The 57,671-nt window shown below is 35.3% G+C and carries 57 protein-coding genes, 1 tRNA gene and 1 pseudogene (2 of these 59 cut by a window edge); 32 read left to right on the forward strand and 27 right to left on the reverse strand.

The annotated features are described in order from the left end of the window. The 10 genes from IPH11_08285 to IPH11_08330 form a co-directional block, all read right to left on the reverse strand. Nucleotides 1-871, reverse strand: the start of a protein-coding gene (locus IPH11_08285; protein ID MBK6913654.1) for a response regulator. Its footprint begins 2,675 nt before the window's first position; 871 of the gene's 3,546 nt are visible here — the first part of the coding sequence; it begins with the start codon at nucleotides 869-871; the stop codon falls past the left edge of the window. After that, a complete protein-coding gene (locus IPH11_08290) occupies nucleotides 868-1,239 on the reverse strand; it encodes a response regulator (GenBank protein ID MBK6913655.1) in 372 nt (123 codons plus the stop codon). The genes IPH11_08285 and IPH11_08290 overlap by 4 nt, the downstream gene beginning before the upstream one ends. An 8-nt stretch (nucleotides 1,240-1,247) precedes the next feature. Further along, nucleotides 1,248-2,480 carry a type II and III secretion system protein gene (locus tag IPH11_08295; protein ID MBK6913656.1) on the reverse strand — a complete coding sequence of 411 codons (1,233 nt, stop codon included), beginning with the start codon at nucleotides 2,478-2,480 and terminating at the stop codon, nucleotides 1,248-1,250. A 1-nt stretch (nucleotide 2,481) separates the two neighbouring features. After that, nucleotides 2,482-3,387, reverse strand: a complete 906-nt coding sequence (locus tag IPH11_08300; protein MBK6913657.1) for a hypothetical protein — start codon at nucleotides 3,385-3,387, stop codon at nucleotides 2,482-2,484. Beyond that, complete coding sequence (locus IPH11_08305) at nucleotides 3,380-4,924, reverse strand: hypothetical protein (GenBank protein ID MBK6913658.1); 1,545 nt, start codon at nucleotides 4,922-4,924, stop codon at nucleotides 3,380-3,382. The genes IPH11_08300 and IPH11_08305 overlap by 8 nt, the downstream gene beginning before the upstream one ends. Further along, nucleotides 4,924-6,147 (reverse strand): Flp pilus assembly complex ATPase component TadA, encoded by a 1,224-nt coding sequence (gene tadA / locus IPH11_08310; GenBank protein ID MBK6913659.1) that lies wholly within the window; start codon nucleotides 6,145-6,147, stop codon nucleotides 4,924-4,926. The genes IPH11_08305 and tadA overlap by 1 nt, the downstream gene beginning before the upstream one ends. A gap of 102 nt (nucleotides 6,148-6,249) precedes the next feature. Continuing rightward, entirely contained in the window at nucleotides 6,250-8,043 is a 1,794-nt protein-coding gene (locus tag IPH11_08315) for a type II/IV secretion system protein (GenBank protein ID MBK6913660.1), read from the reverse strand. Further along, a complete protein-coding gene (locus IPH11_08320) occupies nucleotides 8,040-9,413 on the reverse strand; it encodes a type II secretion system F family protein (protein MBK6913661.1) in 1,374 nt (457 codons plus the stop codon). Before IPH11_08320 ends, IPH11_08315 begins: the two co-directional genes overlap by 4 nt. Before the next feature lie 103 nt (nucleotides 9,414-9,516). Beyond that, entirely contained in the window at nucleotides 9,517-9,885 is a 369-nt protein-coding gene (locus tag IPH11_08325; GenBank protein MBK6913662.1) for a hypothetical protein, read from the reverse strand. A gap of 47 nt (nucleotides 9,886-9,932) precedes the next feature. Continuing rightward, nucleotides 9,933-10,313 carry a hypothetical protein gene (locus tag IPH11_08330; GenBank protein ID MBK6913663.1) on the reverse strand — a complete coding sequence of 127 codons (381 nt, stop codon included), beginning with the start codon at nucleotides 10,311-10,313 and terminating at the stop codon, nucleotides 9,933-9,935. 567 nt (nucleotides 10,314-10,880) lie between these two features. Here IPH11_08330 and IPH11_08335 point away from each other — a divergent pair. Further along, on the forward strand, nucleotides 10,881-11,375 hold the full coding sequence (locus IPH11_08335) for a hypothetical protein (GenBank protein ID MBK6913664.1): 495 nt from the start codon (nucleotides 10,881-10,883) through the stop codon (nucleotides 11,373-11,375). 25 nt (nucleotides 11,376-11,400) lie between these two features. Then, entirely contained in the window at nucleotides 11,401-12,162 is a 762-nt protein-coding gene (locus IPH11_08340; GenBank protein ID MBK6913665.1) for a PEGA domain-containing protein, read from the forward strand. 52 nt (nucleotides 12,163-12,214) lie between these two features. Here the strand turns inward: IPH11_08340 and aspS are convergent, their stop codons facing one another. Beyond that, nucleotides 12,215-13,984, reverse strand: coding sequence for an aspartate--tRNA ligase (gene aspS, locus IPH11_08345; protein MBK6913666.1), 1,770 nt, complete (start codon nucleotides 13,982-13,984; stop codon nucleotides 12,215-12,217). Nucleotides 13,985-14,096: 112 nt separating this feature from the next. On the opposite strand from aspS, the gene IPH11_08350 reads away from it, so the two are divergent. From IPH11_08350 to IPH11_08395, 10 genes are all read left to right on the forward strand, one after another. Next, the gene (locus IPH11_08350; GenBank protein ID MBK6913667.1) at nucleotides 14,097-16,172 is read left to right on the forward strand and encodes a hypothetical protein; all 2,076 of its coding nucleotides are present in this window, start codon (nucleotides 14,097-14,099) and stop codon (nucleotides 16,170-16,172) included. Beyond that, on the forward strand, nucleotides 16,169-17,452 hold the full coding sequence (locus tag IPH11_08355; protein MBK6913668.1) for a thymidine phosphorylase: 1,284 nt from the start codon (nucleotides 16,169-16,171) through the stop codon (nucleotides 17,450-17,452). Before IPH11_08350 ends, IPH11_08355 begins: the two co-directional genes overlap by 4 nt. Before the next feature lie 36 nt (nucleotides 17,453-17,488). Next, nucleotides 17,489-17,941: a rubrerythrin gene (locus tag IPH11_08360; protein MBK6913669.1), complete on the forward strand. Its 453-nt coding sequence runs from the start codon at nucleotides 17,489-17,491 to the stop codon at nucleotides 17,939-17,941. Nucleotides 17,942-18,166: 225 nt separating this feature from the next. Then, complete coding sequence (locus tag IPH11_08365; GenBank protein MBK6913670.1) at nucleotides 18,167-19,045, forward strand: prohibitin family protein; 879 nt, start codon at nucleotides 18,167-18,169, stop codon at nucleotides 19,043-19,045. Between the two features lie 424 nt (nucleotides 19,046-19,469). After that, on the forward strand, nucleotides 19,470-19,709 hold the full coding sequence (locus tag IPH11_08370; GenBank protein ID MBK6913671.1) for a 4Fe-4S dicluster domain-containing protein: 240 nt from the start codon (nucleotides 19,470-19,472) through the stop codon (nucleotides 19,707-19,709). Nucleotides 19,710-19,742: 33 nt separating this feature from the next. After that, a complete protein-coding gene (locus IPH11_08375; protein ID MBK6913672.1) occupies nucleotides 19,743-20,837 on the forward strand; it encodes a 3-methyl-2-oxobutanoate dehydrogenase subunit VorB in 1,095 nt (364 codons plus the stop codon). Nucleotides 20,838-20,846: 9 nt separating this feature from the next. Continuing rightward, nucleotides 20,847-21,629 carry a 2-oxoglutarate oxidoreductase gene (locus tag IPH11_08380; GenBank protein MBK6913673.1) on the forward strand — a complete coding sequence of 261 codons (783 nt, stop codon included), beginning with the start codon at nucleotides 20,847-20,849 and terminating at the stop codon, nucleotides 21,627-21,629. A 28-nt stretch (nucleotides 21,630-21,657) separates the two neighbouring features. Further along, a complete protein-coding gene (locus IPH11_08385) occupies nucleotides 21,658-22,221 on the forward strand; it encodes a 2-oxoacid:acceptor oxidoreductase family protein (GenBank protein ID MBK6913674.1) in 564 nt (187 codons plus the stop codon). Nucleotides 22,222-22,238: 17 nt separating this feature from the next. After that, complete coding sequence (locus tag IPH11_08390) at nucleotides 22,239-22,508, forward strand: hypothetical protein (protein ID MBK6913675.1); 270 nt, start codon at nucleotides 22,239-22,241, stop codon at nucleotides 22,506-22,508. Nucleotides 22,509-22,629: 121 nt separating this feature from the next. Continuing rightward, nucleotides 22,630-22,702, forward strand: a tRNA-Met gene (locus IPH11_08395). A gap of 179 nt (nucleotides 22,703-22,881) precedes the next feature. On the opposite strand, the gene IPH11_08400 is transcribed toward IPH11_08395, so the two are convergent. Then, entirely contained in the window at nucleotides 22,882-23,499 is a 618-nt protein-coding gene (locus IPH11_08400) for a hypothetical protein (GenBank protein MBK6913676.1), read from the reverse strand. A 260-nt stretch (nucleotides 23,500-23,759) separates the two neighbouring features. Continuing rightward, entirely contained in the window at nucleotides 23,760-24,077 is a 318-nt protein-coding gene (locus IPH11_08405; GenBank protein MBK6913677.1) for a tetratricopeptide repeat protein, read from the reverse strand. Nucleotides 24,078-24,409: 332 nt separating this feature from the next. Here IPH11_08405 and IPH11_08410 point away from each other — a divergent pair, with 332 nt between their 5' ends. The 3 genes from IPH11_08410 to IPH11_08420 are packed head-to-tail and all read left to right on the forward strand — an operon-like array spanning nucleotide 24,410 to nucleotide 26,311. Further along, the gene (locus tag IPH11_08410; GenBank protein ID MBK6913678.1) at nucleotides 24,410-24,745 is read left to right on the forward strand and encodes an STAS domain-containing protein; all 336 of its coding nucleotides are present in this window, start codon (nucleotides 24,410-24,412) and stop codon (nucleotides 24,743-24,745) included. 43 nt (nucleotides 24,746-24,788) lie between these two features. Further along, a complete protein-coding gene (locus IPH11_08415; GenBank protein ID MBK6913679.1) occupies nucleotides 24,789-25,328 on the forward strand; it encodes a DUF350 domain-containing protein in 540 nt (179 codons plus the stop codon). A gap of 29 nt (nucleotides 25,329-25,357) precedes the next feature. Further along, nucleotides 25,358-26,311 carry a hypothetical protein gene (locus IPH11_08420; protein ID MBK6913680.1) on the forward strand — a complete coding sequence of 318 codons (954 nt, stop codon included), beginning with the start codon at nucleotides 25,358-25,360 and terminating at the stop codon, nucleotides 26,309-26,311. Nucleotides 26,312-26,317: 6 nt separating this feature from the next. On the opposite strand, the gene IPH11_08425 is transcribed toward IPH11_08420, so the two are convergent. After that, nucleotides 26,318-26,836: a hypothetical protein gene (locus IPH11_08425; GenBank protein MBK6913681.1), complete on the reverse strand. Its 519-nt coding sequence runs from the start codon at nucleotides 26,834-26,836 to the stop codon at nucleotides 26,318-26,320. A gap of 290 nt (nucleotides 26,837-27,126) precedes the next feature. On the opposite strand from IPH11_08425, the gene IPH11_08430 reads away from it, so the two are divergent. Beyond that, nucleotides 27,127-27,834 (forward strand): hypothetical protein, encoded by a 708-nt coding sequence (locus IPH11_08430; protein ID MBK6913682.1) that lies wholly within the window; start codon nucleotides 27,127-27,129, stop codon nucleotides 27,832-27,834. 40 nt (nucleotides 27,835-27,874) lie between these two features. On the opposite strand, the gene IPH11_08435 is transcribed toward IPH11_08430, so the two are convergent. Further along, a complete protein-coding gene (locus tag IPH11_08435) occupies nucleotides 27,875-28,084 on the reverse strand; it encodes a helix-turn-helix domain-containing protein (protein MBK6913683.1) in 210 nt (69 codons plus the stop codon). A gap of 326 nt (nucleotides 28,085-28,410) precedes the next feature. On the opposite strand from IPH11_08435, the gene IPH11_08440 reads away from it, so the two are divergent. From IPH11_08440 to IPH11_08450, 3 genes are all read left to right on the forward strand, one after another. Then, nucleotides 28,411-28,620: a hypothetical protein gene (locus IPH11_08440; GenBank protein MBK6913684.1), complete on the forward strand. Its 210-nt coding sequence runs from the start codon at nucleotides 28,411-28,413 to the stop codon at nucleotides 28,618-28,620. 143 nt (nucleotides 28,621-28,763) lie between these two features. Next, nucleotides 28,764-29,690: a tetratricopeptide repeat protein gene (locus IPH11_08445; GenBank protein MBK6913685.1), complete on the forward strand. Its 927-nt coding sequence runs from the start codon at nucleotides 28,764-28,766 to the stop codon at nucleotides 29,688-29,690. Beyond that, nucleotides 29,687-30,448 (forward strand): SdiA-regulated domain-containing protein, encoded by a 762-nt coding sequence (locus IPH11_08450; GenBank protein ID MBK6913686.1) that lies wholly within the window; start codon nucleotides 29,687-29,689, stop codon nucleotides 30,446-30,448. Before IPH11_08445 ends, IPH11_08450 begins: the two co-directional genes overlap by 4 nt. A gap of 75 nt (nucleotides 30,449-30,523) precedes the next feature. Here the strand turns inward: IPH11_08450 and IPH11_08455 are convergent, their stop codons facing one another. The 7 genes from IPH11_08455 to IPH11_08485 all read right to left on the reverse strand — a co-directional run bounded on the left by IPH11_08455 (nucleotide 30,524) and on the right by IPH11_08485 (nucleotide 36,201). After that, on the reverse strand, nucleotides 30,524-31,966 hold the full coding sequence (locus tag IPH11_08455; protein ID MBK6913687.1) for a hypothetical protein: 1,443 nt from the start codon (nucleotides 31,964-31,966) through the stop codon (nucleotides 30,524-30,526). A gap of 282 nt (nucleotides 31,967-32,248) precedes the next feature. Next, nucleotides 32,249-32,764, reverse strand: a complete 516-nt coding sequence (locus IPH11_08460; protein MBK6913688.1) for a hypothetical protein — start codon at nucleotides 32,762-32,764, stop codon at nucleotides 32,249-32,251. A gap of 10 nt (nucleotides 32,765-32,774) precedes the next feature. After that, entirely contained in the window at nucleotides 32,775-33,020 is a 246-nt protein-coding gene (locus IPH11_08465; protein ID MBK6913689.1) for a hypothetical protein, read from the reverse strand. A gap of 16 nt (nucleotides 33,021-33,036) precedes the next feature. Continuing rightward, nucleotides 33,037-33,648: a YdeI/OmpD-associated family protein gene (locus tag IPH11_08470; protein MBK6913690.1), complete on the reverse strand. Its 612-nt coding sequence runs from the start codon at nucleotides 33,646-33,648 to the stop codon at nucleotides 33,037-33,039. A 197-nt stretch (nucleotides 33,649-33,845) separates the two neighbouring features. Beyond that, complete coding sequence (locus tag IPH11_08475; protein MBK6913691.1) at nucleotides 33,846-34,619, reverse strand: hypothetical protein; 774 nt, start codon at nucleotides 34,617-34,619, stop codon at nucleotides 33,846-33,848. A 504-nt stretch (nucleotides 34,620-35,123) separates the two neighbouring features. Beyond that, entirely contained in the window at nucleotides 35,124-35,768 is a 645-nt protein-coding gene (locus IPH11_08480; protein MBK6913692.1) for a hypothetical protein, read from the reverse strand. A 49-nt stretch (nucleotides 35,769-35,817) separates the two neighbouring features. Next, a complete protein-coding gene (locus IPH11_08485) occupies nucleotides 35,818-36,201 on the reverse strand; it encodes a DUF2225 domain-containing protein (protein ID MBK6913693.1) in 384 nt (127 codons plus the stop codon). A gap of 234 nt (nucleotides 36,202-36,435) precedes the next feature. Here IPH11_08485 and carA point away from each other — a divergent pair, with 234 nt between their 5' ends. The 13 genes and pseudogenes from carA to IPH11_08550 all read left to right on the forward strand — a co-directional run bounded on the left by carA (nucleotide 36,436) and on the right by IPH11_08550 (nucleotide 52,430). Continuing rightward, nucleotides 36,436-37,512 (forward strand): glutamine-hydrolyzing carbamoyl-phosphate synthase small subunit, encoded by a 1,077-nt coding sequence (carA, locus tag IPH11_08490; protein MBK6913694.1) that lies wholly within the window; start codon nucleotides 36,436-36,438, stop codon nucleotides 37,510-37,512. A gap of 110 nt (nucleotides 37,513-37,622) precedes the next feature. Beyond that, on the forward strand, nucleotides 37,623-40,832 hold the full coding sequence (gene carB / locus IPH11_08495) for a carbamoyl-phosphate synthase (glutamine-hydrolyzing) large subunit (GenBank protein ID MBK6913695.1): 3,210 nt from the start codon (nucleotides 37,623-37,625) through the stop codon (nucleotides 40,830-40,832). Between the two features lie 117 nt (nucleotides 40,833-40,949). Next, a complete protein-coding gene (locus IPH11_08500; protein MBK6913696.1) occupies nucleotides 40,950-41,906 on the forward strand; it encodes a helix-turn-helix transcriptional regulator in 957 nt (318 codons plus the stop codon). Between the two features lie 239 nt (nucleotides 41,907-42,145). Continuing rightward, nucleotides 42,146-42,493 (forward strand): carboxymuconolactone decarboxylase family protein, encoded by a 348-nt coding sequence (locus tag IPH11_08505; GenBank protein MBK6913697.1) that lies wholly within the window; start codon nucleotides 42,146-42,148, stop codon nucleotides 42,491-42,493. A 99-nt stretch (nucleotides 42,494-42,592) separates the two neighbouring features. Beyond that, entirely contained in the window at nucleotides 42,593-43,099 is a 507-nt protein-coding gene (locus IPH11_08510; protein ID MBK6913698.1) for a hypothetical protein, read from the forward strand. Nucleotides 43,100-43,250: 151 nt separating this feature from the next. Beyond that, complete coding sequence (locus IPH11_08515) at nucleotides 43,251-43,613, forward strand: nuclear transport factor 2 family protein (GenBank protein MBK6913699.1); 363 nt, start codon at nucleotides 43,251-43,253, stop codon at nucleotides 43,611-43,613. A gap of 141 nt (nucleotides 43,614-43,754) precedes the next feature. Then, a complete protein-coding gene (locus tag IPH11_08520; GenBank protein ID MBK6913700.1) occupies nucleotides 43,755-43,988 on the forward strand; it encodes a hypothetical protein in 234 nt (77 codons plus the stop codon). A gap of 990 nt (nucleotides 43,989-44,978) precedes the next feature. Next, nucleotides 44,979-45,407: a hypothetical protein gene (locus tag IPH11_08525; protein MBK6913701.1), complete on the forward strand. Its 429-nt coding sequence runs from the start codon at nucleotides 44,979-44,981 to the stop codon at nucleotides 45,405-45,407. 341 nt (nucleotides 45,408-45,748) lie between these two features. Further along, nucleotides 45,749-45,933, forward strand: a pseudogene (locus tag IPH11_08530) (T9SS type A sorting domain-containing protein). Nucleotides 45,934-46,255: 322 nt separating this feature from the next. Further along, nucleotides 46,256-48,937, forward strand: a complete 2,682-nt coding sequence (locus IPH11_08535; protein ID MBK6913702.1) for a hypothetical protein — start codon at nucleotides 46,256-46,258, stop codon at nucleotides 48,935-48,937. 50 nt (nucleotides 48,938-48,987) lie between these two features. Next, entirely contained in the window at nucleotides 48,988-49,161 is a 174-nt protein-coding gene (locus IPH11_08540) for an ATP-binding protein (GenBank protein ID MBK6913703.1), read from the forward strand. Between the two features lie 113 nt (nucleotides 49,162-49,274). Beyond that, nucleotides 49,275-50,279, forward strand: a complete 1,005-nt coding sequence (locus IPH11_08545; GenBank protein MBK6913704.1) for a response regulator — start codon at nucleotides 49,275-49,277, stop codon at nucleotides 50,277-50,279. 1,521 nt (nucleotides 50,280-51,800) lie between these two features. Further along, on the forward strand, nucleotides 51,801-52,430 hold the full coding sequence (locus tag IPH11_08550) for a T9SS type A sorting domain-containing protein (protein MBK6913705.1): 630 nt from the start codon (nucleotides 51,801-51,803) through the stop codon (nucleotides 52,428-52,430). Nucleotides 52,431-52,491: 61 nt separating this feature from the next. Here IPH11_08550 and IPH11_08555 read toward each other — a convergent pair whose 3' ends face one another. The 5 genes from IPH11_08555 to IPH11_08575 all read right to left on the reverse strand — a co-directional run. Then, the gene (locus tag IPH11_08555; protein ID MBK6913706.1) at nucleotides 52,492-53,292 is read right to left on the reverse strand and encodes a M48 family metallopeptidase; all 801 of its coding nucleotides are present in this window, start codon (nucleotides 53,290-53,292) and stop codon (nucleotides 52,492-52,494) included. Between the two features lie 161 nt (nucleotides 53,293-53,453). Beyond that, on the reverse strand, nucleotides 53,454-54,821 hold the full coding sequence (locus IPH11_08560; protein ID MBK6913707.1) for a TrpB-like pyridoxal phosphate-dependent enzyme: 1,368 nt from the start codon (nucleotides 54,819-54,821) through the stop codon (nucleotides 53,454-53,456). Between the two features lie 257 nt (nucleotides 54,822-55,078). Further along, on the reverse strand, nucleotides 55,079-55,759 hold the full coding sequence (locus IPH11_08565) for a hypothetical protein (GenBank protein MBK6913708.1): 681 nt from the start codon (nucleotides 55,757-55,759) through the stop codon (nucleotides 55,079-55,081). An 11-nt stretch (nucleotides 55,760-55,770) separates the two neighbouring features. Then, a complete protein-coding gene (locus IPH11_08570) occupies nucleotides 55,771-57,117 on the reverse strand; it encodes an alpha-amylase (protein ID MBK6913709.1) in 1,347 nt (448 codons plus the stop codon). A 53-nt stretch (nucleotides 57,118-57,170) separates the two neighbouring features. Continuing rightward, nucleotides 57,171-57,671, reverse strand: partial view of a hypothetical protein gene (locus tag IPH11_08575; GenBank protein MBK6913710.1) — the 3' end only. 1,833 nt of this gene lie beyond the right edge of the window; 501 of the gene's 2,334 nt are visible here — the last part of the coding sequence; the start codon falls outside the window, past its right edge; its stop codon occupies nucleotides 57,171-57,173.

Here is a 57,671-nt window from a genome sequence, read left to right on the forward strand (position 1 = left end):
CACCACGCTTAGTTTTTTCTGTTGCCTCGCCTAATTCAGTTATTTGTCTGCGCAGCTTACTCGTAAATAAAAGTGTTAGTATCAATGAAAGTACTATCCCACTCAAACCAATAATTATAAGGACTTCTTTGATATTATCGCTTAAAGAAGTTGCCGCGCTCAGGCTTGAGAAGATTAGAAACTCAACCTTTTTATTTGAATTGTATAATATATTGGCACGATAAATTGAAACTAATAAATCGGACTTGTCTTTTTCTGAATGATAAATTTCAAAATTGCTTTTGGGGGACAAGTTCGAATATGCCTCGTTAAGTGCATAAGTATAGTTTATATTTGTAGAAGCATTCGAAACCTCAACAGTAGTATTATTAATAACGTAAGCAATATCGGAATTTATTTTCTTAGATAGCTCGGTTAGAAAATCAGTATTAATAATTCTGCCATAATAATAATAGCTTCCATCATCAGCCTGATATTCGCGAGTTAGTAGATATGGATTTTGGCTGAAAAATATTTTCAAGTCATTATTTTGCAATAACGAAATTAAATTCCTCTTGCCGGTCTTTTTTACTACATAAAAAGATTCTTTTGAAGCAGTTTGAAAAACAAAATCCAAATAATCTTCGTTTTCAAGATCCGAAGCAAGTGATACGTCGGAATATTTACTTGAAAAATTATGAAACGCTTCGTCAGTTGCCTGTAGTTCCTCATTAAGTCTGAAAGTAAAATTATTTACTGAAAAAAGAAGCTGCTCGGTTTGTTTTTGGGAAATGACATTATACATTAATGAATAGAATGCAACTGCTGCACTTGTGATTATCACAACTACAATCAGAAAATTAATAAGCAGTATACGCAGGCTTATTTTCATGAATCATTTTCCCGCTGCAAAACTTTACGAATTGTTATGATCAACTCATCAAAATCATAAGGCTTACTAATAAAGTCGGAAGCACCAAGCTTTGCTGAATCAATCGCGCTTTTAACATCGGCATAAGCAGTGAGGACAATTACTTTTGTTTTGATATTATTTGCCTTAACATCTTTCAATACCTCAAAGCCATCTTTGCCTTGCATTTTAAGATCAAGAAGCATTAAATCAACACGATGTTTTTCTAAGTAGCTAATTGCATCATAACCGTTAGTAACAAACTCAGCTTCATAGCCAACTTCGTTCAAGTCGTCTCTCAACGTTCTGCAAATGTCGAGATTATCATCAACTACTAAAATTCTTTCCATTGAAAAAATTATTCTTCTTTTTTACTTGTTTCCTGCAATTGATAATATTTTATTCTTTCACGTCCCTGCTCAAGCTCCGTCTTTAAAGGATTGGTTTCTTTAACTCCTGAAATTCTATCTTTAAGGGATGGCACCAACTCGGCTTTAATTAATATAATTAATTCTTTTTTAGTAACATTTTTCTCATCACTTCCGGTAAGATACCTGATTCCCAACACCCACCATGGTAAATCCTTGAGAAAGGGGATACCATTCCTGGTTGTTGTTTCCTCGTTAATAAATAATCCGCCAAGGACTGTCTCTTCACCGTTGAGCATTAGTACCTGTGTACTTGCATTAGTTTTTCTTATTTCAGAAGTAATCTCGTTTGCAAGGAATGAGCTTCTTTCAACAGCAATGTTAAGAAGCATGTAGCTTACACTGTCCTCTGTATAAATAAAAGGAGTTACTTCTATAATAGTTCCTGTCGGATAGAATTTTTCAACCGTATTTCCCGCAAAGTCTTTTTGCTTTATAGAAAAATCAGAACCAACTTGAATTTTGCCAACGTTTCGATCGCGAACAGTGATGCTCGGGTTTGCAATTATCTCGCCTAATTCTTCATTTTCGAAAAATCTAAAAACGGAAGTAGCTTCACCGAAGAAACCTCCGAGGTCGAAGTCAGTTGAAGCATTCACGGAAAAATTAGCTTCTTGTGTTTGAGTCTGAGTTGTGGAAGTTGTAACCTGTTTGTTTTCCCCAAGAAGATCACTTCCGAAATCAAGTCCTTTTTGAGAAAAAAGCAACGTCCAGTCTATTCCACGTTTTTTAGCTTCCGAAACATTCATTTCAAAAAACACTGCCGAGATTTTAACTTCTCGAGTGTCAACAGAAGCATAAGTTTCCGGAGTTTTTTCTGTATCGGTTGCTTCATGTCTTTTAATGATAATTACATCTTCCTTTACTTCATACATCAACCCCGCATATTGAACGATAATGACAAGCGCTTTATCATAAGCCATTGACTCAATTTCAATTCCTATGGGGGTGGTTAAATCAACAGTTGATACAATCCTTTTTCCCGTTGAACTTTCGCTTACCTTGCTAAGTAGTGCAATAGCCTGATTGAAAGGAAGGTTTGCAGAAAGGGTAACGAGTTCATCAGGATTGACGCCCTTGAATTGTTTCTCCAAATAATTTTGGGAGAGAATCTGAGTGTTTAGAAGGAGAAACAACCCGACAATTGATATTAGTGTCTTCATATTAATTCTCTTTGTTTTCGTTTTTCTTAATTAATAATTCAGGTTCAAGTTTTAGTTCTACTTTTTCAATTATTCCACCCTTGTTAAGAATAAAATTAACACGGCTGCTGGCATAATCAATTTTGGTAAGGTAACCAAGATAAACCGGTTCACCTTCCCAAATTAAAAAGGTATTTCCTTTACCATCAGCAAGAAATGCGCCATCTGGAATAAGGGCTAATAACTTAGCTCCCTGAACATCTAACAAACCGTCCACATTTGGCGGGATTTCATTACGAATTAGAGGGAAAAACGCATCATATAATGCACCGGCGGATAGATTATTTTCGACTATGTTCGATGTGGCGAACCTATTGTCCAGTGAAAAATATGCATCCACCGTCATGGTAAAACTTACCAGAAAAGCGGGCATTCCATCTTTATCGGAAATAATTAGATTGCTAAGAGTCAGCTGCTTTATTTTCTTCAACTCCTTACTTTGTTCAATGGCGTTTGCCATCCGATAGACTTCATTAAAATCTCCACCGCCACTTACTTTATATTCATGGAAGAAAAAATCCTTATCCGGTTTTTGCTCGGTGTATTCAATATCTACATGAGTGTTTTCTGAAAATCCTGCTGTGATAGTATTTAAAAAATTATAAAATTTAATTGGCGAAAGGTTCTGTGGAATATTAAACTTTCTATTGGCAAGAATTGAATCCAGCGAACTGGCTTTATTTAAAAGTTCAGCATATTGTGCGTTAAGTTCCGCGGTGTTATAGCTTTTCTTATTCAACTCTTCAAGCTTTTTTTCTCTTTCATTCAAATCGCCGCTTTGAAAGAGAAAAATATAACCTCCGCCAAGTAATAGTATGATCAGCAATAAACCAACCAGACCAAGTGTACTTCTGATTTTTTTATTCATTCTTCTTCGAAAAATTGGTGATGTTAAAGTTGATTATAAATCTATAAGCATTTTCTTCTCGAAGTGCTTCATAGACTACGCTTTTTAATATTGACGATTCAATTGAGTATGCAAAATCTGTTAGAACATTTTTTGAAAGTGCGTAACCTTCGAGCAATACTTGGTCGTCTTCCTCTTTTGATATTTTTGTGAGCCATAAATTTTTCCGTGATTGACAGAAATTAGCAACATGCCGTGTTACTTTGCCCCAAAGTTCAGTCCCCACTGCTGCTGAATCAAGTATAGCCTGTGTTTGATCAAAGCTGCTGATTTTTGTTTCAACATCCTTAATCTTGCTAAGTATCTCCTGGTTCTCCTTCATCAAAATAGTTTTTTGAGTGATCTCATCGTCCATCCTGCTAAGATCGCTGCTATTATTAAGAATTTGCTGTGTAATAAAAAATGCGGCGACAAAGAGAATAGGAAGCATTGCATAACCATGCCATGAGAACTGAAAGAATTTTTGTTCTTCACGGATATATTTTGGGAGAAGATTTATCCCCTTAGTTTCTTTGGTTTGCTCATCAAAATATTCTGTTGCAACTGCAAGTGGAACGGTGAAAGAAGAAAATTTTTCTTTCTTTTCTGTATCAACAAGCGTGTTATCGAGGTCATCAAACTCTAAACGGGAAACATTCGCTTCAGGAAAAGTTCCATAGAAAGATAAGATAAGGTTTTCGGAATCGTCTTCGCCGCAAACAATAATGTTATCAAGCGAAGATATTCCTCCATTTTCCATCTCGAGTAATATTTTAGAAAAATATACATCGTATGTATGAAGGTTTTGAGTCCCTATATCAAGCGTTGAACCAATGTGCTTTAATTTTCTGCCCTGGAGGAAAATTAACTTACTGTATTCCTTCCCTATGTAAACAATCAGAGAATGATCGTCAGGGAAAAACTTTTTCTTTTTTGCTACAAAGTAAGCTAAAGAAACTTCGGCACATTTTATTGTGGGTATTTTATAGTTTCTTTTACTGTTAAAAGAAGCAAGAGAGTTAATCATATTTACACAGGAGATCTCGCCGCTTACAAAAACGGATAGCAGAGATTTATCAGCAAGTTCTATGTAGCCGATACTTTCCTTTTCAACTGAAACATGTTTTGTTTCTTGAATATCGTCAATTATCTCTTGAGTGATTTTAGTTGACCTGATATTTTTTATTCCCTCGTAAACGTGGAAATAAATTGCCGGCTCGGTCAGCGCAGGGATGAATAATGCATTGCTAAGATTAATCCCGGCAAGCGAATTGTTAATCGTCGAAATATTGGCTTCAATAAGAGTGCTCTGCAAAGCCTGGGTTTCTTTATCAAGAGCTTCGAGCGATAGTTCATCACTTTCAAGACTAAGCCCTGCTTTTTCTTCCGGCTGACCAACATTTGAGACAAGATCAATAGATGCTACTCGGTGTACTTTAATCTTACCGGCAGTATCTTTTTCAAAGACACCGATCTTTGTATCGTTGCCCTCGCAATATATGCACACTATTTGTTTCATTAAATTGCCGTCAGTATTTGTTGCATTCTGGTTTTATTATTTGAATATGCCATAGCATTCTCCAACGAAATTTTCTTAGCAAGATAAAGGCGTTTTAAATCCTGTTCCATAGTAATCATTCCCATGGGATTATTTTGATTCATCATCATATAAATCTCAGAGAGATTATTATTCTTGATAGCAGCCTTTACGTTGGGGTTAACAAGTAAAACTTCTTTGGCTAATACCAATCTTCCGTCCAATGCCGGAATTAATTTTTGTGACACAACGGAAATTAACACATCTGCAAGTCTATTTCTAACTCTATCTTGTTCTGACGGGTGCATTTCTGCAATAATTCTATCAATAGATTCTATAGCCGAAGATGTGTGTAATGTAGAAAAAACTTTATGCCCCGTGTCCGTTACTTCAAGTGCTGCAAGAATTGTATCCGGGTCTCTCATTTCACCAACAATAATAATATCAGGATCCTGGCGTAATGCCTGGGTTACTCCCTCCTTAAAAGAAAGAACATCCTTTCCAACCTCGCGATGTTTAATAATACAGTTTCTTGAAGAATGAACATACTCAATAGGTGAAGCTATTATAATTACATGAGCTGGATCGGCATCATTATGCGCATCAACAATGGCATCAAGTGTGGTTGATTTACCGGAGCCGGTTATTCCCGTAATTAATGACAATCCAAACTTTATGTATGCATGGCTCATCCATTTAACTGCATTAGGATGGAACCCCAAAGTATCCAAAGGACGGATTGCAGAATTTATCGCACGCATATTTAAAGTTAGAGTATCAAGATCGAAATAAACATCAGAACGAAATCTGACGTCAATTTTTTTTCTCTCGTATAAAAAGGTATGGCTAAAATCTAAATTGCGATCTTGTAAAAGTGAATTCCGCTGATTCTCATTTAATAGGTTAGCAATAATGGTGGAGGTTTCGTCGTTTGAAAATTTAGGAAGGTCGTTGGCTCGTTCTTTAATACCATGAGTTCTCATCCAGATATAACCCTCATTTCCATGACCGCCGGTTTCAATATCTGAGGCTTCTTTTTCGATCATATTGACAAGAAATTTGTTGTACAAATCCCTTAAAGCCGTTCGCTCTACTGCAGAAAGGTTGTCTATATTCTTAAGCACAAAAGCAACTCTCTCGGCATTCGAATAATAACCGGGGATAGTTGAAACAAAATTAGTAAGGATATTTCTTTCTGCGTCTATCTTCACTTTTCTAACTGATAATTATTTAGATTTATATTTTATTTATTCAATTGATCACTAAATTTTGAAATGACATGTAAAATATCCTTCCGAATCGGTAAATTACTCATCAGAAGTGGAAGCTAAGACTTCCTCGATTGAGGATAAGCCAAGTTTCACTTTTTCCAGTCCGGCTTCTCTAAGATTAAGAGTACCGTCCTTTTTAGCCTGAATTCGCACCTTTTCTTCATCTACGTCTTCTCCAGAGCGAACGATGATTTGGCGAATCTCCTTTGTAAAATACAAAGCCTCGTGAATAGCGAGCCTGCCTTTATAACCAGAACCGCCGCATTTTGAACATCCTTTGGCTTCATAAACCGTATAATTTCGCCATTCTGCAATGTTTAGCCCCGCGGCTTCCATTAATGGCTCATCAAAATTCGCAAGTTTTTTCTTACAGTCATTGCAAAGCCTTCTAATCAACCTTTGTGCCACAATTAAATTAATTGCATAAGCTATTAGAAATGGTTCGATTCCCATCTTATATAATCTTGCCACTGCGCTTGGAGCGTCATTTGTGTGAAGCGTAGAAAAAGTTAAGTGCCCGGTATTAGCTAATTTAACAGCAACTTCTGCAGTTTCCTTGTCACGCATTTCACCGACAAGAACAATATCGGGATCGTGACGAAGAATTGACCGGATTGCCTGCTCAAAATTCATTTTAAAGCCAATTTTTAATTGTCTTGCCCCTTTAATTACATACTCCACCGGATCTTCAACTGTTAGCACGTTTACAGTTGGATCAATTACCTGGTACAATGCCGCAACGAGGGTTGTACTTTTTCCACTCCCTGTTGGTCCGGTTAGGATAACCATTCCCTGCGGCTGCTTGATAGCTTTTATAAATGCATCTTTGCTGTAACCGCTTAACCCAAGCTTTTCAAGATCAGTGATAACTTTTCTATCGTCAAGAATTCTTATTACAATACTTTCAAATTTATTTTTTAATTCAGTCCCAACCATTGGCAGCACTGAAACTCTATACCGAATGATATGATCATCAATTTCGCGCTGCATAAAACCATCCTGCGCCATTTCTCTTTCAAATCTATCCATACCCTTTCCGCGATCTTTAATTACAGAAACGATAGCCTCGGGCAATGTGTTTTCCTGTGTGTGCCAAAGTTGGAGTTCACCATCGAGACGAAAATATATTTCAGTTTTATTCCCAACTTTGGGGACAAAATGAATATCGCTTGCACCCTTTCTAACACCTTCAACAAGTGCAGCTTCAACTAAATTTATTAAAGCACTTTTGTTTATTTCTGCATCAAGTTCCTGCTCATCAAGTCCGCTTTCATCACGCTCGAGATGGATCATATCGGCAGATTCATCCTCCATCATTTTAAGATAGATATTTTCAGGAGGGAGAATTAACTGGATAAGTTTTTCGTAATCTTTTTTCTTAATGAAAATTACTTCATACTTTTTTACATTCAGACCAAAAGCAATTTTGGGGATGTTTCTATCAGTGGGGTCAATAGAGGCAAGGATGAGTTTATCTTTTATTTTTTCGTCAAACATAAAAGGAATAACATGATGTTCCAGCATCTGGTTTTTTAAATTTTCACCGGAGCTGTTTATTAAGCCCTTTATGGCTTCTAATTTACTTGCCGGAATCTCTTCTACCCGAACATCTAATTCTCTGAATGCATATAGAACAGCGACTTCTCGAAATATTGTATCGTGATCATAATTAAAATCCTGAACGAGTATTTGTGCAAGATTTCTTTTTATCTTACTCTTATCATTAATTTTAGCATTTAGCGCCCTCTCAAGCATTTGGGCATCTATTATTCCCTTCTTAAATAAGAGATAACCTATTTTATCAGTAAGCTCAAGATTTGTTTCGATCATGTCTGATTATTTTCAATTTGAATAATTGATGCAGCCCCCGGTGTTTTAGGACGAACTGTAGCTGTTTCGGCAGAGACAAGTGTTAATGCAATCATGACAACCATAATAACCATTGCAATTACTACCTGGATAAGTTCAATTAAATTTTTCAATTTATAAACCGTTTCGCTTTCGTAGTAATTTGCTAATTGCAGTGTCGTGTTTTTAATAGTACCTGTTTCTTCGCCGGAATGAAATCGCGAGAGAGCTGTTTCTGTAAAAACTCCTGCGGCTTCAAATGAGTCTGTCATTCCAATTCCCTTTTTAATCATCATTGGAATTGCAATTGTTTTAATTCGCTCTTCGAAATAACGATTGTCAGTTGCTTCTGCAGCAATTTTGATTGGCTCTATGCTTTCGGCAGAGCCGCTGTAAAGAGCATAAAACACGCGGCAATAAACTTCAATTAATGTTTTATGAACCAACGGACCCAAAACAGGAATGGACAACATAAATTTATCAACCCATAACCCGCCTTTTTTCGTTTTTGACCATTGCCAAAAAACGATGGGGGGGATGGCACAAACAAGCCCAACTAACATCCAATTCTCAACAAGAAAGTCACTGATCTTTAGTGTAAATGCAGTCATAGGCGGCAGATCAATACCGAATTTAACAAATAGTTTTGCAGTTTCGGGAAATATATACCCGACATAGAAAAGCACTGCAAGAAATAAAACGAAAAGAGTAACTGCAGGAGTGATTAATGCGCTTTTAAGATTTTTCCTAAATTCCTGTCTGCGCTCTAAAAACTTTGCTGTCGATTTATAGATTTCCGCCATGTTGCCGCTTTTAGATGCAAGCCCAAGCATGTAAGCCGTAAATTTTCCGAATACGACTTGATACCTCAAAAATGTAGTTTCACTGTCAGCGCCTTTTTTTAATTCATTATTAATTTCTTTTAATGTTTCTTTAAGTGCCTTGTTTTGTGTGTCGTTAATAAGCAGGGTTAATATTTCGGCATAAGCTAATTTTTGATCAAGCAGTTCCGCGCTTATTTTTACAAAAGTAACAATGTCGGAGGTAGGAGGTTTACGTTGGAAATCGAGAAGTTTTTTATGAACCGAAACAATATTATACCCCATCCTTCTTAAAGCGTCTTCAACTTCCCTTTTATTGAAAGCTTTTTGCTCGCCGGTAATAGGCTTCTCTTTACCTTTTCTGACTTTATACAGGAAGGTGGATTTTTTTTCGATGCTCAGAATCTTGAGATGATTTTTATCCGCAAGCTTCTGAATTTTTTGTTTTCCTTCTTTAGCAGAGTTCACCGAAAGAGTTCCGGTGATGGTCTGTCCCGAAGTTTTCTGTGCAGTAAATTTATATTCTAGCATAATTCCTTTAAAATAGAAAGGCTGACAAAATATAACAATTTTGTCAGCCTTTAGAAAATATTATTTGATTAATCTATCTCATTTAATTAATAATTCTTTAATATTAATTAACTGATGATGTAATTGCTGTCGAGGTTACAGTTGTAGTAACTTCCCAACTATAATCAGAATCCAATGGTGTTCCTGTTAATGTAACCGTGGAAGCTCCGACGCTAGCCGACCATGTTGTGGTAGGAGTAGAAGCTAAAGATGCAGGAACTGACCAGCCAGTGAAAGAATTTCCACCACCATCCATTGAGGTTGGTTTCTTGTAATACTGCTGAGCAAGAGCGCCAAGGTTTGTACCTTCAGAGATGATAGTGTCTTTTGCTGAAGATTCTGCATTTGCGTTAAACAAGTTGATGCCGACGACTACAGCTATACCAACTACGATTACGCCAAGAACGATTAAGAGAAGTTGTTGTTGACCCATGATAGATCTCCTTTATATATATTTATGAGTATTGTTAATTAGAACATTTAGTTTAATATTTCTGATGTTACAGAATTAGGTTCCACTGTTGTTTGAACTTTCACTGAATCATCATCGTTCACTACATCATTTCCCGTGCCAATGATTATTACCTTTGAAGCTTCAACGCTCGCAGTGTAGTAACCACTTGAAGTCGCTGTCAATTGATCGGGGATATCCCAACCTTCAAAACTAAAACCACCCCCTCCGAATGTTTTAGGTTTTTCATAAAATGTCATAGCCATATTTCCCAGATTCATACATTCAGTCATTACTATATCACGTTTTGTATCCGCTGCATTTTGTCTAAACAAAGTAATGGCAAAAGCTATTGCTATTGCTACTACAATTAGACCAATTACTATGAGTAACAGTTGTTGCTGTCCCATCTAAAATCCTTTTATATACGTTTCGGGGTTATTAACAAGAAAAAAAGTGCCAAAAAATTTTTATTAGTAAAGCATTTGAAAAGCTTCGAAAAAATAACGTTGAATTATTAAGGAGAATATTTTACAGGTAAAGTTGGCATAAATAGTAAATGTTACTTCCGGGGAACTGTTTATTCCTTTTTTTGATGAATAATGGGGGTAGCAATAAAAAGAATTTTAGTGAGCAGTTAAGAAATACTGACCGATTGGACTTCCTTAACTCACTGCCCTCTGAAAATTATTCGCCTGCATTTCCACTCCAAAATTTCTATCGGAATAAATTACTTGTAAGAACGGGAAATTTAGCCCAAAATTACCGACATCTTTTCGATAAGAAATGCCGATAGACTAGGGATTACTTAATTCAGTATATTTATTATGAAAGACTTCTGATGGCATTGCCATTAGAAATCTATTTTTCAGGGGTCTTCATGAGTAATCAATTGGGAATTAGATGATATAAAAAAACATTTTAATAAAAGGGAAAGAAGTTTATTTTTGTAGATCAAAAAAAAGGATTACTTAACAATGAGAATAAATAAAATCTATTCTATTACTATGCTCTTAACAGCACTAACGTTTTTATTTGTTATTGGCTGTGAGAAAAAGACAGAAACAAACCCGGAAGAAAAAGTTGAAACAACAATTGAAAAACCCGTTGTTGAAACTACGGTAGAAAAAGTTGATTCTGTTAAGCCGGAAGAACCAAAAATAGTTATTCCGGATATGCTTGGTACCTGGTCGGGAACGTTTGACAGCCGCGCATGCACGTTGAAAATAACTAAACAAGACAGCATAGCTTTTAGCGGAAGCATTACCATAAATTACAGAGAGGTTGTAAATCAATCTGTTTCGGGCACTATTAATGTCGAAAAAAACACTGTATCTATGAAAGATCTAATCCATAGCAGATATCAGGGAACTTATTCTGGAAAACTTTCTTCTGACATGAAGAATCTTGCCGGAACCTTTACGATTACAGTTGATAAGAAAAATTTATCATTTAACTTGAACAAAAAATAATCATCAATAAAAAAGGAAAACCTTAATGAACAAAATACTCTCGTTATTATTCATTCTTTCAATTGGATTTGTTTTATCTTCCTGCGACAGCACTACCGATCCAGTAATTCCACCTGTCACTACCGGCAGCGTTTACCTCGAATCAACCCCTGCCGGAGCAGAAATTTGGGTAGATGGTGTAAGCTCCGGTAAAGTTACTCCTGACAGCGTAACTAATATAGAAGAAGGAAACCATAACATAACCTTAAAACTTGCCGACTATGACGATACAACTTTCACAATGACAGTGATTGCTGGACAACAGGTCTCTAATGATGTAACAATGATTTCAAATCTTTTCTTGACTCATTATGGTGGAACGGTTAATATAGTTAGGCTTTGGGAAACATTAGGAACAACCTCCGATCAACCAAGCGGGCTTGATCTATCTTCGGGAAATCCCTATGGAATATCTTCATCGGATGCCGATAAAGTTGATATTTATTACTCAAGCAATGGTTTCTTAGTAAAAAGTGCTGATCTTGCTTCTGGGTTAACAAGAGTTACAGATTTTATGGTTGGCGGCGCCAGTGATTTAAATGATGGACTTGACTCTCCGCTAAGATCCACCGGATTATGGCTTGATAATATGGGTGATAGGGAAACAAATTATGTTTATCTCTACGATAATGATGGGCACTATTCAAAATTAAAAATCGTTCAGTGGGGTGGGGGCGTACCTGGCGAACCTGCCTGGGTTGAAGTTGAATGGTGGTACAACGAAACAGTTGACGATGTAAGATTCTAATCTTATCTTTTATAGATAGAATTTGGAGCCGCAGAGTTTTCTGCGGCTTTTTTTATTTCTTAATTTGAATATGAAGTTCGGCTAATTGCTCTTCTGATACATCCGATGGGGCTTCATCCATTAAGGAAAGTGCCGATGCTGTTTTAGGGAAAGCTATCACATCTCTAATCGAATCTTCTCCTGCAAAAATCATTACCAATCTATCAAAACCAAATGCAATTCCTCCGTGAGGGGGGGCGCCGTACTTGAACGCATTCATTAAAAAACCAAATTTGTATTGTGCTTCTTCATCACTGATACCGAGTGCTTTAAACATTTTTGCCTGCAGCTCAGAACTGTGAATTCTGATACTTCCGCCCGCAACTTCACTGCCATTTAACACAAGATCATAAGCCCGTGCGTGCACTTTTGACAGATCGCTATCCATAAACTCAACATCTTCGGGTCGGGGCGAAGTGAAAGGATGGTGCATTGCATAATATCTTTTAGTTTCTTCATCCCACTCAAACAAAGGGAAATCAGTAACCCAGAGCAGCTTTGGTTCGGAGTCAGGTTTAATTAATTCAAGCCGCCTTGCCATTTCCAAACGGAGCGCACCCATAATACTTAGTATTTTATTTTTTGCTCCTGAAAGAATTAAAATAAGATCGCCGTTTTTAGCGTTCATATTTTTTATTAATGATTTCTGTTCCGTTTCAGAAATGAACCTTGCAGTTGGTCCTTCAATTACTTCCTCTTTAATGCGCAGCCAGATTAGCCCTCCGGCGCCAAGTTTTTTTACAAAATCCGTAAGAGAATCAAGCTGATTACGAGTGTATGTGCCGCAGCCTGATGCAAGCAAGCCGGTAATGATCCCATTATTATCAATTGAATCTTTGAATACTTTAAATCCTGTTTGAGTAAAAATCACATTCAAAGTAACGAGCTGAAGATCAAATCGAAGATCGGGTTTATCGCTGCCGTACTTTTCCATAGCTTCGTTAAAAGGTAATCTGGGCAATGGAAGTGGAAGTTCTTTGTTCCAAATCTGATTGTAAAATTCTTTCATCAAACCTTCAGCCATTTCAAAAATATTTTCCTGATCAACAAAAGACATCTCAACATCTATCTGAGTAAATTCGGGCTGACGGTCGGCGCGCAAGTCTTCATCTCTGAAACATTTTACAATCTGGAAATAACGATCGAACCCAGATACCATCAGCAATTGCTTGTAAGTTTGCGGAGACTGCGGCAGAGCATAAAATTTTCCTTTATGAATTCTGCTTGGAACAAGATAATCGCGAGCACCTTCGGGAGTGCTTTTCATCAAGACAGGAGTTTCGATTTCAACAAAATTATTTTCATCAAAATATTTTCTGCTAATCTGATACATTTTATGCCGAAGTAAAAAATTTTTCTGGAGCGAAGGTCGGCGAAGATCGAGATAACGAAACTTCAATCGTAATTCTTCATTCGCATCAATAATATCTTTTATCGGGAAAGGCGGGGTGATCGCTTCATTAAGAATAATAAGTTTATCTGCCGCTATTTCAACAAGTCCTGTTTGCATCTCCCTATTTTCTGTTTCGGCACTTCTTTTTTGTACAGTTCCTTCAATAGAAATAACAAATTCACCTCTTAGAGATTTTGCTAACTGATAACTTTCTTCGTTAATGGTTTGTTCAAATAGAACTTGAGTAATCCCGTAGCGATCACGCTCCCAAATGAATATGAGTCCGCCAAGATCTCGTCGTCTATCAACCCAACCATTTAAAACTACCCGTTGCCCAATATTGGTTTCTCGTAATTCACCGCAAGTATGAGTGCGTGTTTTAAAAATCATTTTAGAATGTCTTCTCCATTATATTAGAATTTGCGGGCGAAAAATATTAAATGATGATGGGTAATCAAATTCTTATTATTTTAAATTATTAGTTTGACTAAAAAATATCAAAATGCTTTTACTTGGAATTTTAGCGATTGTGCAAACGGTTTATTTACCGGGATTTGTTTTTACTGGTATTTTTAATATTAAAACTACAAGCACAATTCAAAAATGGATATATATTTTTGCTATTAGTTTATTTTTAAATTATTCGCTCGTAACAGTTCTCACCTTACTTGGATTTTATAAATCAATTATATATTATATTATAATTTCAATCGAAGTTGTAATTGTTGCTTATTTAGTAATTGCTAAAAAGAGTAAAATTGATTTGGGGTTTAATTTTAGACAACTCATTTTAGATTTTCTTTCGTTCTGCAAGTCTGTTTCAATTTCTGAGAGAGTATTAATAATAATTACAACATTGGTTGTCCTCTTTTATCTTTCACTATTTATCTCAAACCTTGGAACAATCTTTTATTTTGTGGATACGGTAAACAATATTCACTGGAACACCTGGGCAATCGATTTTGCAAATAATTCTCTTCCCAAAGAATCTTCCCATTTCCCTCAGCTAATACCGGCAAATTGGTCTATCAATTATTTACTTATTGGTGAAAAGAATGTTCATTTTTTCCCTAAAAGTTTTATGCCTTTATTTTTCTTAGGGAACCTTTTCATGTTTCTCGATTTATTTTTTAGTAAAAAAAACTACGTTTATTTAGTTGCACTAATCATTTACGGATTCTTCGCTCCAATAATATATAATCTGGTTTTTATTGCTGATGGTAATGCTGATTTGCCGGTTTCATTTTTTACTTTTTTAAGCTTCTATGCTTATTTAAAAACTGATAAAGATAAATTTGAATTAAAGGAACTTGGTATTGTTTTTCTATTTGCTTCGACTGCTGCAGGAACAAAGCTGGCTGGCTTTTATGTCTTTTCCTTTATTTCAATTCTGTGCCTTTATCACTTTATCAAAAACTACAAACTATTCGATAGAAAACAAATCCCGGTTTTAGCTGTTTCCATAGTTTTAATTCTGAGTACAAATTTATTTTGGTATTTTTTAAAACCAGAGACTATGGCAAGTGGTTTGCATCAGCCAGAGTGGTTGGCAGAGGGGTACGACCTAATTTTAAATAATGCTCTTCATCTGGCATATTATAATATTGGACTTCCTGTCATAGCCTTTTTTATTATAACATTTTTATTCAGTCTGTTTGCCAAAGAATCGCGCTACGTAACAATATTTTTTGTTATCCCGCCAATTATTCTTTGGATGTACAAATACAGCGCTGATTTTAGGAATTTAAGCTTTGTGGTTCCGTTTGTTTCTTATGTTTCAGCGTTTGGTTTATTTAAGATAATAAAAATTTTACAGAACAAGGAACAGCCTGATAACATTGCTCCAGGTACAATAATAAAGACCGAAACTAACAAAAAAACATTCTGGTCATTTGTTTTTCTTATACCGGCGGGGTTGGTTTGTTTTTTCCTGATTGAAACTAATTACTTTTATCAAATTTTATACTCAGTTTATTCATTTATAAGTAAATATTATTTTCAATCTCACAGGATAAGCTACTTGATAGATTTTACGTTTTTTCTACCCGTAGATTATTATCAAAAAGTTTTTGCAATAATGTTTTTACTATTTTCCTTAGCAGGAGTCCTATACTTGTCAAGAACAAGAATGAAAGATGTACTTATAGTATTGAGTTTATTTGCAATATTTTCAAATTTTACATTTATAACCAGAGCCACTATAATAAATCACCAAAAGGAAGAATTTGCTAAGGTGGATGCAAGGAATTATTACCAAACAATTAGTACAATTACAAAAAACACAAAAAAGCGCGACAATATCGTTTCAAATTTTTATGCCATTTGTTCCGAAAAAATTCAGAGAGAAATAGATTTTACATTTGTCGAAAATCAAAAATTATTAGATTCTTTAATTAGTGTTTCTACATTACAGCCTAAAATATTTTTTGTACATTTAAAAGCTTTTGAAGCTTCAAAGCAAATGTTAGTCAGAAATATTATTGAGGAAAAAAAGTTCCATATTTTGTTTGATGATGGCGATTTTATTTTATTTAGTAATGAAGTTGATAACGCGATAAGTCAAAATTATTTATTATGAACACAATAGAACTCATCCGCAAAAAAAGAAATAAAGAAAGCAATACCAAAGAAGAGATTTCATTTCTGATAAATAGTTATGCCAAAGGAAAAATTCCCGATTATCAATTCTCTGCCTTTTTAATGGCGGCTTTTATCAATGGAATGAATAAAGAAGAAACTTCTTCGCTCACGAACGCTATGCTGCACAGTGGAAAGGTAATTGATCTTGCTTCCATCAAAGGGAAAAAAATTGATAAACATTCCACTGGCGGGGTAGGAGATAAAACTTCGCTTATAATTGCACCTATAGTTGCCGCTGCCGGAATAAATGTACCGATGATTTCCGGGAGGGGGCTTGGTCATACCGGCGGAACACTTGACAAACTTGAATCTATTCCCGGCTTTAGAACCGATCTATCAATTAATGAATATAAAAATGTTCTTAAAAAATGCGGCGCCGTGCTTATTGGTCAAACTTCTGATATCGCTCCAGCTGATAAAATGATTTATGCACTTCGCGATGTTACTGCAACGGTTGAATCTATTCCATTAATCACTGCAAGTATTATGAGTAAAAAATTAGCAGAAGGAATTGATGGGCTTGTGCTTGATGTTAAAACCGGCAGCGGTGCATTTATGAAAAATCAAAAAGATTCGGAACAGCTTACAGCTTCTTTGATCAACACGGCAAAGGTTTTTAACAAAAATGTGATTGCATTTATTACAGATATGAATCAGCCGCTTGGAAATTACATTGGCAATTGGCTGGAGGTTTATGAATCAATAAAAGTATTGAAAGGTGAATTAAAAAATGATTTGTTCGAATTGAGTTTGAGTCTGGCTGGCGCAATGATTTATCTCGGCGGAAAGGCTAATTCAATTAATGCGGGAAAAGTAATTGCTTCAGAAGTAATAAATTCTGAAGAAGCATTCAAAAAGTTTTTGGAGATTGTCAAACTTCAAGGCGGGGATACTGCATACATTATTCATCCTGATAAATACCCGAAAGCTAAATATCATAAAAGATTAATCTCTATGGAATATGGTTTTGTAGATTCGATAAATAATTATGAATTGGGAATGGCAGCACTCGAACTTGGCGCAGGTAGAAAAACCAAAGAAGATGTTATTGATCCTGCGGCGGGAATAATTTTCTATTCCAAAATAGGAACAGAAATAAAAGAGGGAGATATTGTTGCAGAGTTATTTTCAAACAAAAAAGATTCTTTAAGAATTGCGGAAGATAAAATCTTCAACGCAATTGTTTTATCAAGAAGAAAACATCAGCACCAAAGCTGATAAAAAAAATAATCACTTAAATGAAAGGATAATATCATGGCTTCTCAGAAAGAAATAATTGAGAATCTAATCAAAAGTTATTGGATGGAGATCGAAACTGTAATCAACTATATCTCTAATTCAGTTAACCTTGACGGGGTGCGTGCAGAAGAAATAAAAAAATCTCTCGCTGTAGATGTGATGGAAGAAATCACACACGCACAAATGCTTGCTAAAAGAATTAAACAGCTTGGCGGCTTGGTCCCCGGTTCAATGGATTTTAAACCATCTCAAAAAAATCTTCAGACTAAAAAGGATACAACAGATGTTGTTTCTATAATCGAAGGAGTAATCAAAGCTGAGGATGGTGCAATCGTTCAGTACAATAAATTGATTAAACTTTGCGATGGTGTTGATTATGTTACTCAGGATATTTGTGTTAACCTTTTGGGGATGGAGGAAAGTCACAGAGTTGAGTTCAGAGGCTACCTGAAGGAATATAAAAAGTAAAGTAAATTGTTCTTATAATTACTTAGAAGAGGCTGCAGCCAAAGTGCGACCTGGCAGATTTATATCTCCAAATCATCTTGCATTTGAACCTGACTTCACCTGAACCTTCTTTCGTGTAGCCTCTTTTAATAAATCTTTCTTTTTCCACTAACTTCAATCTGTCTTTTAATTATATTTCATCCGTCATTATTATTAATCATAAAATAGAAAAAGAGAGGAAGTAAAATGTTATTTATAATTGCTGTCTTAGCTGCTGTTGTAGCACTCGTTGTTTACTTCAATGCTAAAAAAAGATTTAACAAATCCGAATCAACCTTTGCTTTTATTGGATTTATTGTTGCGGCGCTGATTGCCTTGATGCAATGCTGGACAATCATTCCCGCCGGACATGCGGGGGTTATTGACTTCTGGGGTTCAGTCAGCGACAACACCCTTAAGCCTGGAGTCAATTTAGTGAACCCTATGGCAAATGTTGTAAAGTTCGATACGCGTAAGCAGGAACTTAAAGAAGTTATGAATGTCCCTTCTAAGGAAGGTTTACCCATTGAACTTGAAATCAGTATGATATTTCGTCTAAGTATGGAGGAGGTAAACGAAATTTATAAAACTGCCGGCGATTACGAAGAATACGTCCAAAAATTAATTACGCCCAACTTCCGTTCAGTCGTTCGCGGAGTTACAACAAAGTACGAAGCAAAAGCCCTATACACTGCTGAACGGGAAAAACTTGAAGACGAAATAAAAGCAAAACTCTCCACGATTAAGGAACTTGCAGAGGTTGTTGTGCTCTCCACCCCCTTAAGACAGATAAATCTACCCGCCGGCTTAACTGCTTCGATTGAAGAAAAACTGAAAGCTGAACAGGAAAGCCAGCGTATGGAATTTATTCTTACAAGGGAGAAACAGGAAGCAGAAAGAAAAAGAATTGAAGCAAGAGGAATCTCCGATTTTCAGAATATTGTAGCGCAAGGTCTCAGCGATCAATTATTGAAATGGAAGGGTATCGAAGCAACTGAAAAAATTGCCAACTCCCCCAATTCCAAAATCATTATTATCGGTTCGGGAAAGGATGGCTTGCCGGTTATTTTAGGAGGGAATAATTAGCCTTATAAATATTAAAGTCTGATTTTTCTGAAATCACAAAAGAGTATTATTGCTAATAACCTTAATGAACAAAGTAAAGGTGACATCTTTTTTGTAGTAATTAGACTTAAAATTATTTATCTAAATTTAATTATGAACCGAGTTCAATCAGGAAGGAAAGATGTCATCTTTTCACTGCTAAATTTTTGAGTGAGATGAATTAAGTAACTTAATAAATATCAACTACTGTCAACATAAAAACCTTTATGCAAGTTGACCTTTTTTTCTCTCTTTTAAGAATCACACACCTGCCCAATTTCTTACTTATGAAAATTTCCCATTTAAATCTTTCTTTTTAATGCAATAAACTAACAAAGCTCGACTGGCATATATGTTGGTAAAAATACTGCAAGAGATTTTATCCTTTAAATGAAAGCAAAATAAAATGATAAAAGGAGCAGTAAAAATAGATGGCAAAGTTTGTAAAGGCTGCGAACTTTGCATTGTTGCATGTCCGCAGGATGCGCTGGCTCTCTCACCAAATTTTAATGAAAAAGGTTATCGCTACGTCGAATTGATTTACGATGTCTGTACCGGCTGCACAAATTGCGCACTTGTGTGCCCTGAAGCAGCAATAACAGTTTATCGTCAGCCTAAGCCTGCTAAAAAAGTTCAGGCAAAATAATTTTATCAGTAAAAATAACTGAAAAGGATTTTTATGGAAATGAAGGAAAAAAGAACCGGTGAAGCCCGTTTAATGAAAGGCAACGAAGCACTCGCCGAAGCTGCGATATGCGCCAATCTTGATGCTTATTTCGGGTATCCAATTACGCCTCAATCAGAAGTTTTGGAATATCTCGAAAGAGAAATTCCCAAACGTCACGGGTTAGTGCTGCAGGCAGAAAGCGAAATTGCTTCGATAAATATGGTTTATGGCGCTGCAGGTGCGGGCGCACGGGTAATGACTTCGTCATCGTCTCCTGGAATAAGTTTAATGCAGGAAGGAATTTCATACATAGCATCAGCTCAACTTCCATGCTTGATAGTAAATGTTGTACGCGGTGGACCAGGATTGGGCACGATACAACCTTCTCAAGGTGATTATTTTCAGGCCACAAAGGGAGGTGGTCATGGGGATTATCACCTTATTGTTTTGGCTCCCGCTTCTGTTCAGGAAATGGCTGACTTTGTTTTCGATGCATTCAGACTTGCAGAAAAATATAGGAACCCTGCAATGATTTTATCAGACGGGGCACTCGGTCAAATGATGGAAAAAGTATTTCTTCCGGAAGAAGGCTCGCTGCCAAAGACTCCCGCCCCCTGGGCAACAACGGGTAAGACAAAAGATAGAGATCACAATATTATTACTTCATTATTTATCCAGCCTGAAGAAATGGAGAAAGTTAATCTTCAATTGCAGGAAAAATATAAAGCAATGCAGTGCGAAGTTAGATACGAAGAAATAAAAACAGAGGATGCTGAAATTCTTCTTGTTGCCTTTGGACTTTCGGCTCGCATCTGCCAAAAGACAGTTGATCTGGGCAGGGAAAAAGGAATTAAGATAGGATTACTCAGACCAATTACTCTTTATCCATATCCTTATCAAAGAATTTCTGAATTAGCCGAACAAGTTCAATTTATCTTAACAGTTGAAATGAATGCCGGTCAAATGGTGGAAGATGTACGCCTTGGCGTAGAAGGAAGAGTTCCGGTTTACTTCAAAGGCAGGATGGGCGGCATGATACCCTCCCCCGAAGATATTCTTCAGGAAGTCGAAGTTCATTATTCAAAACACAACGTAATGCAAGATTAGGAGATTGATATGAATGAAAAATTATTTTTAGACCCTGAAGCAGACACAGATCTTGAGCAGGTGTATTGCAGACCCGATACACTTACAGATGTTCCATTTCATTACTGCCCTGGCTGCGGGCATAGTGTTGTTCACAAAGTTTTAATGGAAGTTGTAGAAGAATTGGGAATACAGGAAGAAGTTATCGGTGTGGCGCCGGTTGGCTGTTCTGTATTTGCGTATCATTATATGAATGTTGATATGCAGGAGGCTGCACACGGAAGAGCAAGTGCTGTTGCAACCGGAATTAAAAGAGTGCTTCCCGAAAAATATGTGTTTTCCTACCAAGGTGATGGCGATCTTGCTGCTATCGGCACTGCAGAAACAATTCACACCGTAAATCGCGGCGAAAATATTTTGATGGTCTTCATCAATAATGGAATTTATGGAATGACCGGCGGTCAAATGGCTCCCACAAGTTTAATAGGGCAGGTAACATCAACCTCACCCTACGGAAGAGATGCGGCACAGGTTGGCAACCCGATTAAGATTGCTGATTTGCTCTGCATGCTTCCCGGAGCTTATTATGTAACAAGACAAGCTGTTTATAATCCAAACACAGTAAGAAAGCTTAAGAAGGCTTTAATAAAATCGTTTGAATATCAGAAACAGAAAAAGGGAACTTGCTTTGTTGAAGTAGTTTCCAATTGTCCTTCCGGTTGGAAGATGACACCTGTTGAAACAATTAAATATATTGAAGAGAAAATGATCCCGGCATATCCGCTTGGTGATTTAAAAGTTCCTCAAAATTAATTCGCAGTTTTAGATAAGGAATTTAAATATGACAAAAGAACATGAAATAATTATTGCAGGTTTTGGCGGGCAGGGCGTCCTTTCAATGGGAAAACTGATTGCCTACGCTGGAATGATAGAAGGCAAAGAAGTTAGCTGGATGCCCTCTTACGGTCCTGAAATGCGAGGGGGAACTGCAAACTGTATTGTAATTGTTTCCAATTCAACAATCAGCTCACCGTTGGTTTCAAAATTTGATACGGCGATTTTACTAAATCAGCCTTCTCTTGAAAAATTTGAAAATGCAGTTAAACCCGGGGGCTTATTAATTTATGAACAATCTACAATCATCAATCCTCCAACAAGAACAGATATTGAAATTATCTGCATCTCCGGTAATGAAGAGGCTGATAAATTGAATGCAAAACAAGTTGCTAATATGGTGCTTGCAGGAGCATTTCTTGAGAGGAGACCGATATTAAAAATCGAAACAATTTTAGAAGCGCTTAAAAAAGCTCTCCCTCCCCGCAGACACAATATGATTCCTTTAAACGAGCAAGCTCTATCCCGCGGCAAGGAAATAGCAAAATCAATTGAACACATTCCAGCATAAAAACAATGAGGATAAAAATGGCAGAATTAGAAATCAAATGCCAGCATGCTTGTAAAAATACTTGTGCAACTTTAAATGAAGCACTTCGACGCGAAACTGCTATGGCAAGGTTTTACGAAAGTGTAGTTGAGGAATGTAATATGCCCGATGTTAGTTCTTACATCAATGGGCTTGTTGAAGAGAAAAGAAAAGTATTACTTACCTTACTTCAAAAGATTAACGAAATTCATGTACGTTCGCAGGCAATAGACGGCGTAGCTTCAAGCTTTAACAACGTGGACGGCTAATTTGGATTAGCAAGCTCAAATTGCTATATTTGCACACGAAATTTGAAAATAAAAGTTAAATTGCGATAGAGTCCAACAATAAAAGCAGCTCGATAACGGACTAAAAAAATTGATATTAAATCGCGGGGTGGAGCAATTGGTAGCTCGTCGGGCTCATAACCCGAAGGTTGTAGGTTCAAGTCCTGCCCCCGCTACTAAGAAAGCCTGATTCTGAAAGGAGTCGGGCTTTTTAATTTTAAAATTGAAACTCTTGTGGGATATTTTCTTGACTTATAATATTTCAAGAAATAATTAATAAAGAAACACTTCTAAAATAAAAAACCCGGTTCTCTCAGCCGGGTTTTTTAAAGGAGATCTGCTATTGAATAGTTTATTATAGCATTGTTCTGTATAAAGCCTTAACACCGAATAAATTTAGATTGCTGCTGCTGCTAAAAATCACGTTATAGTCGCCTTCAATTCCTAAAGAATTATTTGAATCGCCAATTGGAATAAAAAAGCCCATCCCGATAGCGCCGTTAAAATTTTTTGTCAAATCTCTTTCAGAAAATAATACCGTGTTTACATCGTTTGAGCCTTGGCTTGGTGAACTAATAAAATTATAGCCAACTGATAGCTTTATAAATGGAGTAAGAAAATCATTCTGTTCGTAAGAAGCTACGTGCGAAATTCCTATTGAATACATATTTAAAGAATGCCGTGCAATACTTGAAAAATTTTGATCTAACAAATTACCTGATGCCGAAGCTATTGCGCTGCTGATTGATTGTCCGGTATAACCAATGCAGACAGCAAGCGAATAATTATCGTCGAATTTGAATCCGTACTCGGCTCCCAAAGAATATCCAAGCATAGTTTCGGTGCTTGCGAATGAATTTGCGTTGGGAATTACACCCCCACCGTTTAATTCCACAAAAGTCTGGGCTTGTGAATAATTATATAATGCAAGTGCAATCATCATTGCGACATTTAATTTTAATCCTAATTTCATTCTCGTCTTTCGTTGCCGTTATTTTTTTATTAAAAACATTTACGGTTTTGATTAGACAAATGAAATGCCATCTTGTTAACTTCAAATTTTTAGCCCAAATCAACAATCGGGAAATAATGTTTGATTTATTTTAAGACATTCGATTCAGAAAAGTCCACAGATAGACAAACCAAAAATAGTCTATGAAATAATTTGCCCGGGATAAAATTAAAAATGTAAAAAATATTTGAGAGATTTTAGAGGAGGGAATAAAAAGTAATTCAGAAAAGATTATTGCTGCTGCCTTCATAGGAGCCAACAAATCCTGTCAAGCCTTCAGAATTGAGTGCGCTTAATAATCTTGGATCAAGTTGAAGTGCTTTGGCAAAATCTAAGTATGCTCCTTTTTGATCATTAAGTGATAATCTTATTTTCCCCCGTCTGTAGTAAGCTTCTGCAAAATTTGGATTGAATGCGATTGCAAGTGTGAATTCATCAAGCGCAGAATTGAAATTTCTATCTAAACTATTTTTATTGCCTTTGGTATAGTGATCAATTGCTTTTTGTTGGGTCAAACAAGCCGTTTGTTGAAAATCCATATCTAAAATTTTTTAACTGATTGAATTGAATTTGATTTATTCCTCAACAATAATGCCATCTGCATGCTTTATATTCTGTTAGTAATTTCAAGGTTGTACAATAACGACTGACACTATTTATAACAATTTTACATTCCGATGGATTAATCAGGTAATCCTGAATCATTAAATCCCGCCGCCAAATTTATTTTAATCATTCAAATGATTTTTCCAATTCAAAATATTATTGCAAATTATTTGTGCAAGTTTAAAAGAGTTATTTGATTTAAAATTTCTTATTGATTGTTGAAATTAATTTGCGCTTTATTAATGGTTATATCTAACTGTTAAATATGAAAAATATTTCGTTAAAAAGAATTGACGACGTTTGCATCATTTCCATTTTGAATGAACGAGCAACATTAAATATTTCCGAAGAATTGAACTCTTTAATTTTAGATTGCTCTCCGGTGTGCTCGGATATGATAATTGACTTGAGCATCTGTAATTTTATTGATTCTACTTTTATCGGCAACCTGATTTCTGTTTCCAAAAAACTTAAAGAAAATAAGACCAACTTATTTCTCATTAAACCAGAAAAAGAAGCTTTTCAAATTATTGTAAGGATGGGAGTCAAGGAGGTTTTTAATTTTTTGGAGTCCCCTGCCGATTTATTGCGGCGCAAATAATTATCTTTTTTAAAGCATTTTCTAAATATTCACCGAGGTAAAAATGGATTTGATATTATTTCTTACCGGGCTATTACAAATTGGACTTTCATTAGTGCTCGGAGTACTATTTATTTATGGCGCATATAAATTGTTCTATAGAATAATTCTTAAAATAGATGATGTCAAATCACTGCAAAGCAATAACACTGCGGTTGCAATTCTGAATGCATCAATAATTATTTCTTTGATAATTATAATTAAAAATTCAATTGATCCGGCAGTAACAATTTTTTCCAACACACTGCGCTCGCCAAACAATTCAGCATCAGATTTTCTGATGACTGCGATATTAATTCTTCTTCAAATACTTGTTGCGGGTGTTGTGGCTTTTGGCTCAATTTACCTGGCAATAAAATTTTTCACCTGGCTTACCAAAGACTTAGATGAGATTGAAGAGATAAAAAAGAATAACATTGCCGTAAGTATAGTCATGGCATTTGTGGTTTTTTCAATCGCGCTTTTGATTAACAGTGGAATTGAAACTTTGCTCGATTCTCTGGTTCCTTTTCCCCCAACCTCAATTCTTGAAATTGGCAGATAGGACTCTTATTTAGAAAGTTGAGTACTTAGATGAGTGTTAATACTAAAGGCTGTCTTAAAGCCTCGTTAATTGGATGCGGCTCTATTGCTTTTCTTTCATTTGTACTTTTTATTCTTGTTCTTTTGTTTTCAACCAACTTCTCTTTTGATACTTCGGACACAATAAAAACAGACGGCAATTTTTCCATAAAAGATTCCTCCCTCGCCTTTAACGAAATAGTTACCACAAAATATTCCTGGCTGTTTGTGGATGAATTCCTCAAGACAAAAAAAGTTTCTGTAACTTTAGATATTTTAAAAAAGGATGTGGATGATGCTCTTAATTATCTTGAGATGATAGGGAAAATGTCTTATAAAGAATTGGGTGTGAAAAATAGTAATCAATACAACGATCCACTTTTTGAAAGCAAAGAAGTTTGGGATAAAATTTATATAAGAGTTTACAGTCAAGGAACACCGCAGTTTGAGAAAATTAGTGACGGCTTCAATAAAATATTCTCATCCGAAAACTTATCGCCGAAAAACAGAATATTGTTTTTAATTACATTTGTTCAGAACATCAAGTACAAAAGACCCGGAGGATCGCTCGATCTATTACCCCCCATTGCAACACTTGCTAAAAAATTCGGTGACTGCGATACAAAAGCACTTTTACTTTACATCCTTTTAGAGAAAATGAAAATTGATTGTGTTTTATTCTGGAGCTATAATTATAAACATGCTATGCTCGGTGTAGCATTAAATGCAAGTGGTGATTATAAAACATATAGAGGGAGAAAGTACTACTTCCTTGAGACAACCTATCCGAATTGGGGCATCGGGCAGCTCGCTCCGGATACTGATAACCTTAACTATTGGTACATCACTGATCTCGATGATAATTTGCTGAGTGAAAATTATTTTGATGATACTGAGATTCAACAAAAGGACAATCAAAATAAGAGTGAAAGGAAGAATAACAAGCCAAGCCCTGCACGACATTAATATTTATTAGACAACATCCATTAATTGATTTGACTTAGAAAGATCAGCAGGAGTGATATAGTCATAGGGCTTATTAAATTCCTTTTCAAAATTAATTTTTCGGAATGCTGCATCATAAAAAAATCGTGCAGAGAATTCGCTGCATGTCATAGCTTTTGCATTTGTGCTGAATAATTTTATTCGAAATATTTTATATAAGACCAGACCAAAAATATTTAGTTTGTCGTAAGGTCGCCCGATATATCTAATAATATTTTCTTTAACATCAGTCACAGCTTCTTTGGATCTCCGAACTCTACATTTATTCAACTCGGAATATTTTCTTTTTCTAATATCGAACCCGTTGCCCCATGCTTCGCCAACAATCACGTATTTTTCACGTAATTCTAAGACAATGCCCGCGTGTGAAAACTGTGACCTTGTAAAGATCTTAACGAGTCTATCGAATAATCCGCTATTTGAAAATAATACAAGATCGCCCGGTTGATACTTCACGGCTGGCACTATTTTTTGATCGTTATTCATTTTCTCAAGATTTGTTTTTACTGTTGTTTCGGATTAGAAAGTAACCCAATACAATGTTTTGACTCATAATATTAATTCGTTTGAGCAGCCAATTTTTAAAGTTCGTTAATTGGATTGTTAAAAAAAGACTATTTCAAATTTTAAAATCTAATATTTTTTAGTGCTTAATTGCATGATATTTTTTTCGATTATGAATTACAATGTTGTCCAAACATTATTCTGTTTTACTTGTTCATCTTTTTTAATAACTTGATAAAAAGATACTATAAAATATTATTACAGTAAAAGCGATGGAACCAGAAAAATTTGACCTGTTTATATTTTTATTAAAATTAAAATCCTTTCTTGTTGGGATAATTGATTCGCCTGAAGATTGTGAAACAGATTTTCAATACACCGAAGAATTCCTTGAACGAAAACTTCCTGAAAGAAAGGATGAAATAATTGAAATGCTTCGCCGCAATAATATTGAGGGTGATTGCGATATAGTTTTTAACGAAAAAATTCATTTCAAATTTCGTGAAATGACACAAGCTGATGAAAAAAATATTAATCTCGAATCTGTACTGAACAAACTCGATATTAAAACACAGCACCTTGTCTCGGATGCCAATATAATATCTACTTATCAGAAACTCCGCGAAGAAAAACTGAACAGTATTCTTGCTCTTCTCTTCGAACTTGCCAAAGACTGGGCGGAACATAGAGAAATAGAAAACCAATTTGACAACTATGCGATCCTTGATGAAGAAGAAATGATCAGGCCCGAAGAAGAAAAAAAATTATTAACACTTGATAAGAAAACCCTTCGTTCATTTCGGCTGATTTCTTCTAACTCTGAAAAATATATTGACCAAATGATTGACTATTACTTTAACTATGGCGGAAATCAAAATCTTGACGAATTTGTTGAGGATATAAAAAAAATCGGCGAGGTTTTAAGAAACAAGTATGTCGAATTGTTCAGGAAAAACGGATTTGACAGTGAGATTTCCTAATTGGGAGTGTGCTTCTCTACTTTTAAAAATAAGCGCTAAATTATAAATCTAACCTTGGCTGAGTATCAGGCTTTCGTTTTTTATGCTCTTTATTAGATTTCAGAAAATCTCCAAATTCTTCCTGCGAAATAATAAATATTTTCCCGACTCGTTCTGCTTTTAACTTACCGGTTTTAATATAATAAAGCACGCCCGATCGGCTTATCTTTAACAATTTGGCAACATCTGTAACACTAAAGTATTCTTTCATAAAATCAGCTTTTTAGTTTTTAGCTATTTTTCAAAAGAGATCACTGATAACTTAAGAAATTATTACCTCTGATTCCATAATTGAAATTTCAATTATGTCACTTTTACAAAGTAAGATTTACAAGTGAAGATTCTTTATTTCACATAGAAGAATAAATTGAAGCAATTCCGAAAGGTTTTTTGTTAAGTTGAAACAATAAAGAACTAACATGAAATTTAATTGAATAGATATGAGACATTATTAATTAATTGCTAATTCAATTATAAGTGGCATAGTTTATGTTTTCATTAATACAGAATAAAATTAAATATTATTTGGAATAAACAATGCAAGAAATAAGAGAAAAAATTAAGCAGTTCATCGAGGAAGGGTATAAGAGCGCTGTTAAAGAGGGGAGTCTCGACAGCACCTTCGTTACTATGCGAATATGGAACTTTCTCATTGAGAAAGACGCTTTAAATTTTAATCAACCTGATATTAGAAAAAAAGATGTTAAGCCATTAAACAATGTTCTTCAGCACGATCAAAATCTTTAGCCATAAATAGTCCGTCATCATTCTCCTCCTAAAATCACCGGCAGTGCGCATCTGCCGGTTTTTTTTCTCTCCGCTGATTACCTTAATTTAAAATTGAAAACAATATTTATTGTTTTGTTTCAATCACTTTTTTTTGGCTATTCTTGTACATAAAATTATTACTGATTGCTTTTCTGCCAATACTGATTTATCAAGGCTGCTTAAATGTAAATTCAGTGTATCTTGAGCAAGCTGATAAATTATACAATGACCGTGAATTTACACTTGCCTGTGAATATTACGATAAAGCTATATCCGAAACTCCTTCAAATCAAAAAGCACTTTATGGAAAAGCAAAATCACTTTTTAATCTTGGCAAAACCACTGAAGCCATTAGCTTCTTTACACTTGCCATTAAATATGATAATGATTTTTATGAAGCTTACTATAATAGAGCGTATTCCTTTCTACAGGTTGATCAAATTGATTCGGCGCTGATTGATATAAACCATGCAATAGAATTAACCGATACCCTGAGTGATGCCTTTTTTCTTCGGGCATATTTAGAATCGCTTTCGGGTAATTATGAAAAAGCAATTAATGATTATAACAGATGTATTTCTCTTGATCCTTCTGACTCTCGCTTTTATATCAATCGTGGAAATGTAAAAAGCTCTTCTTCTGATAATACCGGAGCTATTGAAGACTACACAAAGGCAATACTAATTGATTCAACAAACATCAATTCTTATTTAAGCCGTGCAAATGAATTTGGAATTGTTGGGAACTACCTTTTGTCTGCAAACGATTATGACAAAGTTTTATCTTTTAATCCGCAAAATATTGAAGTGCTAAGCATACTTGCAGAAACAAAAATTAGATTGAACGATCTTGAAAGTGCAGAAAAAATTTATACCAGGATTATTGAACTAACACCGGGAAATCCAAAATTATTTTACTCAAGAGGATTGATAAAAATTCGGCTCGGCAAAAAAACCGAAGGATGTAAGGACTTGCAAACAGCGGGAAAGATGGGACTATTTGAAGCTTATGAACAAATTCAAAAAAACTGCGGGAAAGGGAAAAAGTGAAACGAAATAAAATAAACAAATATTTAGCAAGTTTATTTTTTCTATCAATCATAATTGTCTTGTTAATATTCTCAACAAACTGCGCTGATGAAAAACCAAGCAGAATGACACTAATTTCCAAATACAAATTAGATATACCTGAACCCTCCGCACTTAGTTTGAATGCCGATACAAACAGTTTGTGGACCGTGAGCGATAACAACAGCACTGTTTATTTGATTTCATTAACAGGCAAAATTCTTTCGAGTTTCGTTTTAGCAAATGCGCAGGATTTGGAGGGTGTTGAGTTCGTGAACGATTCAACTCTTGCCGTCGTTTCTGAATTTTCTGACGAGTTAATATTTTGCTCGCTGCAGGGAATCGAAAGGGGCAGGTATAAAATAAATGCGAAACAAAGCGATAACCACGGATTGGAGGGGGTTGCTTTCAAGAAAGACAGCAATTCTTTTTGTGTTATTAATGAAAAAAGTCCGTCCTTGCTCATCGAACTGACAAACGATTTTTTTGAAACACATCGAACAGAGATAACTTCAATGTCAGATATATCTGATATTTATTATGACAACGAAGAAAATATTACCTGGCTGCTAAGTGATGAAGACCATGCAATATTTAGATTTAATTCAGAAGGTGTTTTAATTGAAAAGCTTACCATAGACGTCAATCAACCAGAGGGGTTGGCGTATGATAAACAAAATAATTTTATTTATGTTGTTTCGGATAAAACAGGCGAGTTATTTATTTACAAATTGGAATAAAGTTTTGCGTTCAGTTCAATTTGCTGTCACTCTGTTATGGAGTAATACAGAGTGACAGAAATTGATTGAGGTGTGTTATCTGCTGTTTCCGTAAATTGTTACATTTGCTTTTCCGTTAGGACCATCTGCGCTTACAGTAATTGCTACAGGTGTTGACACATCCACTGTGTCTTGAACATCGTAAACTAGAAAATTGAATTGTGTCCAAAGCTGGTTTTGGGTATCGGGGATTTCAAAATTCAGCTCACCAAGTGCTGCAACATTTTCTCCATCAACACTAACTGATACGGTTGTTCCACCTGCAAGTGGATTTCCATTTTGGTCACCGACATAGTAATTAAAACTTTGTGATCCGGCATTTGGAATATCGAACGTAATGGGATCAATAGTCACCACCGGTACTCCTGAAAATAATACATAAATATCTCTGCTAATATTCTGCGAATTTTCATCTATTGTTGTTCCGGTAATTTTGGCAAAGCCTTCACCAAAAAATGGATCCACCGGGTGAGGCAGTGCAGAAATTAATTCCACTGTTCCAATTCCTAATTCGTTGGTTTGAGTTGAGCCGGCAATATATCCCCCTGTAGAAGTAAAATATACTGACGTGTTTTCTCGTACCGGGTTTGCGTATTTATCACCAACATACGCTGAAATAGGATCAATTAATCCAAAAATATTAAATCCTGGAAAATTCAATAACTGCGGCGCGATACTGAAATGATCATAATCTGGCAAACCGCCATGAATTGAAATTGCAACAGGTAAAGAAGCTATAGTCTTATTGGGTAAAAATACTTCCGCGATTATCTGCACAACTCCAGCTTTATATCCACTTGTTAAATTAACCGTAGCTTGACCGAGATCATTTGTCTTTACTACAGCGGGACTTATTTCTTCACCCCCACCAGGCGATATACCGAATCTGAAAAACACATCAACCGAATGATCTATATCCATTGGCACTCCGGCTGAATCCTGAACTTCAAAAACGAGCTGTGCTGTTTCAACATCACCGCTTTCCTTAACTCCAATTATTGCTGTTGTTTGTGCAGCAAGATAAACGGTAACCGGATCACCAGAGGGTTTTGTACCGCTGGTAACGGGTTCTAATTTTATTAATGGAATTGTATTTATTGATCCAGGCTCGATAGTTGCCGAAGTTGTATCTGTTAGAAATCCACCTTTGTAGGTGATGATTGTAAGGTTGCTGTTGGCAGTAAGATCAAACTCGAAAGAATACTTACCCTGATCATCCGTGAATACCCCTTCGTCTATTTGATTGCCAACTATTCTTACTATAGCGCTATCGAGTGGTATTCCCGTTAGATTACTTATAACCTGTCCACTGATAAAAGTAATCGTACCGGTAGAGTCTTCTCCTGTGCCGTTATTATTGTTGTTGTTAATTCCGGCAGAGATAACTTCCTGGTTATCTTGACAGCTATTAACAATAAAAGTTGCTGAAATGATAAGGATTAGACCAACAACCATTTTAGCAGAATTAAATATTTTCATTTTTTCACCAGACTATTTTTATACTTGAATAATAATTTTCAAATTAAACCGGGCTTAGCTTTTTAATTTTTTATAAATTAAATCAAGAATAATGCCTAAAAGAAAAAGTGAAAAAACCCTTATTATTAAAGAAAAACGTAATTATTACTTTGGAAAAAAGGTAATTTTTTTCTGTGCTGTTAAAAAATAATGAGGAAGAGTGACTTTTAAGCGGGAAAAATTTTCAATAGTATGTGGATTAGATGAACAAGAAAGAATTTAATTGTGAATTTTAAATGTTGCTCAGTTAAAAACATCTTCCCAATTAGCATGTGGTTTACCGAGCCAAACCCACACGATAAAATCCACAATTGCCGGCTCGCCGTCAAGCTCACGAAATCGTGTGTTAATTTGACCGCGATGGTATGTGCTATGAGAAGCTACTTGCAGCATGGTTTCTTCCAATGTTGCAGGCACAACTTTTTTACCAATTCTTCTTTCCATAAACTTTGACCAGGGAATTTCGATTATCTTCTCACCGGCTTTTTCTGAAGAGAGAAACAAATTCATTTTTTCTTGATATTTCCTCCCCCATAGAGCTATTGATTTTAGATTTGTAAACTCTTCCGGCTTAGGAATTTTAGGTGGGTGTTCATCACAAAGAAAAAAATATGCATATTGAACCTGATGAAGATGATAAATAAGTTTTTTGATGCGCTCATCATTTTCGGCTGCAGGCAAGCTTAAAACTTTTTTCCAGACTTCTGCATCAGCCCACATCATATGTTTAAATAAACTTTTCAATTGCACCGATAGCATAATAACCCTTTCAGCAGCTTTTATTAAAAATTATATTATCCATCTCCAAAAGATTATCAAGCCTAATTGTCAATCCAAAATCAGTTTTGAGATATTCGGTTTTATCTTTTGAGTAAACATCAGTAATAACACACTCGTTCATTTCAATTTCGTTTTTTTCGTTAAAGTATATAAGCCTGATTTTTTGCTTTCTTACTGCGCGAAGTTCTAACTCATCATGAAGTCCGCAATCAATGGGTACATATTCTTTATTCATTAAATTGTGTACTTTATCATTTCATATATTTCCAGTTGCGAGATTTGCCTTCAGTCATCCACTCAATCGCTGTTTCCATTCTACGATTTTTTGTTTCATCCGTTTTTGCTTCTGTAACCCATTCTATATATTCTCTTTTGTGTGATGGACTAAAGTTCTCAAACGTTGTAAATGCTTTTTTGTTTTTCATTAGTTGTTTTAAAAAGTAATCTGGAACAACAATTTCCTTTTTAGCCGTTATAATTTTTCTTGGCGGAAGTTTAATTCCTTTTTCATTTAATATGATTGCGTCTGTAATGTGAGCAATAATCTTTTTATCTGATGGAAGATCTTTTATTGAGGTGATTTTACCATAATGCCCCATTGCAGATTCTGATTTTGCATTTGCAATTAAAGTTTTATCTTTCATCAGCGCAGCCTTCCAAAATCCAAAAGAGCAATGCTGCTTAAAAGCTGCCATATCGCACAGTGGTCCTTTGTACTCAAAGTGCGGGAATCCCCATTTGATGGTTTCTTCAACATCAGGGCAAGCTTTGTGCAAGAGTTCCCTGATGTGAATTAAAATCGGTTTTGCAAATTCAGCAGACCTGGATATGTATAAATCTATTCGCGGGTCTTTATTTAATATTTGTTTTTCCTTTAAACTTTCTTTTTATAAAATCTATTTATAAAGAAGTTCATTCAAAAATAAAAACCGATACAAAAATAATTTCATATCGGCTTAATGAAAATTATTAACCACCTGTCTAACGCAAAAGTAACCTTTAGCCCATTCCGTCCGTTAGCAATCGGACAGCATTACAACGTAGAAAGGCGACTTAATCATTACTTTTTTATATAGCTCAAATCCGGTCTGATGTAACCATATTTTTGTTCAAGATTTATTAGAAGAGGTGTAAACTTATTCCACAACACTTCTTCGTCCTTGCCTGTAATTTCGTTGTTTGACTTTAATGTTTGGTAGAAATCAATAGCGCTTTTTGCATACTCCGTTAATACAAGCAGATTATTATCCTCTCCCAATTCCATTGTCCAAACGCTGTATCCAGTGTTGATATTTTTATCCTCGTAAAGTTTTTTCCATTCCTTAAGCACATCCATCATCTCGTTTCGCTTATCAGCTTTGTAATGAAAAAATATCCAGTGTATAAAACTTTGTTCATCTTGCTTTATGCGTGGTTCTTTCGGAACATAAGAAAGATCGGCTGACCACTTAATAACAAACTCGCGATAAGTTTCAATAGTCTTAGTATTTTCAGTCATAAACGCTGACCATTTATCCTCGCCTAACTTTTCGAGAGCCGAATTAAACTTTGCGGGAAAGCCATCTATTTCGGCATAACCTGATATTGGAATTAGATAATAATAGGTAAAATCCTCCGTTTGAGATGCATGAATCATATCAATGTCTAATTCTGCTTTATGCATCATCTCAACCCATTCAACAGAAGTTGCTTCATACTGATTTATCATTTCAGCTTTTGCAGTCTCTTGGTGGACAAGATATAATTGATCTTTAGGGGCTTCTTGTGCAAGTAAGAATTGAGAACATAGTATAACGACTCCGGCAAGAAACATCGAAAACTTTTGGTAAAACATAATAGTGCCTTTTGAAATTGTTGAAAGTTAAAATTTATTAGCATCCACTCTGGTTACGGCTGGAAATGTTTATTAGGATGTGACCTGAAAATATGAATGTAAATTATGAGTTGCAAGAAGAATTCTGATATAGATTAAAATTGTTTTAGCAATGAATTTAATAGACACTCTATTTTTTGGTTGAAAAAGCCCCCCCCTTTTTTCATTTTTTTTTTCCCCCACTCTTCTTGCGGGGTGTGTCCCCCCGCAAATTTCTTTTTTTTTTTTTTTTTTTTTTAGTGTCGCAAAAAAATTTTTTTGAAAAAAATTTTTACCAAGTTTTTTTAAATATTTAAAAAAACCCGGGGGAGAAAAAAACCCCCCCAAAAAAAAAAAAAAAAAACCTCCCCCGGGGGGGGGGAAGTTTTTTTTTGCTCCGAAAAATTTTTTTTTTTTCCCCCTTTGGTGGGCAGAAAAAACGCCCGCCGGGGGGGGTGTTTAATTTATAATTATTTTGTCTATCATTTATTCCCGGTATTTATCAATCCAGTAACCCCAAATGATTATTAACCATTGAGCATTTCCGACTATTCCTATTGCTTCAATTGAAGGGGGTGGTGGTCCAACAATATTTGAAACATACATCGCAACTAAGAATATAATTAATCCGATTAACGAATAAGTGCCAATTTTATTTTTAGCCTTAGTTGCTTTGTAGTAAAAGTAAACTCCCAAACTAAAAATCAGTCCTTCTAAAATTATTGTTGCAGGCAAGCTATTCCATAATCCAAATCCAACTTTTATGCTTTCACCTGGAAAGATCGGCAAATCAGGAATGTGCACGAATAGATCAAGAACCCAGTGACTTAGCACAAGCAGACCAAGAATTATAGCTGTCTTAATTTTCTTTTTAAAAAGAAAATAAACAAAGCCAAACAGAATAGCCCAAACAATAACTCCAAATAAACTGTGTGTAAATGGGTAGTAGGTAAAATCTAATGGAGTAACAACAGTAGCGCCAGGATTTATTTCGGCTTTCTCAATTCCAAGTAAAATGAGTATTGGCCAGATAAGATCAATCCATTGCGCCGCCATAAAACAAGTTCCAAGTGATGCAGACTTTTCAAGTTTTTTACCTGCAAAGCCGGCACCAAAATGTCCAATAAACATATATGCCTCTAAATTTTATTTTCATGTAAATTATAAAATGGTGATTTCATCAATTGATTATTTCAACAAGTGCCCATTTTAATTTGTCATTGTAGAAAGGGTCATTATTGATGAACGCTTCATAATTAAAAATTGCCAGAAAAGTAAAATTATCTTTATCATACTTTTCAGGTAGATTATGAAAGAGCCATGGACCTTTGACAATATTTGTACAAAGTTTAAAAGATTGATACTCAAGTTGTTTGTAAGTACTCGCAGTCAATTTAGAAGTGAAGGAAATATCGTAATGACGATCATCTTCGTAGCGTGATAATTTTGATAAAGATTTTTTATCAACAGAAATATTTGGAATAATATTATCAACAATTTTTTTTGCGATTGATTTTTTATCTGCATTGATGATTAGTCGAATGTGTGCGTCTTTAGTAATCATTTAATGCCTGTTAAATTTGTGTTTTCGATGTCATCAAACATAATTATTTGGGTTTCATTTAACAACAAAACTAAAAAAATTGCTTTAGAGTTCGGTAAAGATTATATTTCTCTTCCAAAAAGAGACTAATTGAACAAATCAAAAAATAAAATTCCAGTTGTAATAATTTCAAAATTTAAAGTGCAAGCCGCTCATTGAGTGGCTATTTTTTTATCTGAAAACGCTTGATGAATTATGAATAAACAAAACACAAAAGCCAAACTTATTCTTGAAGATGGAACTGAATTTACCGGTTACAGTTTTGGATTTGAAGGAAACACAAACGGAGAAGTTGTGTTTAACACCGGAATGGTCGGCTATCCTGAAACTATGACTGATCCTTCTTATCGCGGACAAATTTTAGTTTGCACTTATCCGCTTATTGGTAATTATGGAATTCCATCTAAAGAAAAAGAAGATGGATTATTTAAAAATTTTGAATCAGATAATATTCATTGCCGTGCATTGATAGTTTCAGATTACTCATTTGATTATTCACATTGGAGTGCCGAACGTTCTTTATCAGACTGGATGATCGAAGAAAAAATTCCCGGTATTTATGGAATTGATACAAGAATGTTAACAAGAAAACTTCGAGATAAAGGAACAATGCTTGGAAAGATTATAATTGATGAAAAAGCAAATATTGCTTTTCAAGATCCAAACAAAACAAATCTTGTTGGCGAAGTAAGCGTTAAAGAAGTTGTTGAATACAAAGCCGGCAAACAAAAAATAATTCTTGTGGATTGTGGAACAAAGAATAATATAATTCGTGCTTTTCTTGGAAGAGATATTACAGTTATCCGAGTGCCATACAATTATGATTTTACAAAGATAGAAGCAAACGGAATTGTAATTTCAAATGGTCCGGGCGATCCAAAGCTAAATACAAAAACTATTGAGCATGCTAAGATTGCAATGCAGTCTAACAAACCAATTCTCGGAATTTGTCTTGGCTCCCAAATTCTTGCTCTTGCGGCAGGAGCTGATACATACAAATTAAAATATGGTCATCGCGGGCACAACCAGCCTTGCAATGAACTTGGAACTAAACGCTGTTACATAACTTCGCAAAATCATGGTTATGCTGTTGATTCAAAAACTTTAGCGCAGGATTGGCGTGAATGGTTTGTTAATGATAACGACGGAACTAACGAAGGAATAATTCATATATCAAAACCATTTTTTGCTTCACAGTTTCATCCGGAAGCTTCTCCCGGACCAGACGACAGCGAATTTATTTTTGATATGTTTGTTAGAGCACTTAAGTAAAAAGCCAAAGTCATCCTGAGCGAAGTCGAAGGATGAGAGTATGAATAAAAGATTTTAATATGGTCACACTTCGACTTCGCTCAGTGTGACAGAAATACTGAATTCAGATTATGATAAAAAAAGGTAAACCAAAAAAAGTTTTAATTCTTGGCAGTGGTGCTTTGCAAATTGGACAGGCCGGTGAGTTTGATTACTCCGGCTCGCAAGCAATTAAAGCGCTTAAAGAGGATGGAATTACAACTGTACTTGTAAATCCAAACATCGCAACGATTCAAACATCAGAAAATTTTGCAGATAAAGTTTATTTCGTTCCAATTAAAACTGAGTTTGTTGAAAAAATAATCCTTAAAGAACAACCTGATTCAATTCTACTTCAGTTCGGTGGACAAACGGCATTAAATGTTGGAGTTGATTTATATGATAAAGGAATCTTAGAAAAGTTTAACATAAAAGTTCTCGGTACTCCAGTTGATACAATTAAAGATACTGAAGACAGATTATTGTTTGGTGATCGTGTTGCAGAAGTTGGATTAAAGGTTGCACGAAGCAAAACTGCCGCTTCAGTGAATGAAGCTGTAAAAGCTGCGGAAGAAATTAATTTTCCTGTTATGGTTCGCATTGCTTATGCACTTGGTGGATTAGGATCCGGAATTGTAAACAACAAAGAGGAGTTGATTGAAAAAGCAAAGCGAGCATTTTCATTTACAAACCAAATTTTAATTGAGGAATCACTTTACGGCTGGAAAGAAGTTGAGTATGAAATTGTCCGCGATAATTATGATAACTGTATTACAATCTGTTCAATGGAGAATATTGACCCGATGGGAATACATACAGGCGACAGCGTTGTAATTGCGCCGGTTCAAACATTATCCGCAAAAGAAAATTTTAAGCTTCGTTCAATAGGAATAAAACTGATTCGTCATCTCGGAATTATCGGCGAATGCAACATTCAATATGCACTTGATCCAAATTCTGAAGATTATAGAATTATTGAAGTGAACGCTCGATTGAGTAGAAGTTCCGCGCTTGCATCCAAAGCTACTGGTTACCCGCTTGCATTTATCGCAACAAAACTTGCACTTGGTTATGCGCTTAACGAAGTAGTAAATGCAATCACACAAGAAACCTCAGCCAACTTTGAGCCTGCACTTGATTATGTTGCATTAAAATTTCCTCGTTGGGATTTGCAAAAGTTTCAGCAAGTCAGTACCAAGCTTGGCTCCGAGATGAAATCCGTTGGAGAAGTTATGTCTCTGGGTAGAAGCTTTGAAGAAGTTTTACAAAAAGCAATTCGTATGCTTGATGTTGGAATGCTTGGATTTGTTGGCAACGAAATGAACTTTACGAATCTTGATAAAGAATTATCTGAACCAACCGATAAAAGAATTTTTGCAATTGCAGATGCACTTAAGCAAGGTTATTCTGTTGACAAGATTCACAATCTTACAAAAATTACAAAATGGTTTTTGTATAAGATGAAAAATATTGTTGAGAATGAGCGAGTAATTAAAAACCTTCGAGATTTCAAAAACCTTGATGGCTTGAATGTAGAACTAATGAGACAAGCAAAGCAAAATGGTTTTTCTGATTTACAAATTGCAAATCTTACCAATACAAAAGAACTTGATGTCCGTGAGTATCGTAAATCATTAAATGTAATTCCCGTTGTAAAACAGATTGATACAATGGCAGCAGAGTTTCCTGCACAAACAAATTATTTATACTTAACTTATCACGGAGTTGAAGATGATATTTCACTCGGTGAGAAAGATCAAATAATTGTTTTGGGCAGTGGTCCTTATCGCATTGGTTCATCGGTTGAGTTTGATTGGTGTTGTGTTAATGCCGCCAATCAAGTAAACAAGAGCGGTTACAAATCAATAATGATAAACTGTAATCCGGAAACAGTAAGTACCGATTATGATATTTGTGATAAACTTTACTTCGAACAATTAACACTTGAGCGCGTGCTTGATATTTGCGACAAAGAAAATCCTGCGGGAGTAATTGTTTCGATGGGTGGACAGGTGCCGAACAATATTTCAATGAAACTTCATAAAGCGGGAATAAAAATAATTGGCACTTCTCCCGAACAAATTGATAACGCAGAAAGCCGTCACAAATTTTCCAAGATACTTGATTCCATCGGTGTTGATCAACCGGAATGGCGCGAAGTTACTACACTTGATGATGCAAAACAGTTTTCGCAAAATGTTGGTTACCCTGTTTTGATAAGACCAAGCTATGTACTTAGCGGTGCAGCAATGAGTATTGTTTTAACTGAAGATGAACTTGAGTTGTATTTGAAAAAAGCAACTGACCTCAACACTGAACATCCAGTTGTAATAAGCAAGTTTATAACTGATGCAAGAGAGATTGAAGTTGACGCTGTTGCAACTAATGGTGAACTTTTTTGCTATGCAATTGCAGAGCATGTTGAAAATGCAGGTGTACATTCCGGTGATGCGACAATAGTTCTGCCTCCTCAGCGGACATATCTTGAAACAATGCGAAGAGTAAAAATGATTACACGTGAGATAGCAAAGGAATTGGAGATAACCGGTCCATTCAACATTCAGTTTATTGCAAAGGATAATGAAGTAAAAGTAATTGAATGCAATCTTCGCGCATCAAGGAGTTTTCCATTTGTATCTAAAACTTTAAAAATAAATTTTGTAGAAATTGCTACAAGATTAATGCTTGGTGAAAAAGTTCCGCGTATTGATAAATCATCTTTCGATCTTGATTATGTCGGAGTTAAAGCATCACAGTTTTCTTTTACAAGATTAAAAGGCAGCGATCCTGTTACGGGAGTTGAAATGTCATCAACCGGTGAAGTAGCTTGTTTGGGTGATGATTTTAATGAAGCATTTTTAAAAAGCAGTCTGGCTATCGGGAGAAAAATTCCCCAAAAAGGTGTTTTGCTTTCTACAGGCACACCAAAAAATAAAGCAGAGCTTATTGATGAATTAAAAATTCTCCAAAAGATGGGATTAAAATTTTACGGAACAAAAGGCACATCAGAGTTTTATAAAGAAAATGGCGGACTGGATGTTGAAGTTTTATATCGTCCGTTTGATAACCAGGAACCAAGCATATTAAGTTATATGGGCAATGGCGAAATTGATCTTGTGATTAACATTCCCAAAACTTCTGAAAAAGTTGAACTTGACAGTGATTATATCATTAGAAGAAAAGCTGTTGATCTTAATATTGCGTTGTTCACAAATGTTCAAATAGCAAAAAGATTTGTTAAAGCGCTTAAGAACTACAAGCCTTCAGAACTAAAAATGAAAAGCTGGGATGAGTATGAATGAAATCTATTGGCTAACCAAATCGGGTATTTTTTATCTAATGTTTATTTACTAATATTCCTGCGCTTATAATTGAGTTCCTTTTTCGATTTAAAATTAAAATCATACTTATTTCTTGTTATGCCTAAAAAAGAAATACTTATAATCAAAAACCTCGCGGAATTCGAGGCAAAGATTAATCGGGATAATAAGCCCTACGATATTAATATGTTGGTAATGCCGGGAACATTGCAGGATAAACATAAAAATGTGGATCCGGTTAATGGTATTCTTGCATTGCGAAGACAGTTCAATCTAATTTATCTTTTGCTTGATGGTATACACGATGTGCATCTTGGTGCAGATTACCGCTGGTTAAAACCAAACGACTTAGTAATAGTTCCTGAAAATATGGTCTATGCTTCTTCACACGTGCGTGAATGCAAAGGTTACTGCATTCATTTCAAAACGGAATTTATACAGCCGTTGTTAAATGGTCCTCTCAATTCTCAATTCCCTTGTTTTGATATGAATGCAGAGCACGTCATTAATATTTCTGATGAACAAAGTGAATTGATTCAGCAATCATTTAAAGATATAATATCTGAATACGAAAGGTTTTCTCACGAGAAAGATTATCTGCTGCGAAACTATATCCATATTTTACTTTTACGTGTTAGAGAAATCTACCAGCCGCTTGCACAAAAAATAAAACAAAATACGAACCGCTCTGCTCAACTTGCGAACAAATTTAAACATCTCGTTGAACAGAATTTTGTTAATATGCATAAGGTTCAGGATTATGCTGATCAGATACATATATCTTCAAAACATCTTTGCGATGTAGTGCTTGAAACATTTGGGAGAACTCCCCGCGATATGATTAATGATATTCTGCTGCTCGAAGCGAAAGTTCAATTGGGTTCGACGGATAAAACCGTTACTGAAATAGCACTTGAACTTAACTTTAATGATCAATCTCATTTCACTCATTTTATAAAACAGCGAACAGGCTTTTCACCGCTTGAACTTCGTGAGAAATTTCAAACAAATATAGATGAGGTAAAATTCTTAACAGGATTTTCTCCAGCCAATTAGCCTTCAAGTTTCTGATTCATACATACTTTACCGAATTCTATACAAGCGCACCCGATTTAATAAAATTATTTTAACCACCGTAATTCTTAAAGTTTAATAATTCTTAGTTCTCAGTATTGTCTTACAAAAAATATTTATCAGCGAGATAAATTTTCAAAAGCAGTTAAACAACTTATAAACAAATTCAAAAGGAGTATCGTTATGAACAGGAAAGAAGTTTTTCAGGATATCGAAAAACATTGGGAAAAGTTCCAGCGTTTTTCAAATTGGTTCCGGATAGATCGCTTGAGTTGGAGTGGAATCTTTTTAAAACACTTCAACTTAATGAAAGTCCAATTCCAAATAAATACAAAGAGTTGATTGGTGTTGCAGTAGCTGCAGTAACAAGATGCAAGTATTGTTCATTCTTTCACACAGAAGTTGCAAAACTTTTCGGAGCGAGTGATGCGGAAGTAGAAGATGCAGTCCACTACGCTAAATCAAGCGCCGGCTGGAGTACATATCTTAACGGTATGCAGATGGATTATGATCAGTTCTGCAAAGAACTGCTTGCATCAATAGAGTACATTAAAAAATCTCAGAAGTAAAGCACGTATAATTTTTTCTTTTAATTAGTTCAGAGTTAAGCTCAAAAAGAAAACTGATTTTGTTAACAATATAATTGTATTCAAGATAGGAGATAAACAATGAAGAAAATAATTTATTTTATCACACTCGCTGTATTTTTAATTGGATTTATTTTTAACAGCAACGCACAGATAGTAAACAGTCCTTTAACCGGACAACAATTCAAAGGCAGCGTATTTATTAATGCGCCGGGCGAAAAAATATGGAGCCTGCTTACAGATGTGAAGAAACATTCTGCAATTATGGGTTCAGAATACAAGGGTGGTGCCAAGACCTTTTCAAAAGTTGGTGAGAGTGCACGGTTAAAAGAAATGGGTGATGAAGGCACACTATTTTTAAGTTTCATTAACAAACCTTCCGAGTTAAGATTTAACTGGGAAGTTGATGGAGGTTCTTATTTATGTCAGGAAAGATGGCTTTTGTCGGCTGAAAATAAAGGGACCAAAGTAACATTCATAGAAAGATATACGGAGTCAGGCAAACAATCCAGCGAGGAGCTTTCAAAACAGACAGAATATTATAGTGAAGCACTCAAACGCCTTAAGCAAATGAGTGAATCGAAATAATTTTATTAATCAGCAGTCAAATATTTTGTTGATACGAAAAACTTGATTAGAAAGATAAATTCAAATGAAAATTAATTATATATTTTTTCTAATTTTTTCAATAAGCATATTTTGTTTTAGTCAATCAGATCAAAAATTTTTGGAAGATAATATGAATACCAATGAAACCTTAGAAACAGTAAATAAATTTAATGAAGCATTCAATAATCACGATGTTGATCGGATTATGGATCTGATGACTGATGACTGTGTATTTGAAAACACTCGTCCTGCTCCAGATGGCGAACGCTTTGAAGGACAGATTGCAATTCGTAAGGTTTGGGAAGAAATGTTCAATCGTTCGCCGAAAGCGCGATTTGTAACAGAAGAAATTTTTGCGTTCGGAGACCGCTGCATCGTTCGCTGGATTTATTATTGGATAAAGGAGGGGAAAGAAGGACACGTAAGAGGTGTTGATATAATCCGTGTGCGTAACGGAAAAATCGCCGAAAAATTTTCTTATGTGAAGGGATAAATTATTTGATAAAGAGATGACAGCTTTTTTAAACTGTCATCTCTTCCTTTTCATTAACTCATTATTGTTTGCAACGCATTCCATACCCCGATTACCAATAATATTTGCTTGACACTACAATCAAGTAAAAAAATTTGATGTATGAAGTTCGACTCAATAGTCAAAACTGGACTTTATTTTAATGTTGATTCAAACGGAAATCCATCTGATCTTAATCCTACTTATGTTCAGGCATACAGGTATCAGCAGCCAATCTCTCTTCGTTTAGGAATGAAAGTTACTTTTAATGCTATTCAATTATCATCGGGAATTTATTTTTACACTTTGAAAGCGGGATCTTTTATTGAAACGAAGAAGATGACTTTGATGAAATAATTTTCTTTGTCCTATGGTTCCCTTTGTAAAAAGTCCCGCTGTTAAGGCGGGACTTTTTTTTTATCTGATATTTTATTAACCCATCACTCTGTAATTGATAAAACATTGAATTCGAGACCAATAAAAAAAAATCATGTTTAGATGATCTAATTTTACTTGCATAAGATTGTAAAAAATGTACGTAAGACATCATCTTGGATAAATAAGATATAAACTTATGTAAATAAGTTATCAACATACGTAAATAAGATATAATCTTCTGTAAATAAGATGATCTTTCCGGTAAATAAGATGTAATCTTCCGTAAATAAGATGATATCTTCGGTAAATAAGATGGTATCTTACGTAAATAAGATATGATCTTCTGTACATAAGATGACATCTCCGGTAAATAAGATGGCATCTTACGTAAATAAGATAACATCTTCTGTACATAAGATGTCATCTTATGTGCGAATTTTAGCGATTTTCAAGATTTGGGGTGATTATTAGGGTAAAGGATTGCGGATAAGAAAGAATGGAAGTAAATTTTACTTAAAATGGAGCTTTTATCAGAAGGGCTTTAATATAGCTGGGCGAAGATTTTAATGAACAAACGCAATCAGTGGCTGAGTAAATAAAAAAAAATAATTTGGTTTTTATTTTTAAAACTCATAAAGTTGTACTGAAAACGGTGAGACAATTGATAGATAAAAAAGATAAAAATATATATGAATTTGTTGTCTATAAATAAAACAAGCAATAAGTTTAACCAAACAATTGAGGATGTTTTTGTGAAAATGGAAAATAGGAAAAAAAATTTAAGTGCACTTGTATTAAAAACAGTACTTGGAGTTAAAAGCCCGTTGGATAACATTCTCTAATTATGGAATGATATCCCGCAAAAAGATTAGAAAACAGAATGAAAATTAAATTTTTAATAGTAGATAACATTCCCCCCGCCGGAATGTTATCAAGCAATAAGGCGGGTTAAATAAGAGTTAGGTTGCTATGGACAAAGACAATATTATTTATGTAAGATTCATTGATGGAGGTAATGTCTCTATTCCAATTCAAAGTAAATACATATCTGAAAATACTTACGAATTATTACCAAATATTGAATTCGATTTTAATGACAAAACTATTTTGTTTGAATTTGGTCCTGAAGACATAGTAGAAACAAAACCTAGTAAGTCTCATTCTGGTTTAGTTGCCTCTATACTTATAAAACCTGGGAATCAAAATAATTCCTTTAAACGTCTACTTTTTTTTATCCTTAATGATGATTTAACTTTTGATGAAGCTAAAAGTACTTTTAATAAATCTGATTTAGGAAAACTAAATGGTTTTATCGAAAGTGATGGTTTTGTTTATCCAAGGATAAAAGATTTTTTTGAAAAATATAAAATTGATCTTCAAGAATATTTAGATAACTAAAGAAAATATTTTTGTTACTAATTTAGTAAACAACCTAACCTCTTTAATAAGTACAAAGTCAAGAGGATATAGAAATATTATTCAATCCATTTTATGGATTGCTAAAAAAGTTCTTTTAACATAGTTATGGCTATGCCAGAATTTTTGTCGTGCAACTTTACACAAATATATATGCCTATAATCTCATTCGTCATTTCCTCACCACCTTAAAAACAAAACTCTCCCCTGCTCAAGTTTTCCTAAACACTAAAAGTAATTTTCAATCAGCTAAATGGATTTGGGTTAAGTTGGAATTATTCAAAGTCTTTTGGGCCCTGCGCTAGTATCAGACTCTTCTCAACATTCATCAAGTTATAAAGATATACGATGTATTAGGTAATGAGTTGCAACTTTAGTTAACGAAGAAAAGCCCGTTGAAAGTTATGAAGTAAATTTTGATGCAAGTAGATTATCATCAGGAATATATTTCTACAAACTGCGGGCAGGCAGTTATGTTGAAACTAAGAAAATGATTTTGATGAGATAAGAATAAAATATTTTTAGAGATGACAACCTTTTTAAGCTGTCATCTCTTCCTTTTTCGTTAACACATTATTGTTTGCCACGCATTCCTATCCGCGGTTATCAAAATATTCATTTGCCACAATAATATATTTCTGCTTATATTCTTGCGGCTGAAAAAGAACCTTTCTTAAAATCTCATTCTATTTTTCAGATTAAACATTAATCAATTAAAAAACTTGATGTATGAAGTTCAAATAAATAGAGTTAGACAACCTCACCTACTTTTTTGTAATGGATATTTACGTCTGATTCGATTTTGCGTTTTCGTTTTAGCGAGTTCCTGCGTGCTATCATTTAATATCTATCCACAAAGTTCAAACGTTACTTTCGAACATTTCAATGTTAAACAAGGTGTGTCATCTCCAAACATCAGTGATATTTATCAGGATCGGACAGGATATATTTGGATTTATACTCAACAAGGATTGGATCGATATGACGGCTACAAATTTACCTCTTATAAATATCCTAAAAAATCTAAAGTACTTTCTTTACTATTACCGGGAACGATCAAAGAGGATAAGCGAGGAAATATCTGGATTGCATCAATCAATGGTGGAATTGAAAAATTTAATCCTCAGACAGAAACATTTAAAAATTATCTGCCAGATCCTAAACATTCCAGAACCGGATGGGGTAACTATGTACTGGAAATTTATATTGATAAAACCGATATAATGTGGATTGGTACTGCATACGGATTTTACAAATTTAATGAGGCAAGCGGTTCATTTACTCAATTTCTACATAAAGAAGATGATCCAAATAGTCTTGGTCATAACTCAGTGAATGGTATTTATGAAGACAAGTCGGGGACTCTTTGGTTAGCAACCGGCGGAGGGCTTGATAAGTATGACAGAGAAAACAATAAATTTTATCACTACTGGCATTACCCGAATAATGAGTGGGGTGATCCAAAAACCAGGCAGTACTGGCTGCAAGCAATAACTGAAGACGTTGAAGGTGTTTTATGGATAGGAACAGATGGAGGATTATTAAAATTTGAAAAAAACACTGAGAAGTTTACCTTATACAGAAATAACATAGAAAATACAATTAGTTCACTATTTGATGATGGCTTAGAAAATATTTGGCTCAGTACCTGGGGGGGATTAGATATTTTTAATAAAAAAACTAAGACTTTCTTAAATTATAGTCGTGATGAGAATGATCAGGAGAGCTTGAGCGGTAATGGTGTTTCTTCTATTCTTCTTGATAGGACAGGTTCAATCTGGATTGGAACGTTCTACGAAGGCGTCAATAAATTAGACTACCCAAATCCTTGTTTTAAAAAATATATTAGCAATCCATTGAAAATGAAAAACCTCGATTTAGGTCAGGTCATTGAATTATATGAAGATAATAAAGGAACAATTTGGGTTGGTACCAATAAGGGTATGAAAATATTTGATACAAAAAATGAAACGATTATATCTAAATATAATTTTACTGGAATTGCTCACGATAAATCAGATAATATAATAATGAGCCCTGGAAATACTGGCTTATACAAATTTGATGGCAATAATTGGACATGTTATATTGATTCAACCGCTGGATCGTTTTCAGAATTTATTCGTTCTTTTTATCAAAGACATTATGATTATTTCTGGGTAGGAAGTTTTAATGGGGATCTATATTCGTTTTATCCTCTTACAAAAAAACTAAAACGGGTTGCGAACATTTTTGGAGAAAATATATCAACTATTTACGAAGACTCTTATGGTTTAGTCTGGTTTGGAGGATTTTCAACCGGTCTGTTTTGTTATGATCCCCAAAAGAATTCCGTGAAAGAATATGACTCCGTTCCTGAAGATTCTTCAACTATTATTGATAATAATTTTCTCTCAGCTTACGAAGATAAGAACGGAACACTCTGGTTTGGATGCGGTACCGGATTGGTCAGATTTAATCGTTCTAAAAATAATTTTACTCGTTTTTATGGTAATAATGGATTTGTGGACGGTGGTGTAAGCCAAATACTTGAAGACGACCACGGATATTTATGGATGAGCACAGGAAATGGAATTACTAAATTCAATCCGGTAACCGGTGAGTTTAAAGATTATTACTCTGCTAGTTATTTCCCGGAGATTAAATTTTATATGAAGGTTGGATGTAAATCAAAAAATGGCGAAATGTATTTTGGAGGGGACAACGGATTTATACGGTTCCATCCCGACAGTATTAAAGAAGATAATTTTATACCTCCGATTGTAATAACATCTTTTCGCAAATTTGAAAAACCCTTTCCATTCGGTAAAGAAATAGAACTCTCCCATTCAGATAATTTTATCTCATTTGAATTTGCTGCATTAAGTTATATAAACAGTGCGGAGAATCAATATGCCTATAAAATGGAGGGAGTAGATAAAGATTGGGTTTACTGCGGAACAAGACGATTTGCATCATACCCGAATATGGATCCAGGTGAGTATGTTTTCCGAGTTAAAGGTTCAACTAGTAACAGGGTTTGGAATGAAGCCGGAACATCGATAACAATAATTATTTCACCGCCCTTCTGGAAAACCTGGTGGGCTTATTTATTATATGCTGGTTTTTTCATATTTACTCTGTATGGAATAAGACGTTATGAGATGAACAGAATATCATATAAAAACCAGGTTAAAGTTGATAAGGCTGTATTGATAGAAAAAGAAGAAACAGAGAAAATAAAATCCAGGTTCTTTGCAAATATTTCACATGAATTTAGGACTCCGCTTACTCTTATTCTTGGTCCGGCAGAAAAAATTATTTCAAAAACATCAGATGATATCACTAAAGACGCTAACATCATCAAGCGAAACTCAAGGCGTTTACTACAGCTTATTAATCAATTGCTCGATCTCTCACGATTAGAAGCAGGAAAACTAAAACTCGAAGCTTCGAAAGGGGACATTGTTCCATTTGTAAAAGGAGTTGCACTCTCTTTTGAGTCCTTGGCTGAATCAAAGGATATCACTTAAAACTGCTGCCGGAAAAAGATTTTATAGAATTATACTTTGACAGAGAAAAAATGATGAAGATACTGACTAACCTTTTATCAAATGCATTCAAATTTACTCCTGAGGAAGGAAAGATTACAGTTTCTGTAAAAGAGTGTCATTCCGAACTTGTTTCGGAATTTCCAACAGTTAGTAAGATGCTGAAACAAGTTCAAATGACAACACAAAAGGATTTGTTGAAATAAAAATAAGGGATACAGGAATTGGAATAGCTCATGAAGAAATACCAAAACTGTTTGACCGTTTTTATCAAGTAGATAGTTCATTTACAAAAGAACATGAAGGTACAGGAATTGGATTGGCTCTTTCTAAAGAATTAGTGGAACTTCATCATGGTAAAATTAAAGTTGAAAGTGAAAAAGGAGGCTGGACAGAATTTATTTTGGAATTTCCAATCAGCAGACATCATTTGAAAGATGACGAGATAATAGTTGAAGAGAAAATAAGCAAAACAAAAATTACAGTTGATGCTAATTTAATTTCTCAGAATATTCTCACAGAATCAAAAAAGGATGAACTAATCCCAAATGGAAAGGATGAGGCAGAAGAAGAAAAAACTATCATCCTTGTGGTTGAAGATAATTATGATATGAGAGAATATATAAAGGAATCCTTTGGAGAAAATTATCTTGTTGAAGAAGCTGTAAACGGAGAACAGGGTGTAAGAAAAGCAGAAAAGATTATTCCGGATCTTATCATTAGCGATATGATGATGCCGAAAATGGATGGGAATGAGTTGGTAAGAAAATTAAAGAATGATGAGATGACAAGTCACATCCCAATTATATTGCTTACAGCTAAAGCAGGACAAGAAAATAAATTAGAAGGATTAGAAACTGGTGCTGATGATTATCTGACCAAACCTTTTGATGTCAGAGAGTTACGGGTAAGAATTGAAAACCTGATTAAAATCAGAAGGAAATTGCAGGCAAAATACAGTAAGCTGGAATATGTATTAAAGCCTGATGGAAAAAAGGGAACAAGTTTGGATGAGAAATTTATGATTAAAGTTGGAGAAGTAATTGAGAAGCACATTTCTGAGGAAGAATTTAATATAGAAGAATTCTGCAGTGAAGTGGCAATGAGTAGAACTCAATTGCATAGAAAATTAAAAGCCTTGACCGGAAAATCGGCAACCTTATATGTCAGAACGGTAAAGTTGTCGAAAGCAAAAAAGATGATTGAAGAGAAGACGGGAAATATTTCTGAAATAGCATATTCTCTTGGATTTTCAAGTCCGGCATACTTTACCAGATGCTTCAAAGAAGAATTTGGTTACCCGCCAAGCGATATAAAAAGGTAACGATTTTCATCGTTGTCTATTTGTATCTGTCCTCAGAAACTCAAATAAATCCCTGTTTTTTATAAATGGAACAATAGTGCAAGTAAAGGGAACATTACTGTTATGTAGTCCCCCCTTTGGATTTTGTTTATTTACAACCATAATCATAATTAATATTTTTTTACAATTAAAGGAGTTCTAATGAAAAACTTATATATCATGATTTAAATCAGTTTTGCAATATTTTCTTCCTCTTTAAATGCCCAATGGGTGCAGACTAATGGACCCTATGGTGGTGGTTCTATTTTTTGTTTTGCCGAAAGCCCCAACGAGGAAGGCGGAACTAATCTCTTTGCGGGGACTAATAGTAGCGTCTTTCTTTCCACCAACAACGGTACAAGCTGGACTGAGGTCAATACCGGATTGACGGGTGGTGCCTCAGATCTTGTTGTCAGCGGCACGAATCTCTTTGCCGGAAATGATAACGGTGTCTTTCTTTCCACAAACAACGGCACAAGTTGGACTGCGGTCAATAACGGATTGACAAATCCTTGGGTCTCAGATCTTGTCGTCAGTGGCACTAATCTCTTTGTCAACCATGTTTATAATACCGGCGTCTTTCTATCAACAAACAACGGTACAAACTGGACTGCGGTCGGCTTGACGAACGAGAATGTCATCGCCCTTACAATCAGCGGCACAAATCTCTATGCCGGGACTTATGACGGGGTCTTTCGCTCCACCGATAACGGCACGAACTGGACTGCGGTCAACACTGGGTTACCGCCAAATACAAATGTTTCTACCTTTGCTGAAAGCCCCAACGGGGAAGGCGGAACTAATCTCTTTGCAGGGACTTATAGCAGCGTCTTTCTTTCCACAAACAATGGTACAAGTTGGACTGAGGTCAATGCGGGATTGCCAGGTGGTGCCTCAGATCTTACTGTCAGCGGCACGAATCTCTTTGCCGGAAATGATAACGGTGTCTTTCTTTCCACAAACAACGGCACAAGTTGGGCTGCGGTCAATACCGGATTAACGAATACTTTTGTTTCTGCCCTTGCCGTCAGCAGTAGCGATCTCTTTGTCGGGACTAATGACGGCGTCTGGAGACGACCGTTGTCAGAAATGATAACTTCAACAATACCTACCGCCGGTCTTCAACTCTGGCTGAAATCTGATGAAGGTGTGGACACACTCAATGGAAAGGTGAGCAGTTGGCAAGACCAGAGCGGAAAGGGAAATGACGCGATTCAGTTTAACACTACTCGTCAGCCGTTGTTTGAAGATAGTGTATTGAATCAAAAACCTGTACTGCGGTTTGATGGCTTTGACGATAAGTTGGGGTTTACCGGTACAACTCCGATGTCTAAATTCACTCTTTTCATGGTGGTCAAGAACTATTCTGGTGGTGGCGAGCACAACAGCCATGTTTTAAACTTTGGTCCTTCCGGTGGAGAAGATAACCAGTGGTTCTTTGTACTATGGGGGGGCTTTGACAGGGTTCCAGATATCATCTTGTTCGGAAACGGTATCGGTGGGATGTTCGCCAGCGCACCCAACATAGCCGCAAATGGTGAATGGAGGATCATAAGCATAGTATTTCAAACGAAATTTAACACTACATTGCGATGGAATGGCAATAGTGCAACAATGTCAGTTAACCTACTTGGTCCATCCTTCTTTGGTCCTATGGGTGATTCGACTGGCTCAGGTGGAGGAATTGCAGGAGCTGATGGTGTCCCGAATGGAAACTTGCTTACGGCGAACTGTGACTTCGCGGAGGCGATTGTCTATGATACACTGCTGACTGATTCTGAAATATTAGCAGTTGAAAATTATCTCGCTGATAAATATAATATATCTATAACTACAGGATTTGAAAATCCCCGGGAAGAAATTATTCCTGAACAATTTACTTTATTGCAGAATTATCCCAATCCATTTAATCCTTCAACCACTATTAAATTCCAGGTTCCGAATTCATCATTCGTAAATCTAAAAGTATATGATATTCTTGGAAGAAAAGTTGCAACATTAGTTAATGAAGAAAAGCCAGTTGGAAGTTATGAAGTAAATTTTGATGCTTCACAATTATCATCAGGAATATATTTTTATAAACTGCAGGCAGGCAGTTACGTTGAAACGAAAAAGATGACACTGCTTCGATAACGAGATTTTAATTTTCAGAGATGGCATCTCGATTAATGGGATGTCATCTCTCCCTTCAAAATTATTTTTTATAATACTTCAATGCTTCCGGCAATTCTTTTTTGATATCTGCTATTCTCGTTTCATCTGAAGGGTGGGTGCTTAAAAATTCAGGGGGTTTTTGTCCGCCCATTTGAGACATTCTCGTCCAGAAATCAACTGCATAATTTGGATTGTATCCCGCCATTGACATAAATATTAATCCTAATCTATCGGCTTCACTTTCCTGCGTGCGGCTGAATGGCAGCATAACTCCAACTGTAGTTCCAACTCCATATGCAGTCATAAAAAGATTTTGTGTTTCTTGCGGTTTATCTTTCAAAGCTACTGTCAAAGCAACTCCGCCAAGCTGCTGCAATAAACCTTGACTCATTCTTTCAGCACCGTGCTGAGCAATTGCGTGCGCTATTTCGTGTCCCATAACAACAGCTAATCCTGTTTCATCTTTTGTTAAAGGAAGAATTCCGGTATAAACAACCACCTTACCACCGGGCATGCACCAGGCATTTATTTCTTTGCTTTCAATGAGATTAAATTCCCACTGGTATCCCGCGAGTTCCTTCGACAAATTATTTTGTTTGAAATAAGTTTCAACTGCTTTCTGAATATTTGCACCAACACGTTTAACCATGTCAATATCTGACTTACTCTGGCTTAACTTATTTTCTTGAAGGAATTGATCATATTGTTGAAAGCTCATCGAATTCATTTCGCTTGCCGGAATAAGACTTAGCTGCGATCTGCCTGTAATGGGGACAGTGCTGCAATGGTAAAGCGTAAACGCTAACAATATAATCGGTAATAATATTTTTAATAATTTCATTTTATACCTCTTAACTGAAAAGATTATTATGACTGATACTTTTATTTATAGAAATATATAAAAAGTTTTTCTAAGGACAATCCAGCAAAAGGATGAAAAAGGAACTACATCTTCTTCCTAAAGATGACATCTTTTAAAAGATGTCATCTTTGAATTTATAATTAAATTGCAACAGGAGTATCCAATTCTCTTAATGCAGAATAAAGTTCTTTATCAGTTAATTCGTGATCCTGCAGCTCACCATTAAAGTAAGCTTGATAAGCACTCATATCAAAATAACCGTGCCCGCAAAGATTAAACAAAATTATTTTTTGTTTTCCTTCAATCTTGGCTTTTTTTGCCTCACGAATAACTTGTGCAATGCCGTGTGTTGCTTCAGGTGCTGGAATAATTCCTTCAGTCCGTGCAAACTTTACTCCGGCTTCAAAGCATTCAAGTTGTGCAATTGCTGATGCTTCAATTAATTTATCTTTTAATAATTGACTTACAATTGCACCGGCACCATGATAACGCAACCCACCTGCATGGATTGGGGCTGGAACGAATGTGTGTCCGAGTGTGTACATTGGGATTAACGGGGTTAATCCAACTGTATCACCAAAATCATATCTAAATTCTCCTTTAGTTAATTTTGGACATGATGCAGGTTCAATAGCAATGCAGCGAATGTGTTTTCCTTCCTGAAAATTATATCGCAAAAATGGAAATGCAATTCCTGCAAAGTTTGATCCGCCGCCAAATGGTGCTATAACAATATCAGGAAAATCACCAGCCATCTCTAATTGTTTTATTGCCTCTTGTCCAATTACAGTTTGATGAAGTAGAACATGATTTAGTACACTGCCGAGTGCATAGTTTATTCCATCTGTTGTAGCGGCTCTCTCAACAGCTTCAGATATTGCAATACCCAAGCTGCCGGGAGAATCCGGATCCTGTTCAAGAATTTTTCTTCCTGAATTTGTTTTATTACTTGGTGAAACAATAACAGTTGCCCCCCACGTATTCATCATAATTTTTCTGTAAGGCTTTTGGTCGTAGCTGATCTTTACCATATAGACTTCACAGCTTAAACCGAATTTTTGACACGCAAAACTTAGTGCGCTTCCCCACTGTCCGGCACCTGTTTCAGTTGCCAAACCTTTTGCCCCTTCCATCTTATTGTAAAATGCCTGTGCAATTGCAGTGTTTGGTTTGTGCGAACCTGCGGGACTAACCCCCTCATACTTATAATAAATTTTTGCCGGAGTATCGAGTAGCTTTTCTAATTCAGTCGCGCGATAAAGCGGAGTTGGGCGATACATTTTATAAATTTTTCTAACCTCATCAGGTATTTCAATATATCTTTCTTTGGAAACTTCCTGCTTAATTAATTCCATTGGAAATAATGCTTCAAGATCTTGCGGACCAATCGGCTGCTTTGTTCCCGGATGAAGCGGAGGCAGCATTGGATTTGGCATATCTGCCTGGATGTTGTAATAGTTCAGCGGTATTTCAGATTCGTTTAACAGAATTTTTTTGGATGCGTTCATAAAGAACTCCTTAAATAAATTAATGAATAAATAATTAGTTATTAACTAACGAGTTAAAAATTTTTAAAAAGATTTTAGGAAGAAAAAAATATTAGCGGCGCCAGCGCCAGAGATGGTTTGGAGTTTGGAGAATTGAACGATATGTATTTGAGTCAATCAATTTTACTGATTTAATTTCTGTTGGAAAAATAGCAGAGTTAAATTACAATGTCAAGTATGTCATGGTAAAAATCATTACGGCAATGGTGAATCTAAAATTAAAAGAATGCAATCACACCAAGATGAGCTGAAAGTAAATCTGTTTTAGAACGGGTAATGTCATAATAAACCTGACTTCCGATTATTTCAATTGATCCTTCTTTTAGATATTCTGCTTCTGTTCCCATTAAATATCTGCCTTTAATATCTAAAAAGATTGAGGTGCCTTGTTCATTTTCATTTGTTATTTGAATCATGATTCCTGCCCCGCCCCCGTAGCTCCATGCAAAATCTTCAAGGTTGGTGGAGCTTGCGACTTCAGAATAATCCTGGCTTTTAATACTTGTTTCAGTAAACAAATAAGAACCGCCGAAAAGCCCTTCTAAATATGGTCTTATTCTTCCTTTGTAGGGTGCAATTTGAAATAGAAGGTGAAAGTTTACAAGGTTGTTCGATCTTTCGACATCAACAAAAACATCAGGGATAGTATAGCTGAAAGGTTCCCTTCTCGTTTCATTTCCATAATTAATAAACCCTGCGTTTAATCCTATTCCAAAAGGCTGTCCCGGTTTGGGAATAATTAATAAAAATTGTCCTGCAATTCCAAACCCAACTCTATCAACATTTTCTTTAAACTCACCCATTGGAAAAGCAAGAGTAAAATTTAATCCTGCAGATTGACTAAATAAATTAGTGGCAGTTAAGCAGAAGAATAATATCGAAAAAAAATAAGGTTTCATTTATAATAATTTTATTGCTTCACAAAGATTTTATAACTCCAGGGATTCAGTTTCAGATTTTGTGAGATTGAAAAATCTGCAAGTTCCCCGGTAAAATAATTTCGAAAGTTTCCATTCATACTTTTATCATAGAAAGAAAAATCCTTTTCATCTTTTGATAAATTAAAAATAGCAAAAACTTTTTCATCGTCTGTGCTTCTGGTGAATAGAATTAAGTCGTCATCATTTATATCGAAAAAATTAATGGAGCTTTCCGGAAGCAGAGCTTGATTAATATTTCGAAGCATAAATAATTTTTTATAAACATCTTTCATCGGATGTTCTTTCCAGGTTATCGTGTCTTTATCGAAGAAAGACAGCCGCTTATTAAAACCTGCTTCCTGCCCGCTGTAAACCAGGGGCATACCCGGAAGTACGCATGTTAGAACAGCAAACGTTTCCGCTGCTTCCCCCAGCCTTTCAAATTCAGTTCCGTTCCAACTGTTTTCATCATGATTAGAAGTGAAAAGCATCCTGATTGCATCAGCAGGGAAATATTTTTTATCATCAGTAAAATGTTCAACTATATCTGAAGCTGTCATCTCCTCCTTATATATCGAGTTCATAATTTTATGGAAGTTCCAATCATAGCTCATATCAAATGCTTCGTGTATTTCAGGCTTATCCCATTCGGCAAGCATGAATACTGGTTTAATTTTTTCAAGTTCTTTTCGTGCCTCAATCCAAAATTCAATCGGCACCATCCCTGCAACATCACAGCGGTAACCATCAATGTCGCATTCTTTCACCCAATACTTGAGAGCGTTGATCATCTCTTTCCATAAATCTTTATTATCATAATTAAGATCAATTACATCCCCCCAATCCTGAATCGGAGGGACAAAATTTCCGGCACTATCCTTTGTATAAAAATCAGGATGAGTTCCTACCCAAACGTTATCCCAAGCGGAATGATTTGCAACCCAATCTACTATAATATACATGCCCATTGCGTGCGCTTTATTCACAAGAGATTTAAAATCATCAAGCGATCCAAACTCGGGATTTACGGCAAGATAATCTTTTACTGAATAGTAACTGCCGAGAGGTCCCTTTCTATTCTTTTCACCGATTGGATTAATTGGCATTAACCATAAAATACCGGCACCAACGTCGTTCAAACGGGGGAGATGTTTTTCAAATTCCTTAAATGTGCCGGCTTCTGTAAACTGACGAATGTTTACTTCATAAATAGAAAGAGCTTTTGCCCAATCGGGAGTTTTAAATAAACCCGGAAAATTATTTTGTGGTAATGAATGATTACTTAAAAGGAGGGGTAATAAAATAATTGAAGTTATGAGTTTTGAAATTACTTTCATAATTGTTCCTTGTTTTCTTTTGAGCAGAATTAAGTTAAAGGAAGATAGTAAAACTATAGCTTAAATATTTTTGATCGTTCGTCCTCATTGATAGAATTCTCGGCATCGTTTAATTCTTCGTTTGTTTTAGCCGAGGCATCTCTTCTTGATTTAATTAATGCTTGTTCAATTTTTAGCTTCTCACGAATTTTTTGATATTTTTGAAGAACTACTTGATGGTTTGCAATCTCTTCTTCGAGTTTCTTTTTCATAGTAATAAGTTTGGCAACCTGTCCGTTATGATCTTCGTGCTCTATTTTTCGGGTACTGATTGAGTTTTCAACTTCAATTAATGCTTTTCTTGAGTCTTCAAGTTGATTACGGAGTGTCGTCAATTTAAGCTCATAATTGTTTATATCATCATCAAGCATTGTTCGGCGGTCTTTTATTTTTTCAAAACGGTCTGTCATCGCATTGATAACTTCTTGTAAAGTTTGTTCAATTGTTATTTTTTTCTTTAATAACAATTCGGATTCAAGTTTTAAATCCTCGTTATAACTTTTCTTTTCTAATGA

Source organism: Ignavibacteriales bacterium, assembly GCA_016709155.1.
Taxonomy (GTDB): domain Bacteria; phylum Bacteroidota; class Ignavibacteria; order Ignavibacteriales; family Ignavibacteriaceae; genus JADJEI01.

Excerpts from the sequence above, each read along its gene's own strand:
- IPH11_08290 (MBK6913655.1), bottom strand. The coding sequence starts at position 1,239 with ATGGAAAGAATTTTAGTAGTTGATGATAATCTCGACATTTGCAGAACG.
- IPH11_08295 (MBK6913656.1), bottom strand. The coding sequence starts at position 2,480 with ATGAAGACACTAATATCAATTGTCGGGTTGTTTCTCCTTCTAAACACT.
- IPH11_08300 (MBK6913657.1), bottom strand. The coding sequence starts at position 3,387 with ATGAATAAAAAAATCAGAAGTACACTTGGTCTGGTTGGTTTATTGCTG.
- IPH11_08305 (MBK6913658.1), bottom strand. The coding sequence starts at position 4,924 with ATGAAACAAATAGTGTGCATATATTGCGAGGGCAACGATACAAAGATC.
- IPH11_08315 (MBK6913660.1), bottom strand. The coding sequence starts at position 8,043 with ATGATCGAAACAAATCTTGAGCTTACTGATAAAATAGGTTATCTCTTA.
- IPH11_08320 (MBK6913661.1), bottom strand. The coding sequence starts at position 9,413 with ATGCTAGAATATAAATTTACTGCACAGAAAACTTCGGGACAGACCATC.
- IPH11_08325 (MBK6913662.1), bottom strand. The coding sequence starts at position 9,885 with ATGGGTCAACAACAACTTCTCTTAATCGTTCTTGGCGTAATCGTAGTT.
- IPH11_08330 (MBK6913663.1), bottom strand. The coding sequence starts at position 10,313 with ATGGGACAGCAACAACTGTTACTCATAGTAATTGGTCTAATTGTAGTA.
- IPH11_08335 (MBK6913664.1), top strand. The coding sequence starts at position 10,881 with ATGAGAATAAATAAAATCTATTCTATTACTATGCTCTTAACAGCACTA.
- IPH11_08340 (MBK6913665.1), top strand. The coding sequence starts at position 11,401 with ATGAACAAAATACTCTCGTTATTATTCATTCTTTCAATTGGATTTGTT.
- aspS (MBK6913666.1), bottom strand. The coding sequence starts at position 13,984 with ATGATTTTTAAAACACGCACTCATACTTGCGGTGAATTACGAGAAACC.
- IPH11_08350 (MBK6913667.1), top strand. The coding sequence starts at position 14,097 with ATGCTTTTACTTGGAATTTTAGCGATTGTGCAAACGGTTTATTTACCG.
- IPH11_08355 (MBK6913668.1), top strand. The coding sequence starts at position 16,169 with ATGAACACAATAGAACTCATCCGCAAAAAAAGAAATAAAGAAAGCAAT.
- IPH11_08360 (MBK6913669.1), top strand. The coding sequence starts at position 17,489 with ATGGCTTCTCAGAAAGAAATAATTGAGAATCTAATCAAAAGTTATTGG.
- IPH11_08365 (MBK6913670.1), top strand. The coding sequence starts at position 18,167 with ATGTTATTTATAATTGCTGTCTTAGCTGCTGTTGTAGCACTCGTTGTT.
- IPH11_08370 (MBK6913671.1), top strand. The coding sequence starts at position 19,470 with ATGATAAAAGGAGCAGTAAAAATAGATGGCAAAGTTTGTAAAGGCTGC.
- IPH11_08375 (MBK6913672.1), top strand. The coding sequence starts at position 19,743 with ATGGAAATGAAGGAAAAAAGAACCGGTGAAGCCCGTTTAATGAAAGGC.
- IPH11_08380 (MBK6913673.1), top strand. The coding sequence starts at position 20,847 with ATGAATGAAAAATTATTTTTAGACCCTGAAGCAGACACAGATCTTGAG.
- IPH11_08385 (MBK6913674.1), top strand. The coding sequence starts at position 21,658 with ATGACAAAAGAACATGAAATAATTATTGCAGGTTTTGGCGGGCAGGGC.
- IPH11_08390 (MBK6913675.1), top strand. The coding sequence starts at position 22,239 with ATGGCAGAATTAGAAATCAAATGCCAGCATGCTTGTAAAAATACTTGT.
- IPH11_08400 (MBK6913676.1), bottom strand. The coding sequence starts at position 23,499 with ATGAAATTAGGATTAAAATTAAATGTCGCAATGATGATTGCACTTGCA.
- IPH11_08405 (MBK6913677.1), bottom strand. The coding sequence starts at position 24,077 with ATGGATTTTCAACAAACGGCTTGTTTGACCCAACAAAAAGCAATTGAT.
- IPH11_08410 (MBK6913678.1), top strand. The coding sequence starts at position 24,410 with ATGAAAAATATTTCGTTAAAAAGAATTGACGACGTTTGCATCATTTCC.
- IPH11_08415 (MBK6913679.1), top strand. The coding sequence starts at position 24,789 with ATGGATTTGATATTATTTCTTACCGGGCTATTACAAATTGGACTTTCA.
- IPH11_08420 (MBK6913680.1), top strand. The coding sequence starts at position 25,358 with ATGAGTGTTAATACTAAAGGCTGTCTTAAAGCCTCGTTAATTGGATGC.
- IPH11_08425 (MBK6913681.1), bottom strand. The coding sequence starts at position 26,836 with ATGAATAACGATCAAAAAATAGTGCCAGCCGTGAAGTATCAACCGGGC.
- IPH11_08430 (MBK6913682.1), top strand. The coding sequence starts at position 27,127 with ATGGAACCAGAAAAATTTGACCTGTTTATATTTTTATTAAAATTAAAA.
- IPH11_08435 (MBK6913683.1), bottom strand. The coding sequence starts at position 28,084 with ATGAAAGAATACTTTAGTGTTACAGATGTTGCCAAATTGTTAAAGATA.
- IPH11_08440 (MBK6913684.1), top strand. The coding sequence starts at position 28,411 with ATGCAAGAAATAAGAGAAAAAATTAAGCAGTTCATCGAGGAAGGGTAT.
- IPH11_08455 (MBK6913687.1), bottom strand. The coding sequence starts at position 31,966 with ATGAAAATATTTAATTCTGCTAAAATGGTTGTTGGTCTAATCCTTATC.
- IPH11_08460 (MBK6913688.1), bottom strand. The coding sequence starts at position 32,764 with ATGCTATCGGTGCAATTGAAAAGTTTATTTAAACATATGATGTGGGCT.
- IPH11_08465 (MBK6913689.1), bottom strand. The coding sequence starts at position 33,020 with ATGAATAAAGAATATGTACCCATTGATTGCGGACTTCATGATGAGTTA.
- IPH11_08475 (MBK6913691.1), bottom strand. The coding sequence starts at position 34,619 with ATGTTTTACCAAAAGTTTTCGATGTTTCTTGCCGGAGTCGTTATACTA.
- IPH11_08480 (MBK6913692.1), bottom strand. The coding sequence starts at position 35,768 with ATGTTTATTGGACATTTTGGTGCCGGCTTTGCAGGTAAAAAACTTGAA.
- IPH11_08485 (MBK6913693.1), bottom strand. The coding sequence starts at position 36,201 with ATGATTACTAAAGACGCACACATTCGACTAATCATCAATGCAGATAAA.
- carA (MBK6913694.1), top strand. The coding sequence starts at position 36,436 with ATGAATAAACAAAACACAAAAGCCAAACTTATTCTTGAAGATGGAACT.
- carB (MBK6913695.1), top strand. The coding sequence starts at position 37,623 with ATGATAAAAAAAGGTAAACCAAAAAAAGTTTTAATTCTTGGCAGTGGT.
- IPH11_08500 (MBK6913696.1), top strand. The coding sequence starts at position 40,950 with ATGCCTAAAAAAGAAATACTTATAATCAAAAACCTCGCGGAATTCGAG.
- IPH11_08510 (MBK6913698.1), top strand. The coding sequence starts at position 42,593 with ATGAAGAAAATAATTTATTTTATCACACTCGCTGTATTTTTAATTGGA.
- IPH11_08515 (MBK6913699.1), top strand. The coding sequence starts at position 43,251 with ATGAATACCAATGAAACCTTAGAAACAGTAAATAAATTTAATGAAGCA.
- IPH11_08520 (MBK6913700.1), top strand. The coding sequence starts at position 43,755 with ATGAAGTTCGACTCAATAGTCAAAACTGGACTTTATTTTAATGTTGAT.
- IPH11_08525 (MBK6913701.1), top strand. The coding sequence starts at position 44,979 with ATGGACAAAGACAATATTATTTATGTAAGATTCATTGATGGAGGTAAT.
- IPH11_08540 (MBK6913703.1), top strand. The coding sequence starts at position 48,988 with ATGATGAAGATACTGACTAACCTTTTATCAAATGCATTCAAATTTACT.
- IPH11_08550 (MBK6913705.1), top strand. The coding sequence starts at position 51,801 with ATGTTCGCCAGCGCACCCAACATAGCCGCAAATGGTGAATGGAGGATC.
- IPH11_08555 (MBK6913706.1), bottom strand. The coding sequence starts at position 53,292 with ATGAAATTATTAAAAATATTATTACCGATTATATTGTTAGCGTTTACG.
- IPH11_08560 (MBK6913707.1), bottom strand. The coding sequence starts at position 54,821 with ATGAACGCATCCAAAAAAATTCTGTTAAACGAATCTGAAATACCGCTG.
- IPH11_08565 (MBK6913708.1), bottom strand. The coding sequence starts at position 55,759 with ATGAAACCTTATTTTTTTTCGATATTATTCTTCTGCTTAACTGCCACT.
- IPH11_08570 (MBK6913709.1), bottom strand. The coding sequence starts at position 57,117 with ATGAAAGTAATTTCAAAACTCATAACTTCAATTATTTTATTACCCCTC.